Annotated in this window: 49 protein-coding genes and 1 riboswitch (1 of these 50 running past the window's edge); of the genes, 27 read left to right on the top strand and 22 right to left on the bottom strand. The window is 52.3% G+C overall.

Annotation, left to right across the window (positions count from 1 at the left end; genetic code table 11):
• Together AC2FNV_RS07905 and AC2FNV_RS07900 are read right to left on the bottom strand one after the other, a co-directional pair.
• On the bottom strand, nucleotides 1-281 hold the beginning of the coding sequence (locus tag AC2FNV_RS07905) for a metal ABC transporter permease (RefSeq protein WP_217371820.1). The gene continues 622 nt to the left of window position 1, outside the view; 281 of the gene's 903 nt are visible here — the first part of the coding sequence; its start codon is at nucleotides 279-281; its stop codon lies off the left edge, out of view.
• Nucleotides 274-1,032, bottom strand: a complete 759-nt coding sequence (locus AC2FNV_RS07900) for a metal ABC transporter ATP-binding protein (protein WP_170605449.1) — start codon at nucleotides 1,030-1,032, stop codon at nucleotides 274-276. Before AC2FNV_RS07900 ends, AC2FNV_RS07905 begins: the two co-directional genes overlap by 8 nt.
• 347 nt (nucleotides 1,033-1,379) lie before the next feature.
• Nucleotides 1,380-1,589: riboswitch (cobalamin riboswitch) on the bottom strand.
• Between the two features lie 239 nt (nucleotides 1,590-1,828).
• Between AC2FNV_RS07900 and AC2FNV_RS07895 the strand changes: the two genes are divergently transcribed.
• The 3 genes from AC2FNV_RS07895 to AC2FNV_RS07885 all read left to right on the top strand — a co-directional run bounded on the left by AC2FNV_RS07895 (nucleotide 1,829) and on the right by AC2FNV_RS07885 (nucleotide 7,104).
• Nucleotides 1,829-3,685 carry an SLC13 family permease gene (locus AC2FNV_RS07895; protein ID WP_170480131.1) on the top strand — a complete coding sequence of 619 codons (1,857 nt, stop codon included), beginning with the start codon at nucleotides 1,829-1,831 and terminating at the stop codon, nucleotides 3,683-3,685.
• Between the two features lie 390 nt (nucleotides 3,686-4,075).
• On the top strand, nucleotides 4,076-5,797 hold the full coding sequence (locus AC2FNV_RS07890) for a type I secretion system permease/ATPase (RefSeq protein ID WP_170605451.1): 1,722 nt from the start codon (nucleotides 4,076-4,078) through the stop codon (nucleotides 5,795-5,797).
• Nucleotides 5,797-7,104, top strand: coding sequence for an HlyD family type I secretion periplasmic adaptor subunit (locus AC2FNV_RS07885; RefSeq protein ID WP_496772902.1), 1,308 nt, complete (start codon nucleotides 5,797-5,799; stop codon nucleotides 7,102-7,104). Before AC2FNV_RS07890 ends, AC2FNV_RS07885 begins: the two co-directional genes overlap by 1 nt.
• Nucleotides 7,105-7,125: 21 nt before the next feature.
• On the opposite strand, the gene AC2FNV_RS07880 is transcribed toward AC2FNV_RS07885, so the two are convergent.
• Nucleotides 7,126-9,171, bottom strand: a complete 2,046-nt coding sequence (locus AC2FNV_RS07880) for a dockerin type I domain-containing protein (protein ID WP_170610579.1) — start codon at nucleotides 9,169-9,171, stop codon at nucleotides 7,126-7,128.
• Between the two features lie 199 nt (nucleotides 9,172-9,370).
• On the opposite strand from AC2FNV_RS07880, the gene AC2FNV_RS07875 reads away from it, so the two are divergent.
• Nucleotides 9,371-10,627 carry a beta-barrel domain-containing protein gene (locus tag AC2FNV_RS07875; protein WP_254442525.1) on the top strand — a complete coding sequence of 419 codons (1,257 nt, stop codon included), beginning with the start codon at nucleotides 9,371-9,373 and terminating at the stop codon, nucleotides 10,625-10,627.
• A gap of 18 nt (nucleotides 10,628-10,645) precedes the next feature.
• Here AC2FNV_RS07875 and AC2FNV_RS07870 read toward each other — a convergent pair whose 3' ends face one another.
• Both AC2FNV_RS07870 and AC2FNV_RS07865 read right to left on the bottom strand, forming a co-directional pair.
• The gene (locus tag AC2FNV_RS07870) at nucleotides 10,646-11,347 is read right to left on the bottom strand and encodes a response regulator transcription factor (RefSeq protein ID WP_170479816.1); all 702 of its coding nucleotides are present in this window, start codon (nucleotides 11,345-11,347) and stop codon (nucleotides 10,646-10,648) included.
• Nucleotides 11,347-13,242 (bottom strand): PAS-domain containing protein, encoded by a 1,896-nt coding sequence (locus AC2FNV_RS07865; RefSeq protein WP_437436817.1) that lies wholly within the window; start codon nucleotides 13,240-13,242, stop codon nucleotides 11,347-11,349. Before AC2FNV_RS07865 ends, AC2FNV_RS07870 begins: the two co-directional genes overlap by 1 nt.
• A 237-nt stretch (nucleotides 13,243-13,479) precedes the next feature.
• On the opposite strand from AC2FNV_RS07865, the gene AC2FNV_RS07860 reads away from it, so the two are divergent.
• Genes AC2FNV_RS07860 through AC2FNV_RS07845 form a run of 4 tightly spaced genes read left to right on the top strand, consistent with a single transcriptional unit; the run spans nucleotide 13,480 to nucleotide 17,396 of the window.
• On the top strand, nucleotides 13,480-14,604 hold the full coding sequence (locus AC2FNV_RS07860; protein WP_170479818.1) for an MlaE family lipid ABC transporter permease subunit: 1,125 nt from the start codon (nucleotides 13,480-13,482) through the stop codon (nucleotides 14,602-14,604).
• 1 nt (nucleotide 14,605) lies between these two features.
• Nucleotides 14,606-15,421, top strand: a complete 816-nt coding sequence (locus tag AC2FNV_RS07855) for an ABC transporter ATP-binding protein (RefSeq protein WP_170605457.1) — start codon at nucleotides 14,606-14,608, stop codon at nucleotides 15,419-15,421.
• Nucleotides 15,422-15,426: 5 nt separating this feature from the next.
• A complete protein-coding gene (locus AC2FNV_RS07850; protein WP_170605459.1) occupies nucleotides 15,427-16,743 on the top strand; it encodes an MlaD family protein in 1,317 nt (438 codons plus the stop codon).
• Complete coding sequence (locus AC2FNV_RS07845; protein WP_254442526.1) at nucleotides 16,740-17,396, top strand: ABC-type transport auxiliary lipoprotein family protein; 657 nt, start codon at nucleotides 16,740-16,742, stop codon at nucleotides 17,394-17,396. Before AC2FNV_RS07850 ends, AC2FNV_RS07845 begins: the two co-directional genes overlap by 4 nt.
• Nucleotides 17,397-17,417: 21 nt before the next feature.
• On the opposite strand, the gene AC2FNV_RS07840 is transcribed toward AC2FNV_RS07845, so the two are convergent.
• Nucleotides 17,418-18,998, bottom strand: a complete 1,581-nt coding sequence (locus AC2FNV_RS07840; RefSeq protein ID WP_170605461.1) for an FMN-binding glutamate synthase family protein — start codon at nucleotides 18,996-18,998, stop codon at nucleotides 17,418-17,420.
• Nucleotides 18,999-19,231: 233 nt separating this feature from the next.
• On the opposite strand from AC2FNV_RS07840, the gene AC2FNV_RS07835 reads away from it, so the two are divergent.
• Complete coding sequence (locus AC2FNV_RS07835) at nucleotides 19,232-19,639, top strand: fluoride efflux transporter FluC (RefSeq protein ID WP_367648136.1); 408 nt, start codon at nucleotides 19,232-19,234, stop codon at nucleotides 19,637-19,639.
• Nucleotides 19,636-19,998: a fluoride efflux transporter CrcB gene (gene crcB / locus AC2FNV_RS07830; protein WP_170479827.1), complete on the top strand. Its 363-nt coding sequence runs from the start codon at nucleotides 19,636-19,638 to the stop codon at nucleotides 19,996-19,998. Before AC2FNV_RS07835 ends, crcB begins: the two co-directional genes overlap by 4 nt.
• On the opposite strand, the gene AC2FNV_RS07825 is transcribed toward crcB, so the two are convergent.
• From AC2FNV_RS07825 to AC2FNV_RS07800, 6 genes are read right to left on the bottom strand one after another with little or no spacing between them, the layout of a single operon-like run.
• Nucleotides 19,995-21,518 (bottom strand): DHA2 family efflux MFS transporter permease subunit, encoded by a 1,524-nt coding sequence (locus AC2FNV_RS07825; RefSeq protein WP_170605463.1) that lies wholly within the window; start codon nucleotides 21,516-21,518, stop codon nucleotides 19,995-19,997. The two genes, crcB and AC2FNV_RS07825, sit on opposite strands and share 4 nt — an antisense overlap.
• Complete coding sequence (locus tag AC2FNV_RS07820; protein WP_170479831.1) at nucleotides 21,518-22,498, bottom strand: HlyD family secretion protein; 981 nt, start codon at nucleotides 22,496-22,498, stop codon at nucleotides 21,518-21,520. The genes AC2FNV_RS07825 and AC2FNV_RS07820 overlap by 1 nt, the downstream gene beginning before the upstream one ends.
• A gap of 36 nt (nucleotides 22,499-22,534) precedes the next feature.
• Nucleotides 22,535-22,861 (bottom strand): cytochrome o ubiquinol oxidase subunit IV, encoded by a 327-nt coding sequence (locus tag AC2FNV_RS07815; RefSeq protein WP_170605465.1) that lies wholly within the window; start codon nucleotides 22,859-22,861, stop codon nucleotides 22,535-22,537.
• A complete protein-coding gene (locus tag AC2FNV_RS07810; RefSeq protein ID WP_170479835.1) occupies nucleotides 22,854-23,486 on the bottom strand; it encodes a cytochrome c oxidase subunit 3 in 633 nt (210 codons plus the stop codon). The genes AC2FNV_RS07815 and AC2FNV_RS07810 overlap by 8 nt, the downstream gene beginning before the upstream one ends.
• Entirely contained in the window at nucleotides 23,483-25,573 is a 2,091-nt protein-coding gene (locus AC2FNV_RS07805; protein WP_496772894.1) for a cbb3-type cytochrome c oxidase subunit I, read from the bottom strand. The genes AC2FNV_RS07810 and AC2FNV_RS07805 overlap by 4 nt, the downstream gene beginning before the upstream one ends.
• On the bottom strand, nucleotides 25,570-26,517 hold the full coding sequence (locus AC2FNV_RS07800; protein ID WP_254442527.1) for a cytochrome ubiquinol oxidase subunit II: 948 nt from the start codon (nucleotides 26,515-26,517) through the stop codon (nucleotides 25,570-25,572). The genes AC2FNV_RS07805 and AC2FNV_RS07800 overlap by 4 nt, the downstream gene beginning before the upstream one ends.
• Nucleotides 26,518-26,657: 140 nt before the next feature.
• On the opposite strand from AC2FNV_RS07800, the gene AC2FNV_RS07795 reads away from it, so the two are divergent.
• From AC2FNV_RS07795 to AC2FNV_RS07780, 4 genes are all read left to right on the top strand, one after another.
• Complete coding sequence (locus tag AC2FNV_RS07795; RefSeq protein ID WP_170605469.1) at nucleotides 26,658-27,893, top strand: lytic murein transglycosylase; 1,236 nt, start codon at nucleotides 26,658-26,660, stop codon at nucleotides 27,891-27,893.
• A gap of 325 nt (nucleotides 27,894-28,218) precedes the next feature.
• Nucleotides 28,219-29,112 (top strand): UTP--glucose-1-phosphate uridylyltransferase GalU, encoded by an 894-nt coding sequence (gene galU / locus AC2FNV_RS07790; protein ID WP_170479841.1) that lies wholly within the window; start codon nucleotides 28,219-28,221, stop codon nucleotides 29,110-29,112.
• A 72-nt stretch (nucleotides 29,113-29,184) separates the two neighbouring features.
• Nucleotides 29,185-30,621, top strand: coding sequence for a mannose-1-phosphate guanylyltransferase/mannose-6-phosphate isomerase (locus AC2FNV_RS07785; RefSeq protein ID WP_170605471.1), 1,437 nt, complete (start codon nucleotides 29,185-29,187; stop codon nucleotides 30,619-30,621).
• A 218-nt stretch (nucleotides 30,622-30,839) separates the two neighbouring features.
• Nucleotides 30,840-31,916, top strand: coding sequence for a DUF2793 domain-containing protein (locus AC2FNV_RS07780; protein ID WP_170605473.1), 1,077 nt, complete (start codon nucleotides 30,840-30,842; stop codon nucleotides 31,914-31,916).
• On the opposite strand, the gene AC2FNV_RS07775 is transcribed toward AC2FNV_RS07780, so the two are convergent.
• The 7 genes from AC2FNV_RS07775 to AC2FNV_RS07745 form a co-directional block, all read right to left on the bottom strand.
• Entirely contained in the window at nucleotides 31,913-33,028 is a 1,116-nt protein-coding gene (locus AC2FNV_RS07775) for a helix-turn-helix domain-containing protein (protein ID WP_170605475.1), read from the bottom strand. The two genes, AC2FNV_RS07780 and AC2FNV_RS07775, sit on opposite strands and share 4 nt — an antisense overlap.
• Nucleotides 33,029-33,205: 177 nt before the next feature.
• Nucleotides 33,206-33,883 carry a GntR family transcriptional regulator gene (locus tag AC2FNV_RS07770; RefSeq protein ID WP_170605477.1) on the bottom strand — a complete coding sequence of 226 codons (678 nt, stop codon included), beginning with the start codon at nucleotides 33,881-33,883 and terminating at the stop codon, nucleotides 33,206-33,208.
• Between the two features lies 1 nt (nucleotide 33,884).
• Nucleotides 33,885-34,907: a trans-3-hydroxy-L-proline dehydratase gene (locus AC2FNV_RS07765; RefSeq protein ID WP_170605479.1), complete on the bottom strand. Its 1,023-nt coding sequence runs from the start codon at nucleotides 34,905-34,907 to the stop codon at nucleotides 33,885-33,887.
• A gap of 31 nt (nucleotides 34,908-34,938) precedes the next feature.
• Nucleotides 34,939-35,871 (bottom strand): 4-hydroxyproline epimerase, encoded by a 933-nt coding sequence (locus tag AC2FNV_RS07760; protein ID WP_170605481.1) that lies wholly within the window; start codon nucleotides 35,869-35,871, stop codon nucleotides 34,939-34,941.
• Nucleotides 35,862-36,821, bottom strand: coding sequence for a dihydrodipicolinate synthase family protein (locus tag AC2FNV_RS07755; RefSeq protein ID WP_496772890.1), 960 nt, complete (start codon nucleotides 36,819-36,821; stop codon nucleotides 35,862-35,864). The genes AC2FNV_RS07760 and AC2FNV_RS07755 overlap by 10 nt, the downstream gene beginning before the upstream one ends.
• Nucleotides 36,822-36,977: 156 nt before the next feature.
• Nucleotides 36,978-38,036, bottom strand: a complete 1,059-nt coding sequence (locus tag AC2FNV_RS07750) for an ABC transporter ATP-binding protein (RefSeq protein WP_496772925.1) — start codon at nucleotides 38,034-38,036, stop codon at nucleotides 36,978-36,980.
• Complete coding sequence (locus tag AC2FNV_RS07745; RefSeq protein ID WP_170605750.1) at nucleotides 38,033-38,839, bottom strand: IclR family transcriptional regulator; 807 nt, start codon at nucleotides 38,837-38,839, stop codon at nucleotides 38,033-38,035. The genes AC2FNV_RS07750 and AC2FNV_RS07745 overlap by 4 nt, the downstream gene beginning before the upstream one ends.
• A gap of 138 nt (nucleotides 38,840-38,977) precedes the next feature.
• On the opposite strand from AC2FNV_RS07745, the gene AC2FNV_RS07740 reads away from it, so the two are divergent.
• The 13 genes from AC2FNV_RS07740 to AC2FNV_RS07680 all read left to right on the top strand — a co-directional run bounded on the left by AC2FNV_RS07740 (nucleotide 38,978) and on the right by AC2FNV_RS07680 (nucleotide 53,995).
• A complete protein-coding gene (locus tag AC2FNV_RS07740; RefSeq protein WP_170479858.1) occupies nucleotides 38,978-40,237 on the top strand; it encodes an ABC transporter substrate-binding protein in 1,260 nt (419 codons plus the stop codon).
• Nucleotides 40,238-40,331: 94 nt separating this feature from the next.
• Nucleotides 40,332-41,255: a carbohydrate ABC transporter permease gene (locus AC2FNV_RS07735; RefSeq protein ID WP_170605485.1), complete on the top strand. Its 924-nt coding sequence runs from the start codon at nucleotides 40,332-40,334 to the stop codon at nucleotides 41,253-41,255.
• Nucleotide 41,256: 1 nt separating this feature from the next.
• Entirely contained in the window at nucleotides 41,257-42,105 is an 849-nt protein-coding gene (locus tag AC2FNV_RS07730; protein ID WP_170479861.1) for a carbohydrate ABC transporter permease, read from the top strand.
• A complete protein-coding gene (locus tag AC2FNV_RS07725; protein ID WP_170605487.1) occupies nucleotides 42,105-44,192 on the top strand; it encodes an alpha-galactosidase in 2,088 nt (695 codons plus the stop codon). Before AC2FNV_RS07730 ends, AC2FNV_RS07725 begins: the two co-directional genes overlap by 1 nt.
• Nucleotides 44,193-44,269: 77 nt before the next feature.
• Entirely contained in the window at nucleotides 44,270-45,037 is a 768-nt protein-coding gene (locus AC2FNV_RS07720; RefSeq protein ID WP_170605489.1) for an SDR family NAD(P)-dependent oxidoreductase, read from the top strand.
• A 4-nt stretch (nucleotides 45,038-45,041) separates the two neighbouring features.
• Nucleotides 45,042-45,935, top strand: a complete 894-nt coding sequence (locus tag AC2FNV_RS07715) for a 2-dehydro-3-deoxygalactonokinase (RefSeq protein ID WP_170605491.1) — start codon at nucleotides 45,042-45,044, stop codon at nucleotides 45,933-45,935.
• A complete protein-coding gene (locus AC2FNV_RS07710) occupies nucleotides 45,932-46,534 on the top strand; it encodes a 2-dehydro-3-deoxy-6-phosphogalactonate aldolase (protein WP_170479869.1) in 603 nt (200 codons plus the stop codon). Before AC2FNV_RS07715 ends, AC2FNV_RS07710 begins: the two co-directional genes overlap by 4 nt.
• Nucleotides 46,534-47,394 (top strand): SMP-30/gluconolactonase/LRE family protein, encoded by an 861-nt coding sequence (locus tag AC2FNV_RS07705; RefSeq protein WP_170605493.1) that lies wholly within the window; start codon nucleotides 46,534-46,536, stop codon nucleotides 47,392-47,394. The genes AC2FNV_RS07710 and AC2FNV_RS07705 overlap by 1 nt, the downstream gene beginning before the upstream one ends.
• Nucleotides 47,391-49,310: a beta-galactosidase gene (locus AC2FNV_RS07700; RefSeq protein ID WP_170605495.1), complete on the top strand. Its 1,920-nt coding sequence runs from the start codon at nucleotides 47,391-47,393 to the stop codon at nucleotides 49,308-49,310. The genes AC2FNV_RS07705 and AC2FNV_RS07700 overlap by 4 nt, the downstream gene beginning before the upstream one ends.
• A 90-nt stretch (nucleotides 49,311-49,400) precedes the next feature.
• Entirely contained in the window at nucleotides 49,401-51,293 is a 1,893-nt protein-coding gene (locus AC2FNV_RS07695; protein ID WP_170605497.1) for a family 1 glycosylhydrolase, read from the top strand.
• A gap of 37 nt (nucleotides 51,294-51,330) precedes the next feature.
• Nucleotides 51,331-52,257: a carbohydrate kinase family protein gene (locus AC2FNV_RS07690; RefSeq protein ID WP_170605499.1), complete on the top strand. Its 927-nt coding sequence runs from the start codon at nucleotides 51,331-51,333 to the stop codon at nucleotides 52,255-52,257.
• A gap of 15 nt (nucleotides 52,258-52,272) precedes the next feature.
• Nucleotides 52,273-52,941 (top strand): D-lyxose/D-mannose family sugar isomerase, encoded by a 669-nt coding sequence (locus AC2FNV_RS07685; protein WP_170605501.1) that lies wholly within the window; start codon nucleotides 52,273-52,275, stop codon nucleotides 52,939-52,941.
• 190 nt (nucleotides 52,942-53,131) lie between these two features.
• Complete coding sequence (locus AC2FNV_RS07680; RefSeq protein WP_170605752.1) at nucleotides 53,132-53,995, top strand: DMT family transporter; 864 nt, start codon at nucleotides 53,132-53,134, stop codon at nucleotides 53,993-53,995.
• Nucleotides 53,996-54,262: 267 nt separating this feature from the next.
• On the opposite strand, the gene AC2FNV_RS07675 is transcribed toward AC2FNV_RS07680, so the two are convergent.
• The 3 genes from AC2FNV_RS07675 to AC2FNV_RS07665 form a co-directional block, all read right to left on the bottom strand.
• Entirely contained in the window at nucleotides 54,263-55,429 is a 1,167-nt protein-coding gene (locus tag AC2FNV_RS07675; protein WP_170605503.1) for an adenylate/guanylate cyclase domain-containing protein, read from the bottom strand.
• A 241-nt stretch (nucleotides 55,430-55,670) separates the two neighbouring features.
• Nucleotides 55,671-57,167 (bottom strand): hypothetical protein, encoded by a 1,497-nt coding sequence (locus AC2FNV_RS07670; protein WP_170610585.1) that lies wholly within the window; start codon nucleotides 57,165-57,167, stop codon nucleotides 55,671-55,673.
• A 171-nt stretch (nucleotides 57,168-57,338) separates the two neighbouring features.
• Nucleotides 57,339-57,671, bottom strand: a 333-nt coding sequence (locus AC2FNV_RS07665) for an FCD domain-containing protein (RefSeq protein ID WP_496772882.1), incomplete at its 5' end; no start/stop codon positions are given.

Here is a 57,671-nt window from a genome sequence, read left to right as displayed (position 1 = left end):
CGTAGTATCGTTCTGCGTGCCAAAAAAGCTGTCAAAATAGCAACGCCAACACCTGCGATTAGACCGCCGATCAGCAGTGACATAACTGAAAGGCCAGTTGTCACGAAACCAATTACAATTCCCGGAGTGATTGCATGAGCCATCGCTTCGCCAGCAAGCGACAGGCGCCGCAGTACAAGAAATGCACCAACCGGGGCAACCGATGCGGATAGAACCGTTGTCGCAACAAATGCACGACGCATAAAGGTGAAGCTCCACATCTCAGTCAAAAGATCAAGCATTCGCGGGCTCCACTATCGAAGGCGCACTACGGAACATCCAAGATGCCTGACTTTCCGAGAGATAGCCCTGAGCGACTAAACGGTCAGGCGTAAGTACATCGTTTACTGTGCCGTGTGTTGCCTCTTGCCTACCCAGCAGCAGCGCGTGGCTACAATGGTCCAGCACAGATGAGAGATCGTGAACGACCAATACCACAGCGCGCCCTTCTTCTTGCCATCGACGGATTATCCAAAGCAAATGAGCCTCGGTGCTTTGGTCGACCGCTGCAAATGGTTCGTCCAACAGTATCAGCGGCGCGTCCTGCATGATCACACGCGCGAACAGGGTTCGCTGAAGCTGGCCTCCGGATAGCATGTGCAGAGGTCGATCCGCGATGTCGAGTACACCGACCTCGTCCAGCGCAGTTTCCACCCGAACCCGGGACGCGTTGTTCAACCCTGAGCGAAGGCCAAATCCGCGCCAAGATCCCATTGCCGCAAGATCGCGAACACGCAAGGGAAACCGCCGGTCGAATTCCGTCATCTGCGCCAAATAACCGATTTCACGCGGTTTACCCATGGGCCACTTAAGGTTTCCAGACAGTGGTTCCATCAAACCAAGTAGCATTTTGACAAAGGTACTTTTACCCGATCCGTTGGAACCCAGAACAGCCAGCGTCGTGCCACATTCGATATCCATTGATAGACGGCGAAACAGAGTCAGATCGCGGTAGCCGAGCGAAAGATTTCGGAGTTGCAGGACTGTAGACATCAAAGCACCGCGAAAATCGCGGACCAAAGCATGGCCGAAAATAACAACGCGCCTATGATCAAGTTCACAACGCTGAATTCGGTGAGGCAGCGGCTCTTGGCCCCGTCAGATTTAAGTTCTTTCACGCGCCGCATTAGTCATTGAACCATTCTGAAAAGGTAGACCGAAATGCGCCTTTCGCAGAGGACATAGAAAGTAACCGCTCGGTCTCGCGTGTTCTAAAAAGTGGGTTTGAAATGCAAGCACGCTTTTCAGCTGTCGATTGGACAGGTGAAACAAATTCAGCTCTTTGGACGGCATTAACCGCTGTGAACATCTTAGCCCCCCTCTGGGTCACCCCGCCCAGGTTGATTCCACTTATGATGGCAGGTCTCCTGACTTACGGGTCATCGCTTTCCCGATCCTTCCCAGGCCAAGCCCAGTGGACGATCTCGGGTTGCTCACCGCCTACAGTTGCGGGGGCAGTCTCGGATTTGGACACTAAAGCGGGCCCGCACCGTGTTCCCTTTTATCCCAAACCGACAAATGCGGTCGGGAACCATCCGGGCGACAGAACACGAATTGGTTTGATTCGCCAAGGCCTAAAGTTTCTTCGAATGGCCACGTTAAAGATTTCGATCGGTTTACCCCGTAAATCTGTCATTTTTATACTGTGGGCGATCTGAAACTTTTTCCAGATTTTTGCTTTTTTGTGAAAGGTAATGACAAAATGACAGCTAGTGCCTTAACTTTCTTCTAACCCTCCAAATTCGTTATCCGGGTGGTTTTAGTGGAACAATTGACGTTTTCTTTTGAAATGGGGGTGGTATGTGCTCTGCTGGCCTTCACCGTTTTCCTGTTTGTTTCGGAAGTAGTACGAATTGACCTCTCCGCTATATTGGTCCTCGTTCTGATCGGCCTCCTTAGCTATGCGCCCGGGTTGGAGAATCTTGCAAACGTTCCGCACCTTTTTGATGGGTTTGCATCAAACGCCGTGATCTCAATTATCGCAGTCATGATTGTGGGCGCTGGATTAGACAAGACAGGTATTATGAACCGGGTCGCGTCTGTCATATTGAAATACGGCGGCACGTCTGAAAGCCGGGTTCTGCCGATCGTGTCCGGCACTGTAGGGGTCATTTCGTCATTTATGCAGAACGTTGGTGCCGCGGCGTTGTTCCTGCCGGTGGTCAGCCGCATCTCGTCCAGGTCCGGCATCGCTTTGTCCCGCTTGCTAATGCCCATGGGATTCTGCGCAATATTGGGTGGCACCATGACAATGGTGGGTTCTTCGCCGCTTATCCTGTTAAACGACTTGATCCTTACCGCAAACGAAGGATTGCCGGACGATCAGAAAATGCAACCGTTTGGCTTGTTTTCAGTGACGCCGGTCGGTGCCGTACTGATCCTGACGGGAATTTTTTATTTTATGCTGTTGGGCCGCTGGGTTTTACCTGACGATACCGGCTCGGATAATACTGGAACAGGACAAGGCACACAGGAATACTTACAACGTGTGTATGGTCTGAAAGCAGACGTTTTCGAAGTCATCGTTCCAGCAAACAGTCCTTTGGTTGGCCAAATCCTTGCTGACATAAACCACGAAAACCATCTTTACATCATTTCGACTTTTTACCGTGGTAAAACATCTATGGTGCAAGTTCTGACTGCTGAGATAGCCGCGCCTTGCAGGTTAGCGATTATTGGCCGCCGATGGGTAGTTGAAGAATTCGCCCGTAAATTCGGGTTGAAAGTCCTTCCAGAGCTGGATGTATTTGTCGAAGAATTTGCACCCACAAATGCAGGTATTGCCGAAGTGGTGATAACGCCTGACAGCAAACTGATCGGGAAGTGTCCTCGCGAACTGTTGTTCAGGAAGACTTATGGCATGTCGCTACTTGCGATACATCGGGGGGAGGAGACGCTTAGCCACGTAGAAACCGATACGCACGAATCCACTCAAATCGGCCTTGAGAAATTTCATGCCGGCGACATGTTGGTTGCCCATACCCGATGGGACAACCTGATGCGAATAACTCGGGATCCGGATTTTGTTGTCGTGACATCCGACTTTCCGCAGGACGAGTTGCGACCGCAGAAGGTTGGTTGGGCTCTTGCTTTCTTTGTCATTTCACTTTCGTTGATATTGTTTACCGACGTTCGTCTATCGCTGTGCCTTTTGACGGGCGCGGCCGGAATGATGCTGACAAAGGTCTTGAGTGTTGACGAAGCCTATCGCGCAGTTGGTTGGAACACGGTTTTCCTGCTCGCCTGCCTGATACCACTTGGGCAGGCGGTTCAAAATACAGGGACTGCCGCTTGGATAGCTCAGCAGATCATGATCTTGTTGGATGGGTGGCCGATATGGTCGCTTCAGGCAGGTGTCGCTATATTGGCCACTGCATTTTCACTTGTGATGTCAAATGTAGGAGCAACAGTATTGCTCGTTCCCTTGGCGGTCTCAATCGCCATGGCTGCAGGTGCTAATCCAGCGCTCTTTGCATTGACCGTAGCGATTTCAACTTCAAACAGCTTCATTATCCCGACCCACCAGGTTAATGCTCTGATTATGGGACCGGCAGGTTATAAGGTCATGGACTTCGTTCGGTCAGGCGGAGTAATGACGATTTTGTTTCTTGTGGTATCGCTTTTGATGCTCAATCTGCTGTTCTAAGGCTGTCAGCGAGAAAGACAGAACTTTCAAAGTTAATTCAAACCAATCGCGAACGCCTTGGGCTATAGCCGAGATGCGGCATCGGGATTGTCTTGTCTATTTCCTCATCGGTAACGCAAATTAGGTGTCGCATTCGACTGTTGAAATAAGCGAAGTGGCTTCAATCAGGTTAAGGGCATGCAGACAGTTCGGCATGATCTTGCTTGTGGCAGCACGCAAATTCCGCCTAAACTCAACGTTAAGATTGAAACGCCCGTTGTTCAAAAATCAACGTGTGGATATATAGCGGGCAAACAGCGGGCAGCCGTCCGGTTTTCGTTACCCGTTTGGCTTTTAACGCATTTACCGATGTACAACTGAGGGCGTCAGCTCGTGAAATCGAAGAACCGAATGTCTGCTCCTTCTCTGAACGAGCTGCGCAAGGCGCGCAATCAGGGGATGGCTTTCCTTTCCCTGGCCTTTTTGTTCAGCGTTTTTGTGAACCTTTTGATGCTGACGGGTCCGTTGTTCATGCTGCAGGTCTATGATCGCGTTCTGGGATCCCGCTCGGTTGAAACCTTGGCGGCTTTGTTCCTGTTGGTCGCTCTGCTTTACGGGTTGATGGCGATGCTGGACTTTGCCCGGGGACGTATCGTGGCACGTTTCGGCGCCCGCTTTCAATCTTCTTTGGATGAAAGGGTTTTCGAGGCGACCATGCGGCGTGCATTATACCCGCAAGCCCGGTCGGCTCCTGCCACTGCGTTGCGTGACTTGGAATCAATCCGCGCTTTGTGCGCTTCGCCCGTTTTGCTTGCCGTGATGGACATACCTTGGACGCCGATCTTTATTGCGGCAATTTTTCTGTTTCATCCTTTGCTTGGATGGCTAGCGGTTGGGGGCGGCACACTGTTGGTCGTCATCGCCTTACTTAACCAGATGCTGACCCATCGCAAAGTTGCGGAAGCTCAGGCCGCATCGGCCCGCGCGAACTCATTTTCCGAACATGCCCGACAAGCAGCCGAAGTAGTTCGATCGCAAGGAATGCAAGCGGATGTGTCGAACCGTTGGTTGAAACAACGAACAGAAGCATTGTCGCAAACGATTTCGGCAAGTGATTGGACCGGCAGCTTTTCGTCGCTCACCAAATCGCTTCGACTTTTCTTACAATCGGCAATGTTGGCTCTGGGTGCCCTTCTCGTGCTGAGAAATGAAATGACAGCGGGCGCGATGATCGCAGGTACGATCCTATTGGGCCGAGCACTTGCCCCAATCGAAATGGCAGTTGGTCAGTGGTCTATGATTGAAAGGGCCCGGACGGCGTGGACAAACCTGAACAAGTTTCTCGACGCCACCCCACCGGAGCAAAAACGCACAAGATTACCGGTTCCAAAAGCTTTCATGGAAGCCAAATCCCTGACAGTGATCCCTCCAGGAATTTCCACGCCAACGCTACGCAATGCAGCACTTAGATTGGAGCCTGGGACCGCCCTTGGTGTAATCGGCAAAAGCGGATCAGGCAAAACAACACTCGCCAAGGCGCTGCTTGGTCTATGGCCCCCAGCAGCTGGTGAAATTCGTCTGGGCGGTGCGACGTTAGATCAATATGATCCTGACGCGCTTGGACAGCATATTGGTTACCTACCGCAGCAGGTCACTTTGTTTAATGGGACCGTTGCTGAAAACATTGCTCGCATGTCCGAAAACCCGGACCCCGATGCAGTGGTTGCCGCGGCCAAAACGGCTAACGCACACGAGCTGATCCTTGGCTTGGAAAAAGGTTATGATACATTTTTGGAAGGCAATGACAGCCAATTGTCGGGCGGCCAAAAACAAAGGATCGCGCTTGCGCGTGCGCTTTATGGAAACCCTGTTCTGCTAATTCTGGATGAGCCGAACTCGGCGTTGGATGCTGACGGGACAATGGCGCTGAATAACGCAGTGCGTGAGTTCAAAGCTGCCGGAAAATCAGTGATTATCATGACTCACCGCCCGCAGGCCATTTCGGAATGCGATGAGCTTGTCGTGGTGGAAAAAGGGCAGGTCGTCAAAGCGGGCAGCCGAGACGAGGTATTGAACACAATGGTGCAGAACGCCAACGTCATCAAACGGCACCTGAATAAGGTGGGCGAATAATGTCCCAAGCAGTAAAAAAACCAGCGTGGAGCATTACTATTCCCGCGACCGTCGGATTGGCGGCTCTGGTTATTTTGGTCTTGGGCCTGGGACTTTGGAGCGTTCGAACAGAATTGGCGGGCGCAATCATTTCTCAAGGCGTGGTCGAAGTACAAAGCAACAGGCAAGTGGTCGAACATCCCGACGGCGGGGTAGTTGGCGAGATTTTTGTACGCGACGGAGATTCGGTTGCTCGCGGCGATATGCTACTGCGTCTGGACGGCACGTTTCTGGCGTCTGAAATGACAATCGTAGAGTCTCAATTGTTCGAGTTGCTGGCCAGGATGGTCCGTTTGGAAGCTGAACGCGATGGTTCCGATGCCGCCGGGCTGACCGAGAGGATGAAGGAACTGCAGGCCCGGGAAGGCATCTCGCCTGAACTTTTGGCAGGGCAGGAACGCCTTTTCGCCGCGCGCTTGAACACATTAGCGCAACAAACAGAACAACTTGGTAAGCAAAAAATTCAGATCCAAAATGAGATTGAGGGCATTCAATCACAGTTGGTCTCATTACGCACACAGGTGAATCTGATCAAGAATGAGTTGGAGGACCAAGAAGGGCTTTTGAAGCGCGGATTGACCCAGGCCAGCCGGGTGTCAGCGCTGCAAAGGGAGGAAGCCAGTCTTCTGGGTGAAATCGGACGGCTGGAATCCGCAGTCGCGCGACTTCAGGGAGAAATTTCAAGCACCGAAATCCGGATTGTAGAACTGAAGGCCACACGACGCGAAGAGGCAATTACTCAATTGCGGGATGTGCAAGCTCGGGTTGTTGAATTAGCCGAACGACGTTTGTCCCTGAGTGAGCGCATGTCCCGGCTAGATATCCGTTCACCTGTCGCGGGAACAGTTTATGACAGCCAAGTTTTTGCACTTCAGTCTGTTATCCAGCCGGGGGAACCGATGATGTATGTGGTCCCACAAGATACCCCCCTGTTGGTAGCCGCACGCGTGGATGCCTTGCATGTGGACCAATTGCATCGCGGGCAGGAAGTCGCATTGCGGTTTCCAGCCTTCAACCAGCGGGAAACGCCTGAACTGAATGGACAGGTTATCAATGTTTCGGCGGACACCTATACCGATGAAAGTACTGGTTTTACTTTTTACAGGGCCGAAGTCGTTCCAGACGACGGCCAGTTAGAGCTATTGGCTGGGCAAGAATTGTTGCCGGGCATGCCAGTCGAAGCCATGATAAAAACGGATGAGCGCACACCGCTTTCCTATTTGGTCAAACCGTTGGCAGATTACTTTTACCGGGCGTTTCGCGAGTAAATTGGGACACGCCGGACTTGGTTAAATTAACTCGATATTACCCAACAAAATTGACGTCATTTCTGTTGCGAATTCTCCATCGGTAACGGTCACTTGAGTGCCAGAAACATAGCGAACGTTGGTCTCGGAAATCGCTGACAAATCCGTTTCTGCGTCCAAAAAAACCCATCTTGCCGGGTATTCCGTCGGCAGGCCAACAGCGTTCCGCAAAACGATCAACGCATCCATTGAGCTAACGATACCGTCCTGGTTTAGATCGGCGGCGATTAAATTCTCGGGCGTGGCCGGACCGAAGGTTGGATCGAGCCCAACTGCGATCCTCAGAATTTGCAAGGCATCCAAAGAGGATACTTTGTAACTGTCGATGTCGTAGGATTTGACGATCTCCAACTCACCCGAAAAAATACCGTCGGGCATTTCCAGATCAAACTCTCCAAGTGCGTTGGCCTGAACCGTAATGGTCGATCCACTATTGGGTGTGAACCTAAGCTCAGCACCTGCCAAAGCAGGATTGGCGGCCGATGAATCCAGTGAAACCCGTCCTTGAACCCCAGGTGCGGCATTGGCATCAGGTCCAGTTTCTATAATGACTGGTACGTGGTCTGGCCCTTCGAAACCTGTTCCGAAGATATCGGCGCTGGTTAGCGGACCGTTGCCGTCCGAAGTTATCTCAACGCCTTCGTCTCGATACCAAATTTGCGCTCCTTGTGCCGTACTCGTGAACTCAAGCTGAGACGGGGTCCGCAGCAAAAAGAAGTCCGAGAGGTCCAACGTGTCGGTTCCCGCCTCGAAATCCGTGATGATCGTGTGGCCGCTTCCTTGACGTAAAACAAAGATGTCGGCCCCAGAACCGCCTGTCATCGTCGTGGAACGGGTTCCGGTGATCAGTATATCGTCCCCTGCCCCACCATTCAGAGCCGTTTCAAAGATGCCGCCACGCAGCATATCACCACCAGAAGTTCCCGTTAGTGTGCCGGAACCTTTCTGAACGACACCGAGGCCCGCCAGCGAAACATTCAGTTGCGTCAGCCCGGCGTCATGTTGCGACGCTGCAAAAATCTGCAGCTCTTGTCCGATATGCGCGACGCTCAGGGTTTGGACGTTCTGCAGGCCACTTGCAAGCGTGTCCGCGAAACTGTTCAAATAGATCAGCTGACCATCCTGCGTCATTGTAAAAAGTGTGACACCGTCGTCGCCCCCTCCAGCAATTACAAAAACACGCCCTTCAACCTCAAGAACGGCCAGATCCTGAACCGACTCAAAGCGGGTATGCAGCGAATCCAAAACGTGGTCCGTGGGTGTCAATCGTCCGTCAGTGCCAAGCTTCATAACACTTAAAGAACTGCTTCCAGCGCTGGCGACAACGACCCACGACTTACCGTATGCCTGCACGACCTCAACCGCAGTTGGAGCGTTGATACCGAGAGTTTCAAATGCGGAATTTGCTTCAATTTTAGCTAATTTACCAAACGTATGGTGCACCCGGTAGGTAGTGATCTCGCTGCTTGTGGTATTTGCAGCGATCACAAATTGGTCCGCTCCGGATTGCAGCGTCTGCAGCACGTCAGCGTGCCCCGAAACCGTTCCCACAACCGCCAAGTTTCCAAAATCATCGACGCGATACGTACCGAGTCGACCAGTATCTGAGTGTGAGAGCACCAAAAGATCGTTCAATTCGCTCGAAACTTGTGCAGCAGCCGAGATGTCCCCACCGCCAGTAAGCCCATCGGTTTCATGAAGGTCGCCAATAGTTCCGCTCGCGCTTAAGTCGTAGCTAACAAGCCCAAGGGCGTTGTCGACGTCCAGAATCAGATGAGTTTGGTCGCCAAAAGTTCTTGATACCGCACTGCGACCCACCTGTTGACTGATTGCCACATCGTAAAGTTGTTGGTCTGCCGCCAAGGGACCGGCACCTTCCACCAACTTCCACGAGGCAATGCCACCATTCACGCCGGTGAAGCTGAAGATATGAGTGTCGCCGTTAACAATTTTTAAACACGTGTCACCGATACCCGAGTCGAGCGCTGCGAACCCCGTTGCCACCATTCTGTCAAATCGAAGCATCATCTTCATTCTCCTAACATTGCCAACCTTGGCAATAAGCGCGGAATGCCTAACGCCAAGATAAGACAAAGAACAAAATGTGGTGAAAATAATAAGTTAAGTTCCAGTTTAGCTCGAATTGTCTGCTTCGCTACGGCAAGCAGGCGGATGAAAACAAAACGACACCTATTAGGTGTTCACGGCCAAGTATGTGAGAGGCACGATGACCAAAGGATCTCAATCGAACGAAACCCCGACTGATGCAGCGCGCGCGCGCCAGATTCGTGGGTGGATTGATGGAAAACTGAAACGCTTGGCCGGTCGCGGAGTGTTGGGCGGACTTGGCTCGACCCTTCTGGCTCTGCCTGCTCTCGCGCAAGCAACTTCTGAACAGCTTGAGGAATTCCAGTTCGCTTCTGCCATCCTTGGCGTCAAGGGCGTCAAGCTCCTGTCGAATGGTGATGTGCAACTGACTATGATTGATGGCCGAACACTGATCGTTTCCGCTGAAGATGTGGAAATTCTCGACAGTGGCGCAATCATGATTGCGGACGACATCGCTGCACAATTCGCGCAATTTGCCGTTGTAGGCGAAGCTGGCGCAGCTGCCGCCGCCGCAGAGGCCGCAGGTACAACCGCTGCCGGTACTGCGGCCACCGGAGCTGCCGCAGCCGGGGCCGCAGCCGCCGCAGTAGGTGGAATTGGAGCCACTGGCCTCGCTCTTGGTGGATTGGGTCTTGCTGGCGCAGCTGCCGCAGTTTCCTCGGCGGGCAGCGGAGACAATAGCGGAGACGATGACGACCGCCAAACTGTTGACCTCCCCGATTTGAACCTTGCCGGGCTTCAAAGCGGCGCCATTAGCAATACCAGCACAAATTACACCGCTCCTGAAGGGACCACCTCGGTCGAGGTCACAATCGGAGAAGTCACTAAAACCACGACTCTGGACGACGAAGGAGCCTGGAGTGTTTCCTTGACCGAAGAGGAAGCCCTCCCCGCCTTGCAAGATCGTGCATCGCGCGCTCAAATTCGCGCCCCCGTCAGGGGCATCGTCAATAGGGTTCACCGTACAACAATTGGCGGCTTGGCCAGAAGCGGAGAAGAGTTGATAGAAATCGTTCCGTTGGACGATTCCTTGCTGGTTGAGGCGTATGTTCGCCCAAAAGACATAGCATTCTTGCACGCAGGTCAGTCGGTAAAGGTTAAGATCACCGCCTATGACTTTTCGCGATACGGTAGTCTCGACGGCGAAATAATTCGTATTGGCGCCGACACGATCACTCGTTCGGAACGTAGTGAGGAAGAGGTATTTGTAGTGGAAATCCGAACTTCCAGCACGATACTTGACGCGGGCGGCGAAGCTGTTGAAATCATCCCGGGAATGATCGCCGAAGTGGATATTCTGTCAGGGCAGAAAACCGTTCTGGATTATCTGATCCAGCCAGTCTTAAAGGTCAAAGAGAGTGCTTTTCGAGAGTGAAATTAACGTACCTGTTTATCAAAGCCACTCCACATCACCCAGAAAGATATACCCAGCCCCATAAATAGTTTTGATGAGGCGAGGATTCTTGGGATCTTCGCCCAGTTTTGTCCGCAGTCGCGAAATTCGCACATCCATCGCTCTGTCAAAACTGTCGCCGACAACGCCGCCCAACGTTTCCTGCATCTGTGCCCGGCTGAGCAAACGTTTCGGGCTTTCAAGGAACAGGCGCAAAACCTCGCCTTCAGCGTGGCTGAATTGCGTTTCGTTCCCAGCATCATCCACGAGAACATAACGATCGAAATGAGCGGCCCACCCGTTGAAACTTGCAACATCTGAACTTTGAAGAGCCGGGCGCGTTGATCGCAAACGAGCGCGGATACGGGCCACCACTTCGGCAGGATCAAATGGTTTGGTGATATAGTCGTCCGCCCCAAGCTCAAGCCCGGTCACGCGGTCCTGCACCTGCGCCCGACCCGAAATGATTATAACCGCTGCGCCGCGTTCCAACGCAAGGCGATGCACCAGTGCCAGACCGTCTGTGTCGGGTAAAGACAAATCCACCAAGCAGACGTCCGGAGTCACTCGGTTCAACGACGCTTCAAATTCGCGAGCCCGGGCAAAACTCTGAGTACGAAACCCGGCTTCTTCCAGAGTATTAGTTAAGATGCGACGTATCTCAGGCTCGTCGTCCAAAATGGTCACCAAAGGTAGGGACATCAAGCAGCCTCGGTTTGAATAAGCGCGGAAAGCTGCGCCCGCGTGAACGGTTTGCGCAAAACAGGTGCCAAAGCAAGTGCCTGCCGATGCAAAGGGTCGGAATAAGGCAACGACGTCATTAGAATGCAATGCAACCCAGGTTCTAACGAGTCAATCAAGTCCAGACCAGTCCCGGTGCCTTCCAGCCTAATATCGGATAGAACCAAAACGATGTCATCAATGTCTGAAACCAATGCCTTCGCTTCTTCTGCGGATGTTGCTTCGATAACTGCAAACCCAAGATCCACAAGCATTTCGCGGAATTGACTACGCAGCTCATCATTGTCCTCAACCAGCAAAACCAACCCCTCTTGGACGGACGGGGCTGGCCTATAGGGCAGTCGCAAAACGACGGACGCCCCAGAAGGTGTGTTGCGCAAGTTCAAGTCGCCGCCCGCCAGCTTGACCGTGTCATACACCATCGGCAATCCCAAACCGGAGCCTTCCGCGCCTTTGGTGGTGTAGAAAGGGTTCAGCGCCTTTTCCAATGCCTCAGAAGAAAACCCTGTTCCCGTGTCCGACACGGTGATTTCCACCCATATGGTTCCAATTGTATGAGCGCTGACAGTTATTTGGCCCGACGTACCACAAGCGTCACGGGCATTCAAAACAAGGTTCAGCAACGCGTCTTGAACCATGCCGGAATCCATCAAAATCATCTCATCAGGAAGAGTGTTTACAACTGACAACCCTACCCCCCGTGGCAGCGAAGGCGACGCCAATACACGCAGATCTTCAAGCAATCCGCAAAAGTCTGTGGCTTTGGGGTGGGGCGTACGGTTGCCCGTCATATCCGCAATCCGGTTCAGCAACTGACCACCCCGTCGGGCCGTGGTCTGCGTTGCTGCCACAAGTTCACGAGCTTCAGCAGGAAGATCCATTTTGTCCAACCGGGACTGCATACCAAGAATGATTGTCAAAAGGTTGGAAAAGTCGTGTGCTAGTCCGCTGGTCATCTGGGCAGCCATTGCACGACGGCGGGACTGTTGCAGGGCGACGCGCGCCTGAGTTTCTTCGGTGATATCCACGGACATCACATAAACCCCACCTTCACCGTCCGGAGTAAACGACACACGCAAACGACGCGCATCCTGGTCTTCGGTAAACTCGAAAACCGAAGTTTTTCCTTCGTATGCGCGCTGCAAATGGGGCTCGACCCGCTGAAACGCTGTCGCCCCCAAAGCTTGGGATATATGCAGTCCAAGTATCTCAGACGGGCGGCCCGGCATGACCGAACTGAGGCGACGGTTCGAATAATCGTATCGGCCGTCAGCGTCCAAATGCGCAATGTGAGCAGGCATCATTTCTGTCGTCAAACGCGTACGCGCCTCAATCTCTGTTAGTTGGCGCTTAGCCTCTTCCAGGGCGGTTATTGTGGCCGCCAATTTACGGTTGGTGGCGGATAATTCCTCTGCCCGACCAAGTAGTTGTTCTGATAACTCCTCTGATCTAGCCCGCAAGAGATCTTCGGCCTGTTTGGTTCGCGTAATATCCGTATAAACCGCCACCCAACCACCCGTTGGTAGTGGAGCGCCTTCGACTGAAATTACCTGACCATTTGGCCGGGTTCTCTCCATATAATGCGGCTCGAAAGCCAGGGCTTGTTCGACCCTCTGTCTGACCACCTCGTCGACTTTCTCCACATTTCCATATTCGCCGCGACTTGCTAGAAAATGTATTGTGTCGTGAAAACTCGCACCGGGTTGCACCAGATCAATGGGTAGGTCGAACATTTCCTGAAAACGAGCGTTGCACAGAACTAGTCTCAGCGAGCTGTCATAGATAGACAATGCCTGCCCGATCAAATTCAGGCCTGCTGTAGTCATAGCCTTGATGCGTTGTTCGACAATGTTCAATGCTGTTCTCCCCGCATACCTGCCTAGCATCACTGTAGGCGCTGTCAAAGAGGGTCGCTGGTTTCGAGTGCCTAATACGGCTGAAGTGAGCAATTTCAGAAGGATGGGACATGGCGCACCGCAGCAAACGGCTACAGCGGGCTAAACTGTATCGCTGAGGCAATTTTTTAACATGAAATCTGGATCTGGTTGCATAAACCCATTGCAGCCTTAGTGCTTTTCCCATCACATAAGTCCATGACAAAGCCAACGGTTACCTCCGATCGGAACGCCGAGGGCGTCTGCATCCGAATTGCGGGCGATCTGAGGACACAATCGCTTGACCAGATCGAAGGCGCATTCAAGTCCATTAGTCCTGATGGAAAGGATGTAATTGTCGACCTGTCAGGTGTTCAGTCTATGGACACAGGCGGCGCTTGGCTGGTGGCCGATTTGGAACGACGCATAGATACCAGCGGAGCAACAGTTCACCTTGAGGGCCTACAAGAAGCTCACGCCTCGCTGATCGAAACGGTGTCGAAGAACATTCCTGAGGCGGTAGGCGAACAGGCCCCGCCCAGGGGATTAGTTGAAACGGTCGCACGAGTCGGCGAACGCACGGCTGGAGCTTGGAAGGATTCGGTTTCGATTGTCGGATTCCTGGGTCTAACCCTGCATCGCCTTGTAAGGACGCTGATCATGCCATGGCGTCTGCGTCGGGCGGCTCTGGTTTCGCAGATGGAGCAAACCGGTTTCAAGGCTCTTCCCATCGTCTCTCTGATGGGATTTCTGATCGGTGTCGTTCTGGCCTTTCAGGGCGCAACTCAGTTGAAACAGTTCGGCGCTGAAATTTTCGTCGTTGAACTGATCTCTATCTCTATCCTCCGTGAGTTGGGGATATTACTGACGGCCATCATTGTTGCAGGACGGTCAGGTTCTGCTTTTACCGCATCTATTGGGTCAATGAAGGTACAGGAAGAGATTGACGCCATGCGGACATTGGGTTTGGACCCCATTGAGGTACTGGTAATTCCACGTGTACTTGCGTTGTTGATTATGCTTCCAATTCTTGGATTCGTCGCCGACATAGCGGGTTTGGTTGGCGGCGCTTTGATGAGTTGGATCGACTTGGGTGTTAGCCCAGGCATGTTCCTGACACGTTTGAAGGAAAACACCGATGTTTGGCAACTTGCTATCGGATTGATCAAGGCACCTTTTTTTGCGCTTGTGATCGGAGTCATAGCATGTTGGCAAGCCATGCAGGTCAAAGGTTCATCTGAAAGCGTGGGACAACGCACAACGGCTTCGGTCGTTCAGTCCATCTTTATGGTTATTGCAATTGATGCGTTGTTTTCAATTTTTTTCTCGGAACTGGGGATCTGACATGGACGGTGCGACCTTGCAGCAAGACTCCCAGACTGGCGCGCAGCGAGAGGCAGTGATCAAAGTACGCAACCTAACCAACCGCTTTGGCCCACAGGTTGTGCATGAAAACCTGAACTTGGATGTATGGCGGGGTGAGGTTCTGGGTGTCGTTGGTGGCTCGGGCACGGGGAAGTCGGTTTTATTGCGTACCATTGTGGGTCTCAATCGCCCTGCTGCGGGAAGCATTGAAGTATTAGGGGTCGACGTCCTGAACGGACCAGAGGATGAGCGCAAGCGGATCGAGAAAAGCTGGGGCGTGGCCTTTCAGGATGGCGCGTTGTTTTCGTCGCTAACGGTTTTACAGAATGTGATGGCGCCTTTACGCGAACATACCGGCATTAGCGAAAGTTTGATGCAAGCTCTTGGCGGTTTAAAAATCAGCCTTGTTGGGCTGCCACAGTTAAGCTGCAGCAAGTTTCCATCAGAATTGTCGGGGGGGATGCGCAAGCGGGCGGCGCTGGCGCGCGCATTGTCTCTGGACCCGGAGATCGTTTTTCTAGATGAACCTACCGCCGGATTGGACCCAATAGGTGCCGCCGCATATGATGATCTGATCAGGGAGTTGCAGCAGGCGTTGGGGTTGACCGTTTTTATGGTAACACATGACCTCGACAGTCTTTACGCCATTTGTGACCGTATCGCCGTGCTTGCGGAAAAACGCGTGTTGGTTGAAGGTCCGATAGAAGAAATGACCAAGGTAGACCATCCTTGGGTCCAGGAATATTTCACCGGTCCCCGGGCGCGTGCGGCGCAACAGAAGGGGCAGGACAGGTAGAGGCAATGGAAACCCGGGCAAATTATATTCTAATCGGCGCATTTACACTGGCAGGAATTCTTGGTGCATTCGGCTTTTTCCTGTGGCTTGCCAAGTTCGAGGTCACGCGGCAATACGCCTATTATGACGTGCTGTTCGATAATGTATCTGGGTTGTCGGCAGCTGGAGGCGTCAATTATAATGGATTGCCAGTTGGACAAGTCATATCCTTGAAGCTGGACGAGGACGATCCGTCCAAGGTGCGTGTGCGCCTGGAAGTCGATGCTGACATCCCCGTTACCAAGGAAACTATTGCGCAACTGCAATCCTTGGGGGTGACAGGTGTTGCGTATGTTGAGTTGTCGGGCGGTTCAGTAAATGCTGAACGCCTTCCGCAAAACAGCGTGATACCCAGCGAACGAAGCCCGATTCAATCATTGCTGGAAGGGGCGCCCCAAGTTCTTAACAAAGCACTTACATTGCTTGAGGACCTGAACAAAGTGGTTGATGATGAAAACCGCAAGGCCGTTTCGGATATCCTTGGAAACTTGGCCGATGCATCGGGCAAATTGGACAAAACTTTGGCCGATTTTGAATCCCTTTCCAGCGACCTTGGAAACGCTGCGAGCGATATCGGAGAATTCACGAAAAAGCTCGACCCTTTAGTTGCCACAGCGGAATCGACCTTAAAGACCGGCACAGAAACGCTCACCAGTATCAAAGAGGCGTCGGACTCTGCAAAATCAGCGCTGGATACAGCGAACACTACGATCGCCAACGCCGATCAGGTGATCCAACAGGATGTTCGGCCTTTCATCGAAAAAGGGTCACAACTCGCCGACAGGTTGTCGGCCTTGTCTGATGAAGGCAGCTATGCGCTTGGTGTGTTCACGGAGACGGTTAACAACGCCAATTCCACACTTGAATCGATAAACTCGGCGATGGACAGCGCTGAGGACACGTTATCTTCCGCTGAAAAGGCTTTCGATTCAGCTAACCAGGTATTGGATACCGATATTGCACCTGTTGCCGCTGACGTCAGCAACGCAGCAAAGCAGGTTGCTGACACTGTTTCAAATGTCACTGCCAAGATCGATCAGATTTCAGATGACGTTTTAAGTGCATCTAAATCTGCTTCCGAATTGTTGGGAACCGTGGACGGCATTGTGCAAGACAATCGTAGGCAAGTTTCAGATTTTCTACGAGTCGGACTGCCGCAATTCGTCCGATTTGTCGAAGAGTCGCAACGTCTGGTCGTCAGCCTCGACCGATTGGTCGACAGGGTTGAACGCGACCCGGCCCGTTTTCTGTTAGGCACGCAAGCATCGGAGTTTCGCCAATGATCCGGCCATTTTTTATGATAGCCATCTTGGCCTTTCTGTCGGGGTGTGCGGGTCTGGGCACTCTGCGTCAAGCTTCAAAGCCAAACGATCTGTATTTGCTAACACCTAAAAGCACTTTCTCATCAACGCTGCCGCGTGTGCAAAAACAGATTGTCGTACAGGAACCCACTGCGACTGCCGCTGTTAATACAGATCAGATTGCGGTTCAGCCCACCCCATTGCAGGTTCAATATCTTCCTCGCGCCAGATGGGCGGATCGAGCCCCGATCATCGTTCAGTCCTTGCTAATTGAAAGTTTCGAGAACACAAACAAGGTGGCTGCAGTTGGGCGATCCACAGTTGGTCTGCGACCAGACTATGTTATTGCACCTGACCTAAGGGAATTTCAGGGGCACGTTCTCAGTGAGACCGCAAACGGCCAAACCGTTCAGATCAAAGTTCGGATCAATATCAAAATCATCGACGAATATGACGACAAAATAATCGCCTCTTCATCTTTCGAGGAAAACGTCCTGGCCAAATCTGATCAAACTTCGGATTTGATTGTCGCCTACGACGAAGCGTTAGGCGACACCATGCGTGACGCGGTAGAATGGAGCATTCGTAGAATCCACAATCACAGTGTCAACAATCCTAGAAATTTACCCAATTAGGGCGCCAAATTGTTTGAGAACCTAAAAGTGCGCTGCCGTCGCAGCGTTCCAATCCGACGCGAAACTCGGCGGTAATTTCTTGTTCAAAAGTGCTCCGTCATCAAGAAATTCGTACATCTCAGCATACGACTGCTCACCTTCATCGGCCATACGGCGACGAATGTCAGAAGGTCGAAGTTCGGAAACCGTCGCCTTACCCATTGCGCCCAGTATCTCGCGAAAGCTCTCAAGCGTTGCGTCATGATAACGACGCACGCGCTGGCGCTTCTGCGGAACGTTGACCGCCCTCCCCCGCACCGGATCCTGCGTAGCAACTCCGGACGGACAGCGATTTGTGTTACAGTGCAGCGCCTGAATGCAGCCAATCGCAAACATCATGGTCCGCGCGGCGTTGCACATGTCTGCCCCAAGTGCGCATTTCTCAACCATGTCAAAGCCGGTTGCCACTTTACCGGAACAAATCACGCGGATTTTGTCCCGCACACCTATCCCGCGCAGGCAATTATTCACGAAAATCAACGCCTCATTCAGCGGAACGCCCAGCCGGTTGGTAAACTCTACTGGAGCAGCGCCAGTACCGCCTTCAGCCCCATCAACGGTGATGAAATCAGGAAGAATACCTGTTTCCAGTATGGCTTTGCAGATTGCCATAAATTCCGATTTTTTACCGATACACAGCTTGAAACCAACTGGTTTGCCACCTGACATTTCCCGCAGATGCTGTACGAATTCCATCAACCCAGTCGGTCCTTTAAAGGCTGAATGGATAGGCGGCGAGATCACATCCTGATGGACAGGGACGCCGCGAATATTGGCTATTTCTTCGTCAACTTTGGCGGCCGGCAAAACACCCCCATGCGAAGGTTTAGCACCTTGAGAAAGTTTGATTTCTATAGCTTTTACAACTTCTTTCTGCGCTTTTTCTGCAAACTTGTCCTTATCGAAATCACCTTCAGCCGTCCGACAGCCGAAATAGCCAGTTCCAATTTGCCAAATGATATCACCACCTTCGGCGAGATGATGAGGTGACAATCCGCCTTCGCCAGTATTGTGCGCGAACCCACCGTCCTTGGCCCCACCATTGAGGGCGCGGATCGCATTAGCGCTGAGCGCGCCAAAGCTCATGGCGGACACGTTCAACCGAGATGCGCTATATGGTTTGTCGCATTGTGGGCCTCCCAAGGTTACCCTCTCTTCGCTTTCAGCGACATGTTTAGGAGCCAATGAGTGATCAGCACGATGATACCCGACAGTCATAATGTCGTATTGGGTGCCGAATGCCTGGGTATCGACCTGCCCTTTGGCGCGGGAGTAAACCAAACTACGAATGATCCTGTTGAATGGCCGCCCGCTTTCATTCGTTTCAACGAAATACTGCCGGATTTCAGGGCTTACAAACTCTAACATGTAACGGAAATGACCGAGAACCGGATAATTATTCAGCACATTGTGCTTAGTAGTCAGCATATCATAAAGGCCGATCACCGCGTACGGGATCAGAATAATTAGCAGCCAATATGCTGGTGGCCAGAAATACCCCACCAATACTGTCAAGGGCAGTACGATATAAGTTAGTACGTAGTAAATCTTGCGGACAATCATTCCTGGTCTCCTTCGCTTTCGCCTGTCCGGGCGAGGCCTGGAAATATCGGATTTACGGATCCCATAGTTGTACCCAAACGTGGAACAGATTGCCTTTTAATTGCAAGTCCTTGTCCATCGCGTAAGCCAATCTTGACGAAACGTGAACCGCACCAGCTTGACCTATGCTAGTTGATCCGAACAGACCCAGCCTGTATGTCGTAAAAAAGCAGGTCAGGGCAGGATCAGTCACAGTGGCAAACTCAGCACCTGCCAGTGGGAATCGCGCCATAATGTACGGAGCCGTTTTTGTCGGTGGGGCGGCTGGTTCTTTGTTGCGAGAGTTATTTGCTCTTGAGATCCCCGGTGCGCCGTATTTAACGTCGACATTCGCCATCAACATCGTCGCCTGTTTCGTCTTAGGTTGGTTGTATTCCATCCGAAACAAGGTCCACGCTTACGTTTTGCACTTAGGCGCCGTCGGGTTCTGTGGGGGGCTATCAACTTTTTCTTCGTTTGTTGCCGAGTTGGAGCGGCTGGCTGAAAACGCTGGAGGAATCGTGGTATTTGCCATTGCAGCGGAGATTTCCGTTGGATTGTTCGCAGCTATTTTGGGCGAAGCCGCCGGTCGTCGGTTTCACGGTACGAGGGTCCGCGAATGACCGAGTTTTACCTGCATGCCATGTTCTGTCTTGGTGGCGGATTGGGCGCGGTTCTTCGCCATTGGCTGGCACAACGGGTCACCCACGACCTACCTTTTTCAACGCTTATCGTAAATGTTATTGGCAGCCTGATATTGGGACTCTGGATTGGTTATCTGGGCGGTTCAAATGAGATGGGAGAAGAGGAAAAGCGCCTTGTATTCGGCTTCTGCGGTGGGTTCACGACGTTCTCCAGCTTTGCGTACCAGTCGCTGGAACTTCACCGCAATCGTACAATAACGCTGGCTGCGGGCAACATCCTGCTGAGCCTCGGACTCTGCTGGTTCGCGTTGTGGTTGGGTTTGGTTCTGACCGTCTAATGCGCCACCTGTGGTGCCGAAGCCCCGGGTTTCGGCGCACGACAGAAAAATAGTAATGGAATTGTCGCCAAAGCCAGGAAACCAAGATTGTTGAACACGGTAAGATACGAAATCATTTCGGCCTGACGGGAAATCTCTTGTCCTAGAATTGCAGCACCTTCTGCACTATCAGGTGTTAAACCAAGAGGTTGAAGATATGCTTGTGCGGCTGGATTGTAAGGTGTGACATTTTGGTTAAGCGTAGCTGTATTTGTTTGCAGCCCTCGAACCACCCAAGTTCCAACCAGTGAAATTCCAACAGATGAGCCCAACTGGCGTGTTACGTTGAACAAACCCGAGGCTTCGTCCTGACGACGTTTGGTGATGCTTTCGAAGGCAAGAATTGACATCGGTACAAATACCAATCCCATTCCAAGGCCGCTTACCGCGCCCGGCCAAGCCAACTGCCAAAATCCCGCATTCAGATTGAGAGTTCCAACCATGAAATTGCCTATTGCGGTCAGTAACAACCCAATACCGGCTAATACCCTTGGGTCAAACCGGGTAACCAAAGCCGAACCCGTCACTACCATTGATATCCCTGCTGCGACGCCGCGTGGAATAAACAAATGGCCAGATTCTATCACTGGATAGTTCAGCAGCGTTTGTACAAATGTTGGAATAATCGCGATGCCACCGAACAATGACACGGCAAATCCAGCAATAATAAGGTTGCACAAGGCAAAATTTCGATCCGCAAACAGCCGAAGATCAACGATTGGATGCTTTGTCGTGAGAGAGTGGTACACAAACCCAATCGCTCCGAGAGCCGCAGCAAGCAGCGCAACCTGTATCACCCTTGACGACAGCCAATCTTTTGACTCGCCTTGATCCAGAATGAATTGCAGGCAGCCAATACCAACCGCCAACAGAGCAAGCCCTGTCCAATCGATGACAACTTCTTCGGTTTCGTCCTGTGGAAGTTCGCCCGTCAGCAATAGCAATGCCATTGCTGCAACCGGCAAGTTGACAAAAAACACCATTCGCCAAGAAAAATACTCGGTGAGAATTGCGCCTATCGTGGGACCCAGAACAGGAGCAACCACAACCCCAAGCCCGAAAACGGCCATAGCCTGCCCTCGTCTGTCTCTGGGAAACGCGTCAAACAGAATTGATTGAGAAAGAGGGATCAGAAAGGCACCGAACATACCTTGAGCCAGCCGAAAGGCGACGATCGTTTCCAAGCTCCACGACAATCCACACATCGCAGACATCGTCGCAAAACCAGTCACCGAAGTAAGTATCAACCGCCTTCGCCCGACACGTCGGGCTACGAACCCTGTCAAGGGCATAATCACCACAGCGGAAACGATATAACTGGTCAATATCCAAGTTGCTTGATCAGTTGTAGCACCAAAAGCGGCTTGAATGTGCGGCAACGCTACATTGACTATGGTGCTGTCCAGCACCTCGAGAATTGCGCTTAGCACAACGGCGACCACTATCACCGGATTGATGTGGCTAACCGCCGCCACGTTCATTATTCGGACGTCGCCACTGTGGTGTCGACGACTACCTTGCTGCTTCCACCCACTCGTAACGGCGCGTCCGTCGGATCAAGTTGAATTCGAACCGGGAAACGGCGCGTTACCTTAACCCAATTTCCGCTGGAATTTTCTGACGGCAATAGTGAAAACGTATCTCCGGACCCACGCCCGATGGATGCGACCGTTCCTGTCAGAGTCGTTCCCGGCAACATGTCGATTTCTACCACCACGGGTTGTCCGGGTCGAATGCGGGGCAAAGCGGTTTCCTTGAAGTTCGCATCAATCCACCAACCCGCCGCCTCAACGATGGAAAACTGCGGGGCGTTTGCTGATACGGATGATCCTGGTCTCAAGGTCAGGTTGGCGATCCAACCGTCGGCCGCAGCGACAACATTGGTCCAAGTAATATTGGATTTTGCGATTTTGAACTGCGCCCTGGCAGATAATATTTCGTCCTGCTTGGCCGCCAAACCGCTTTGCAAGGCTAATAGACTTGATTGACTTGCAGTAAGCTGCGCGGCCGCCGACGCGAAGTCCGATGTTGTCTGATCCAAAGTCGCCTGTGCCAAGTCACCATTTGAAAACAGGGCTTTGGCGCGCTCCAGATTGTTTTGTGCCGTATCATAAGCTGACAGTGCGCTATCAACCGAAGCTTGCGCTGCAGCAATCTGCGTAGAATAAGATTGTGCCTGTTGAACCGCAGCGTCCAGATTACTCCTGGCTTGATCAAAAGAAGCACTGAATTGGGTGTCGTCTATGGTGAACAGCAGGTCGCCACTTTTGACGAATTGGTTTTCTTCGACCAGAACTTCGGCTACCTGCCCAGTCAATTGCGGTGCAACAGAAATAATGTTTGCACCGACATATGCATCTTTGGTCGAAGGATACCGTTCTTCGTGCCGCCAAAACAGTAGTAGGGCGATTGTAATCACCCCCAAAATTGCGACGACGGCAACTGCCTTGAGTGTTCGCATGGCATTTCTCCCTTCGTCAACGATGCGCGTTGGGCGTTACATCGGGTGAATGTGCATCCGAATGGCAAGGTTCCCAAGTATCCAAACGGTGCCCAAAATGATAATTAACAGTACCAGAGTCGAAAACAGGATCAGATCCAGATCCTCCCTGCTGCTACGGCGACGGTCAATATGCAGAAAGTATACCAATTGCACGATCAGCTGTGCCAGACCCAGCAATCCAATTGCAAGATAAACGCCGCGCGTTTCAATCCCGAATAGATGGGCAATTGAAAACACAATCAGGGTCAGCAACAGCGACCCGCCATAACCGATAACATAGCGGCGACGTTCGCGCCGATGCATTTCGGTACGTCTATCCATATGAAAGGCCTCCGAAATACACGATGGTAATGATACCGATCCATATCAGGTCGAGAAAATGCCAGAACAAAGCCAGTCGCACGACGCGAGACATCAGTAGGTCGGTCAAACCCATGATGCGCAACTGAATTCCAAGGACAATCAGCCAAAGACATCCCGCCGCAACATGCAGTCCGTGCAACGGAACCAACCCATAGTAGGCTGAAAGAAAACCACTACGCTGGGGAACCCCTCCCTTATCGGCCATTGCCATGAAATCGCGGATTTCCAACACCAGAAAGGTAAGACCAAGAATAAGGGTAACCCCAAACCAAAACACAATACGCACGCGGGGTAAGTTGTATTTCAACGCCAGCATCGCCAACCCAACAGTCAAACTGCTGGTCAACAAGATAATCGTTTGGGCGAAGATGCTTTTAAGGTCAAACAAATCGTGCGGACCCGGCCCCCCCGCTTGCGCATCGATCATTGTGATGTAGATGGCAAACATTAGTCCAAAATAGACCAGATCGCTCATAAGAAAGACCCAGAAGCCAAACGTAACGACTTCGGCGAACTTGTCGGCACTGGCGTGATCCTGCCCGAGGTTTATTCCGGGGTAACTTTGTGGTGGGGCGCGTCTCATACCGCCGCCTCCATATCCGGCCTTGCAAGACCCTTGTTTTCTGATGCTACCTCGTGGTCTCGATCAACAGCGACAGTGCTATGGACTAGCCCAAGCCACGCTTCGTGATCCTTGCGCACCTCTTCTGCGGGGATGGTGATTTCGTTGTTCGTGTCAAAACTCCAAACAATTAGCGCCAGGATCATCAAGATCGTCGTAAGGATAACCAGCCACCAGATCCACCAAACCAAAGCGAACATCCAGATTCCGCTGAGCACGCAAAGTATGAAACCAATCCCGGTATTGCGAGGCACATCGATGTCCTCATAGGCATCCGGAGTTGGGTAAGCCACGCCGCGGCGTTTAGCTGCAGCAAAGTCATCCCTATCCCCGACTTGCGGGATTACCGCGAAATTATAGGGTGGGGGCGGCGACGGGATCGACCATTCCAACGTCCGCCCATCCCACGGATCACCGACAGGTACCCGGGATTTATCACGGTCCCGGATGCTGACCCAAAGTTGGATCAGGACCGAAAATAGACCGCAGGTAATGATAAGCGCGCCTATGATGGCTACGACCATAAAGGGTTGAAACGAAGGATCGCTGTAACTGAATGACCGGCGCGGCATTCCCATCAGACCTACGAAATATAAAGGCATGAAAGTCAGCAAGAACCCGACCGTCCAGCACAAAACTGAAACGCGGCCCCAAAACTCGTTCAACCGGAAACCAAAAGCTTTTGGGAACCAGTAATTATATGCAGCCAACATTCCGAACAACACGCCCGGCAACAGCACGTTATGGAAATGTGCTACAAGGAACAGAGTGTTATGAACCTGGTAGTCGACGGTTGGATTAGCCAAAATGACCCCGCTCAGCCCACCTATTACAAACAGCATCAGAAATGAAAGGCTGTACAGCATCGGCACCGAAAACCGGATTCTTCCACGATAAAGAGTCGCCATCCAATCGTATACTTTCACCCCGGTTGGGATCGCGATCAGCATCGTGGCAATGCCAAACACAGCATTGATCAAGGCGCTTTGTCCCATTGTGAAAAAGTGGTGCAGCCAGACGGTAAAAGACAGCACAGCTATACACATCGTCGCGATAACCAGCGAGTTGTAACCATAAAGTCGCTTGGCTGAAAAAGTCGCAAATATCTCGGAATAAACTCCGTAAGCCGGCAAGACTAGCAGATAGACTTCGGGATGACCAAACAGCCAAAAAAGGTTGGCATAGTTCATCATGTTGCCGCCCAGATCATTGGTGAAGAAATGAAAATCAAGATAACGATCGGCCGCCAACAAGAGTGCCGCCACACCCAAGGGAGGCATGGCAAAGATAATAAGGATTGAGCTGCTGATAATCGTCCAGCAGTACATTGGCAGACGCATGAACTTCATGCCGGGCGCCCGCAGTTTGTAAATTGTTACAGCAAAATTTATTCCTGTAAGTGTTGTGCCTACACCGGACACAACAATCGCCCAAATCCAATAGTCCGGACCGACGCCAGGATTGAAAGCCGCCCCGGTAAAAGGTGGATACGCGGTCCAACCACCAGTAGAAAACTCTCCCACCACCAAGGACACCATAAGCATCATTCCTGCGGAAACAGTAAGGCCCAGCCCAATCTGATTCATCCGAGGGAAAGCAACGTCGCGAGCGCCAATCATCAGGGGGATCAGAAAATTCGCGACACCAAAGACAAAGGGCACCGCTACAAAGAAAATCATGATTGTCCCATGTGTACTGAACAATTCAGCGAAGTGTTCAGCTTCCAAAAACCCGTCCCCTGGCCCGGCAGCTTGCTGGGCGCGCATGGCAACACCTTCCAGTACTCCGCGGGCAAGCATTACAATCGCAAAGACAATGTACATTATGCCAATTTTTTTGTGATCGACGCTTGTCAGCCAGTCTCGCCAAAGAGGTCCCCAAAGTCGAAAACAGGTCAAAAGCCCGACCACAACGATGACTCCGATTACGACGATGGCAGCTGCCGCGTTCGCGACGATTTCATTTGCGCTGGGGTTTTCAATCAAACCGGATACCGGAAAGGCATCCCAGCTTAGGCGGCCAAAAAAGCCTGAACCAGTGGAAGTCATTGGCTGATCTCCTCCCCGAACGCAGTGGTCCCGGGTTGCTGGTTCAACTGCAGGGGCTTCCCGCTGTGGTAGCGGCCCAAAATCGTGTGAAACAAATCATCGTCTTCTAAACTGAAATAGAGTGCATTGTCGGGCATGTCTGAATTGCCCAAATCAGCTTGTACCTCGTCTCGGTCCGTTCGCTTTGCAAGCGTCAGATAGGTGGGCGCGTCAAGCAAGATACCCTTGCTCCTCACAGTGTTGACCCAAGCATTGAAGTCTTCCTGTTGCATCGCCACAGTTGCGAATTTCTGCTTGGTAAAGCCGCGCCCATTATATTGTGTGTTCTCTCCCTGCATTGTCTGGGGTGAATCCGCGACGAGGTGCAACTGAGTTGTCATTCCCGGCATCGCGTAGATTTGACCTGCTAGCGCCGGGATCATAAACGACTGCATCACCGTATCGGTCGTCAGACTCAACGATATTTGCTTTTTGACCGGAATCCCAAACTCGCCAACACTGGCGATGCCCAAATCGGGATAGATGAACAACCATTTCCAATCCAACCCAACGACCTGCACACGCAGGGCCGGTTCTTCACCAAAGGGTGACGCGTATGGGTCCAGCCTGTGCGTCGCTTTCCAAAGATAATAAGACAGAATGGCCACTATCAGAACAGGTACACCCCACATCATGAATTCCAGTCCGGCCGAAAAATCCCAATCGGGTCGGTAGGTAGAGGTGCTGTTCTTGCGACGTCGGTACTTAATCACAATTAACGGGACAAGAACCAGAACTGGAACAACCGCTATCATTATTAGTGCCGTTGCACGCAGCAAATGGGTCTTTTGTACTGCCGCAATAGGCCCTTGCGGCTTCATGAAACTATCGCTTGCGCCGGCTATTTGAACCGATGCTAGGAATGCTGCAGCGGCAACCAGTATCAGCGCCATTGCAATGGGCATTTTGGATATCCGCAAGCCTGCCTGCCCCTCTGAGTTCTCGATTTCGGTCAACTATCGACAGAGTTGGCAGAATTCTCAAGGATTTTTCAAATCTTACCATATCAGTTGACATAGGGTCTCGCACCAGAGACACCGGAAGCATGCGTTTATTTGCGATTATCATCGGTCTGATCTTTAGCGCTACGACGGCTTACCCACAGGATCGAACCGCGGTGGAAAGGCAATTTCAGACTTGGTTGCAAAATACAATTGGTCCTGTAGCTAGGGAAAATGGGGTTTCCGACAGAACGCTGAACCAAGCCTTCGCAGGCATTACGCTGAACTGGAAACTGCCTGATCTGATTCCTCCCGGGGGTCAGGCAACAACACCCAAAACCCAGAAACAGGCGGAATTCGGTTCGCCGGGGCGGTACTTTAACGCAAACTCGGTTAAGGGGGCAGCTTCGGTCGGGAGAAAGATGGCTCAACGTCACGCTGCCACTTTAGCTAAGGTTGAAAGGCAAACCGGCGTGCCCGGACGTATCATATTGGCGATTTGGGGACGAGAGAGTGGATATGGGCAAGTTCCAATTCGCCATGATGCGTTTCAGGTTCTAGCAACGAAGGCATTCATGAGCACTCGCGCGGAATATTTCACAGGTGAACTGATCGCCGCGCTTAAAATAGCAGAGGATGGGCACACCCCCGCGCACGGGTTGAAAAGCAGCTGGGCTGGGGCATTGGGGCAGCCGCAGTTCATGCCCTCAAGTTTTCTCAAGTATGCAGCGGACGGAACGGGAGATGGCCGCGCTGACATCTGGAACTCACCCGAGGATACAATAGCCTCAATCGCGAATTATCTGATGCAACACGGCTGGGTGTCCGGACGGGACTGGGGTTTTGAAGTATTGGTGCCCGAGAACGTAACATGTGCGCTTGAAGGTCCCGATCAAGGTCGCCCAATCCGCGATTGGGTAGCCGATGGGGTAAAAAGGGTATCAGGTCGCCCGTTTCCTGCCCACGAATTGATTGCCGAAGGATATCTGATGATGCCAGCCGGCAGGAATGGACCCGCCTTCTTAGTTACCCCGAACTTTTATGTTTTGAAGGACTACAACACCAGCGATCTTTACGCTCTTTTCGTGGGCCATGTAGGTGACCGGATAGAATTTGGCGTAGGCGATTTCAGCGGTGATTGGGGTAATGTTGGTGGGTTTTACAGATCCGACATTGCAGCTATGCAAAGAGCATTGGAAGACATGGGGCATGATGTCGGTGGCGTGGATGGTCTACCTGGATACAAAACCCGACGATCGATCGGGCGGTGGCAACAGGCCACTGGCCAGGAACCCACGTGTTTTCCAAAAATCGAAATGAAAGCCCACTTAATTCCCTAATATCGGGCCCATAAACCTGAATGGAGTTTCGAAGAAACCCGGAAGTTACAGAAATACTTGAACCGGCAGCCTGCATCTTTCGCAATTGCCATGGAGCATTAGTTCGATGAAACGATTGTTGCACACGTCTGATCAAGTTCTTCCAAGGCTCCTGTTCGGATTTTGGCGCAACATCTGTCTTTGACTCGCATAGCGGGCGATGGCAGGTTCTAAACTGTTGATGCCTGAAATGGCGAGTGAGATTGATTGATACGGCTGGGCGTCTTATGAGTGGGCGCCGGCCATTTTGCAAAATGCCGGATTACGTTCGAGTTTGAGAGGTCACATGGCACGCAAAGTCACCAAGGCGATATTCCCAGTGGCGGGATTGGGTACGCGTTTTTTGCCGGCAACAAAATCTGTGCCAAAAGAGATTATGACATTGGTCGACAGGCCGCTGGTCCAATACGCAATCGATGAAGCCCGCGCTGCTGGGATCAAAGAGTTTATCTTTGTGACGTCCCGCGGAAAATCTGCGCTTGAGGATTACTTCGACCACAACTTGGTCCTTGAACAGGAACTAAAGGCCAAGGGAAAAAGCGAACTGCTGGAAACCCTGAACGCGACGAATATGGAAAGCGGAGCCATCGCTTACATCCGTCAACACAAAGCCCTGGGATTGGGTCACGCTGTTTGGTGCGCCCGACGCTTGATTGGTGACGAACCCTTTGCAGTCATGTTGCCAGATGATGTCATCGCAGCGAGCAAACCTTGCCTACAGCAGATGATAGAAGCTTATGAGGAAACCGGTGGCAACATGGTCGCCGCCATGGAAGTTCCAAACGAAAGAACAAGCTCTTACGGGATTCTGGACGTGGGCGACAATGTCGGCACCGTAGTACGGGCCAGAGATATGATTGAAAAACCAGACCCGAAAGTTGCTCCATCGAACCTTGCTGTTATTGGTCGTTATGTGCTGGGCCCGTCTGTCCTGTACAATTTAAATAAAAAGAAGCAAGGCAGCGGTGGTGAAATACAACTGACTGATGCAATTGCGGAAGATATCAGTAACGGCGTTCCCGTATTTGGATACAAATTTGACGGTCAACGCTTTGACTGCGGTTCCAAGTCGGGTTTTCTACAGGCAACCGTTGCGTTCGCCCTAGCGCGTGAAGAGTTGCGCGACGATCTGCATCAATATCTGCAAGATGTCATCGCCTCAGACAAAGCCGCTCAATAGCGCAAATTTCTTCAGTTGTTTGTCGGCAATAGCGATACTTCGAGGGATTGTTGATCAAAGGGAATGGATACTATGAATAACGTCTACCCGGTTATCCTGTGTGGAGGGTCGGGCACGCGCCTTTGGCCATTGTCTCGCAAGAGTTATCCCAAACAATTCGTTCCATTGATTGGCGAGACGAGCCTACTACAACAATGCGCTGAACGGCTGAAAGGCCCAAACCACGAGCCCTACTCTAACCCTTTGATTTTAACCAATGAAGCCTTCCGGTTCATTGTTCCTGAACAATTGGCTGAAGTTGGCGTTGATCCTGGTCCGGTTTTTATAGAACCCAATGGTCGCAACACGGCTCCGGCCGTGCTAGCTGCAGCTTTGTATCTTGCCGCTGAAAATCCAGAAGCAATCATGTTGGTTGCGCCTTCAGATCACGTTCTACCAGACACATCAGCATTTCATAATGCCGTTGAAGAAGGAATACGCGCCGTTTCAGAACGTCAGGAACTAGTTACTTTCGGTATCACTCCAGATCGACCAGAGACAGGTTATGGTTACCTGAAACTCAGCCATGCTCCTGACAAATCTGGCGCGGCAGTTCCATTGGAACGGTTTGTTGAAAAACCGGATGCCGAAAACGCCAAGTCCATGGTGGCTGATGGTACCTATTTGTGGAATTCCGGCATCTTTCTGTTCGCGGTCAGGGACATTCTTGCAGCCTATGAAGAGCACGCAAAGAATCTAATTAACCCAGTTCGGCAGGCGGTCGAAGATGCCCGGACCGATCTGGGTTTCTTACGTTTGGACCAAAAGGCTTGGGACACGATTGATAACATCTCAATAGACTACGCGGTAATGGAAAAGTCCAATAATCTCAGCGTGGTACCCTATACGGCAGGTTGGTCCGACGTGGGTAGTTGGTCAGCAGTTCAGGAATTGGGCAAGCCGGATGCGGATGGCGTTGCGACCATGGGCGAAGTCACCACGATTGACTGCCGCAATGTTTTGGTACGTTCAGAATCAGACGCTCAAGAGGTGGTCGCTCTGGGACTAGAGAACATGATAACCGTAGCTATGCCAGACGCCGTGTTGGTTGCCAGTATGGATCGGGCACAAGATGTCAAACTGGCCGTTGAAGCCCTTAAGGCAAAAGGTGCAAAACAAGCCGAAGCTTTGCCAGTGGATCATCGGCCATGGGGCTGGTTCGAAAGCCTGGTGATTGGCGACCGTTTTCAGGTCAAACGCATTCATGTTCACCCTGGCGCCGCATTGAGCCTTCAGTCACACCACCACCGTTCAGAGCACTGGATTGTGGTGGAGGGAACTGCCGAAGTAACGATCGGCGAGAACATACAGCTCGTTTCGGAAAATCAATCGGTATACATCCCGCTTGGGGCCAAGCACCGAATGAAAAACCCAGGCAAGGTGCCAATGGTGCTGATCGAAGTGCAGACAGGCAGTTACTTGGGTGAAGACGACATTATTCGATACGAAGACGTATATGCTCGTAGCTGATACCGTCGAAACTAGTACCCAAAATTCGAATCAATTTGTTAGAGGCAATTTTCTCTATTGGAAACAATGGGCAATTTATCAAGTTTTTGTCTTCATTTCTGCACTTAAGACGTAAACAAAATCTTCCCAAGGCGTTCGGCCAAATCAGACCAGATTCACGCGATGTCAGGCAAATTGGCACAGATCAATGTCTGGCCATAGCCACAGGAGGACGCCGCGTGCCGCAGAACACACCTAGATTGAACCTACCATTCCTACAACCTTCCCAGGCGCAGAAACATGTCACGCACAACGAAGCCCTGCGCAAGCTCGATCTAACCGTGCAACTTTCCCTTACGTCTCTGAACTCCATCACGCCGCCTGCTGTTCCAAATCAGGGTGACATCCACGCGCTTGGGGCAACACCAACGGGCGATTGGACCGGACATGCCGGAAAGCTTGCTGCGTGGATCGATACAGCCTGGCATTTCATAGCACCCGAAACCGGATGGCGCGCATGGGATCTTTCGTCGGGCAATCTCAAGGTCTGGGATGGATTCCTTTGGATTGACCCGCCTATCTCCACGGACAACTTGCCCGGAGTTGGTGTCGGAACGAACCATGACAGTACAAACAAACTGTCAGTGCGCGGAGCAGCCACATTACTCAGCCACGAAGGTCATGGTCACCAATTGAAAATCAACAAGGCGAACGCGGGCGAGACCGCCTCCTTGTTGTTTCAGTCCAACTGGACAGGTCATGCCGAAATGGGCCTGTCAGGAAGCACAGGATTTTCAGTCAAGGTATCTGCAGATGGTGACACTTGGAATGAGGCCTTGCGGCTCGACCCCGCAACAGGGCTGGCTAGTGGGTCAGCAGTTCAAGCCAGCGCCAACGACACCACAGCCGGACGCCTGATGCGAGCGGACTACGGATTCGGACCAGGAAATCTGTTGGGAACAGTTTCAGAACTTGCTGGTGCGCCGACAGGCGCGGTGATCGAACGCGGCGGTAATGCAAGCGGCGATTACGTTCGTTTCGCCGACGGCACACAAATCTGCTCGGGGAGTTTAAGTGCCGTTACTTGCCAGACGCCAGAAGGCTCCCTTTTTGCAAGCCAGACATCCAACTGGACATTTCCCATGGCCTTCGCGGCTGATTCTACTCCAGCGGTCAGCGGTAATGGAGGAGTATCCGGAAGATTCCTTGGATGCGATGCACCATCAACGACACAGGTAGTTATCAAGGTATTGTCCACCATCGCAGATGCCACTGAGGCAGCCCCGACAGTTCTTGCCCTAGGCCGGTGGTATTAATCTTGTCGCAAAACCGGATCACGCCCGGCGGCTGATAAATCAGCGGTCCAGACCCTGTAACGTCCTTGACCAGTTACCTCGCGGATAAGGTCTCGTTGCACAAACAAATCCAGGTTTCTTTGGATTGTAGCTCGGGACGCCTTTGTCAGCTCTGCGGCAAGTGGGGCTGACACCATCGGCCATGCCCTCAACGCGTCGACTAAAACTGGCGGGGTTCGGCCGCTCAGGTCGCGCGTCAAGTCACGCGCACGATCCTCCCAAACAGCTACGCGTTCAAGATGCAACAACGCGGCCAACACTGCTTGTCCTGCGCCTTGTATCCAGGCTGCCAGCCTCTCGTGTGGCTGACCGGATCCGCGCAGCGCAGAGGGCCCAGACAAGGCCAGCGGCATGAACGTGGCACCACCCCGCCCCATCGTCGCACTGTGACGGGCTGCGATGACAGCCGCTTCGGTATCTTGACCGACTCTTTCGGACAATGCGCGCCACGCGTGAAAGGAAATCGCAGCCTGCGTAACCGGATGCAAACTGAATGCGTCATGCATTACATCTGCGAGATCGGCAACCGCCTCGGGGGTGTCTTCGACACCTTGTGCCTGCCGGTCCAGAAAGGAAGTCAGACCGGACCTCCAGCCACCTTCGGAGGGACCTGCACCCTGAGCAAGGCGACGCACTGCCCATCCAGCGCGAAACAGGGCTTGCGAGTCGTCAGCCGTTGCTCCGATGCGTAAACCACACCATAAAGCCAATCGGTCTACACCAATACGATCACCGGTCCACCAACCAAGATCCGAAACGTCCATCAACGCTAATCGGTGCACCCAGCCTTTAGGTCCGTTCCGCAACCTTTCGTCCAATGCTCCGAACGTCACAGCCAGTTCTGCCAGTTCCGACGATAGCTCCGCCTGTGCAGTACGCCAGTCGCGTGGGTCGAACAGCATTTGGCGATCAACCCGAGGCCCAGGCGGAAGGAAGTTATCCTGTCCCTGATTTTCGGGAGGTGGAATAAACCATAGGTCATCCTCGTCGGGCTCATCTGTATCATAGATACTGCGCGGACCTTCATCCGCTTTGTCCTCATCAGTATCTGGATAGGTAGGTATTGGCTTCATACCCTCTATTCTTCGGACATTTTCGAACGTTAACAAGGGATTTTCTAGTTTGAGGCCGGCAGTCACTTAAATCACTTTTTAGCCTGCCAAACCTGATATTACCTTTAAATGAAAGCGTAATACGGGTCGCGCACGAGTTGCATGGTTGGACGAACATTCTAATTCTGCTCGATTAAATTAGAGCCGATCAGTGCGACGATCTGCAATCAGGGCCACCAGTTGTTTTTTAGTGCGTCCTATATGTTGCGCCAAAAGTCCGCATGCCGCGTCGACCTGACCCGCTTTCGCCAGCTCCAGCAGTTCGCGGTGTTCCTTTCGGGCCCGTTTGCGCTTTTTCATTACGCTCAAATGCATTCGGATATATCTGTCGGATAGCAATGACACCTTATGCAGCAGGTCATTTGTCAAGCTGCGCCCGGCTGCCGCGTAAAGCGAGGCGTGAAACCGTTGATTCAGCATTCCCCACTGGCTTACGTCGTTAACGTCATATGACAACTCCATTTGATCCAGAATGCCCTGGCATTTTTGGAATTGTGCCGCAGTCATCGCCGGAATGGCACGACGAAAGAGATCAACTTCGATAAGCGCTCGTAAATCGAAGATCTCGGAAATTTCGTCAAGCGAATGCTCCGTAACCGTGGCACCGCGATTGTTTTCCAACTGCACCAGACCTTCGGCATCCAACTGCTTCAACGCTTCCCTTACCGGCATACGCGAGACATCATATTCATCAGCTAGCGCTTCTTGCCGAATCGTTTCTCCTTCCACTAGCTCGCCTCTCAAAATCCTCTCTCGCAGATCACTCGCGATTACGTCTGGAAGGCTTTGCCGATGGATTGCGCGTTTTGCCGACATCCTACGCGCCCCATGTGTCACTTAGGCGATATCCGTCCGGCCAAGGATCGTCGGGGTCCAGCATGTGCTGGTGAATTCCCGTGATCCATCCTCGGCCCGAAATTTCCGGGGTGATCGCAACCCGCCCGCTCAGATCGATCTTGTCGATAATTCGGCACCGGAACTCACTGTCGATGACAGAACGCGCGTAATAATAATCTGTTAGTTGCATCTGCCCCTTCGCCAGAAAAACGGCCATCCGGGCCGAAGCTCCGGTGCCGCACGGTGATCTGTCTAATTTTCCGGGCTTGATTGCGACTGTATTTCGGCTGGTCAGCACGTTGCCCTCTCGCTTGAGCGGTCCGGCAATCTGGCAGAACGAAATATGGTTCCAGTCTCTGGTCGGGTGGTTGCAACCCAGTTGTTCGTTGGCCGCGTCGGTTATCCTCGCGCCTGTTCGTGCCAGTTCTTTTCCCTCGTCTGGAGTTAACTCAAAATCCAGATCCGCAGCGTCGACGATAACAAAACTGTCGCCTCCAAACGCAGTGTCTACTCGCAACGTTCCAATACCAGCCACTTCAATCCGCGCGTCCAGTTGGTCAACAAAGCTGGGAACGTTCTGAACATAGATACGCTCGGCCTTACCATTTCGGCACTCTGCCCTTACGCGCACCAATCCACCCGGAGCCTCGAGCGTCAGATGTGTCTCTGGTTCTTGCATTGGGAAAATCCCGCCGTCCAACAACACGGTCGAGACACAAATCGAGTTTGATCCGGACATAGGCGGCGTATCTTCCGGTTCCATAATAATGAATGCCGCATCGGCCTCAGGATTCTTGGGGGGGACCAGAAGGTTGACGTGGCGAAAGACGCCTCCGCGCGGTTCGTTCAGTAAGAAATTTCTCAGCGTCTGGTCATTTGCTACAAAGCCCCGCTGGTCCCAAACTGTGTTCCCAGGAGGGGGTACCACGCCGCCCACTATTACATCGCCTACCTCGCCTTCAGCATGGGCAGAAATCACATGAATGGTTTTGCTGCTTCGCACGGCGCGTCCTTCTGAAAACGGATGATCGGCATTAAATCTCTATCCCGGAACGGAAGGGATCATGCGGATCAAACATCAAATTCGCCTCAGACATGATGAATGCCTGACCTTTAATCCTGGGTATGATACCTCCGTTTGGCCCGAGCTTGTACGACAGGTGATAAGTGCTGCCGATAACGCTTTCCTGAATAATCTCTTCGCTTTCGGCTAATTCGCCTTCCGCCGCAAGACAAGCCAAACAAGCGGAACAGCCAGTACCACAGGGTGATCGGTCATAGTTGTTGTCTGGGCAAAGAACAAAATTGCGGCCACTTACCCCTTTGCGAGGGGATGGTTCTTGTAGGATTACGTGATCCACCGGTTCCGAGTTCTCACCTCTTAAGCCGCTGGCCATCGCAGCTTTGCGAATAGCGATTGTCAGCTTTGTCATCGCGGCAATATTGCTGGTTTCCACTGGTATCGGGCTGGGATCAACAATGAAAAACCAATTCCCGCCATACGCCACATCCCCAACAACGCACCCATGACCGGGCACATCCAAATTCACAGCTCGTCGCACTCTGCGGCTTTCGATGTTGGTCACGCTAACTGTGTTCTCGTTGTGCAATTCGACAGTTACCACCCCAGCAGGAGTTTCTATCCGATGTATTCCGGTATCAATCCGACCCAAATGCGCCAGCGTCACAGCCAACCCAATTGTGCCATGACCACACATGCCCAATACTGCGTCGACATCGAAATAGATGACACCAGTCACGCATGAACGGTCGACTGGTTCCACCAGCATCGCACCGACCATCGCCGGTTGGCCGCGCGGCTCCAACAAGATCGAACGATAAAGATCTTGGTAATCTTCAGCCAACCGTAGGGCTCGCTCCGCTAAGGTGCCAGAGCCCAGATCTGGTGCACCCGTGAGGACAACTCTCGTAGGTTCGCCTCCTGTGTGGCTGTCAATCACATGCATTCGGCAATGACCCCGCCCTGGTTTGACCAATCTGCAAACCATTTGCGAAACAAGTCATATTGCTGTGCACAATAGTTCCTCTGCGCATCCGTCAGAGAGTCAGAGGTGTTGAAATGGAGACGGTATTCCTGTTCGCCATTCAGAACCAGCAAGTGTTTGTAGTAAAGAACAAGGTCCGGACCCTCGTCAAAACTGGACAACACCTGAATTGCCTCGGTCAATTCTTGCGCACGCTGACGTGCCTCGGCATGACCGTTCGCCGCTTTTTCGGACAAAGCTCCCAAAAGCAGTGTTTCAACAGGCAAAGCATTACCTATACCCGTGATAGAACCAGTTGCTCCGCAATTCACATAACCATGATAGACTTCGGTATCCACACCGACCATTAGGGTAACCTGATCATCCTTGCTGGTGATGTTTTCCGCTGCATAGCGCAAGTCTTCACCGCCTCCGAACTCCTTGAACCCGATCAGATTTGAATGTTCGGCGCGTAGTTCAAAAAACAGATCTGCACGCGTAGCAAACCCATAATACGGGCTATTGTAGATAATCGCAGGTACGTCCGGCGCAGCGGACAAAACTTCCCCAAAATGGTTCTTCTGAGCCGCAGCCGAGCTGCCACGCGATAGAACCCGCGGGATCACCATCAAACCCACTGCACCGCATTTCTGCGCATGAGAGGCAAGGGCCACTGCGGATTTCGTATTGATTGCCCCAGTACCAACAACCACTGGCAGCCCTGCATCTGTCAATCGCTCGACGCCTTCCATTCGCTGTGCATCGGTCAGCAGCGGCCAGTCACCCATCGAACCGCAATAAACCACGGCGGACATACCTGCCGCAACTAACTCACTCCCTTTTCGAACAAGCGCATCGAAGTCCGGAACGCGACCTTCTGTGCAAGGGGTCATGAGAGCCGGCATAGTGCCGGTAAAAAAGTTTGAAACCATAGTTTATTCCTCGGTGAGTCAATGTCCGGCAAACCAGAATTCAGCGAATTTAGTTTCATTATCGGATATTGGATACAATATCCATAGTTTCCGCAAATCAGAAGAATGTGCCCGATTGTCATTCGGGCACACTGTCAAGTAACCAGAGCTTTCTGACTACCGCAACCGAAGACCATTCTCCGGATCAAATAGCATCGCGCGCTCGGGTTTGACCGATATACCTATCCGTTCACCCTGCGCGCTACGCTCATCTTCACGTTCTTCTACGATCAGTTTATCACCGTTCGGCGTCAATAGGTAAGAGTAAGAAACGCCGCCCAACGCTTCGGTCAGGTCCACCGTGCAACTGTCACTTGCTCGGTCGATTTGAATGTGCTCCGGGCGAATCCCAAGGGTCACGCGGCTTGCATTCGCAGGCACGCTGCTTGTGACCGGTATCGCATCCGTCAACGCGGGATGGCGGACCATGCCATCCACAACATCACACTCCAAAAAATTCATTGCAGGAGAACCGATGAAGCCTGCGACAAACTTGTTGTCTGGGTCTCTATACAGATCCATAGGCGCGCCGACCTGTTCAATTCGTCCGTCGCGCAAGACGACGATCTTGTCAGCCATCGTCATCGCCTCGACCTGATCGTGTGTCACGTAAATCATCGTTGCGCCGATTTCGTTGTGTAAACGAGCGATTTCAACTCGCATTTCCACCCGAAGCTCGGCGTCCAGGTTCGACAGGGGTTCGTCAAACAAAAATACTTCCGGACCACGGACGATTGCACGGCCAATCGCAACTCGCTGCCGCTGGCCGCCGGAAAGCGCCTTGGGCTTTCGCTTAAGATATTGGTCCAGTTTCAGGATGTTCGACGCCTCCTGAACTTTCTGATCAATTTCCGATTTAGCAACGCCGTTCATTCGCAATCCGAAGCCCATGTTCTCTGCGACGCTCATATGCGGGTAAAGCGCATAGGTCTGGAACACCATCGCCACACCGCGCTTGGCAGGGTCCATATGGGTTACATCACGGGCGCCAATGTGAATTTCACCCTCTGAGGTTTCTTCGAGTCCAGCGATCATTCGTAGTAGTGTAGATTTGCCACAACCCGAGGGACCCACAAAAACACAAAATTCACCGTCCTCGATTTGTAAGTCGATTCCATGAATGACCTGAGTCTGGCCGTAGCGTTTGATTGCGCGGTTCAGAGTTACACCTGTCATGTCGCTTGCATCCTGTCGTTGCTTACCTTTGCGCGGGTCTCGGGGAACCGCCATGCCTGAACCTCGGCCCCTATCTGCTCTGCCACTCCGCGAACTCGGGGGACCCAGGCCTCTAATTGATTGAAATCCATACGTTCGGTCGACCCTGTGACCGAAATTGCACCAAGCATCCGGCTACCGGACGTCAAAACCGGACAAGCCACACAAATGATGCCAGGCTCATGCTCTTCGTCGTCTATTGCGTAGCCGCGTTGACGGATCAGGTCGAGGTCAGCCCGCAGCGCGGCCTCGGATGTCAGGGTTTTATCAGTAAAACGATGGTAGCTTTGCTGCGAAACAGCCTCATTCAGAGAGTCTTCATCCAGAAAGGCCATCATCGCCTTACCAACACCCGTGCAATATGCTGGCCCGACTTTGCCCGCCTGCGAATACATTTCAATAGGCTGGGCGGCGTTCCGCTTGTCGACGTACAGCACCTGGCTTGAGTCGAGCTGAGCCAGATGCACTGTTTCACCGGTGTCCTTACTAAGAGCATCCAAAAAAGGTCGTGCAATTGGCGCCAGAGAACTCTGCGTCCATGCCGCATGTGCCAATCGGACCAAACGCATACCCGGAGCGTAGGTTTGTCTTTCAGGGTCGTAGGACAACATGCCCTGATTGGTCAGAACCTGCAGAAATCTGTAAAGCGTCGCCTTGGGAAAATTGCTGCGGTCCAATAGCTCCGCAAACCGAACAGGTCGCTCAAAAGCAGCCACCTGATCCAGCACGTCACATGCCTTACCTATGGTTCCGTCACCAGCCACAGCTGTCTTATCTCCTCCCATTCCCTCGGGCCAAAGGCACGAGGGTCTTGACAAGACTAACCGAGTTGATGTGTAGTTTTCAATATATAAAACCAAGTTTCACTATTTGGAACTAAATGGAAGCTAAGGGAGGAAACCATGCATTCCATGTTCAAGCGTACTGCCGCCGCATTGGCGGCCAGTGTCGCACTTGCTGCGCCTGTTGCTGCTGAGTTGACCGGTGAGTTGCGAATCTTCCTCGACACGTCAAACCCGGCGCCGCGTGCGACCATGGAGGCGATGATCGAGCGGTTTGCAGAGCAACATCCCGGTCTGGAAATCGAAACAACGGTTATCGACCGTGAGGCGTACAAAACACAGATCAGGAACTTTCTAACAGCTGACACACCGGACGTAGCCACATGGTATGCGGCAAACCGTATGAAACCATATGTCGAAGCCGGCCTGTTCGAAGATGTTTCTGACCTGTGGGCCGAGCCAGAAATCGCAGAAAACCTGGCTTCGACCAAAGGTGCGATGACCATAGACGGAAAGCAATGGGGCGTTCCCTACACTTACTATCAGTGGGGCGTTTACTATCGCAAAGACATCTTTGATGAACTTGGCCTAAGCGAACCTACCACCTGGGAAGAAGAGCTGGCCAACTGCCAGAAGATCGTGGATTCGGGTCGTGCATGCTACACAATCGGGACCAAATTCCTTTGGACTGCTGGTGGCTGGTTTGACTACCTGAACATGAGAACTAACGGCTACGATTTCCACAACCAGCTTGCGAATGGTGAGATTAGCTGGGAGGACGACCGGGTCAAGCAGACCTTCGCCAACTGGAAGCAACTGATCGACATGGGTGCGTTCATCGACAATCACCAGACCTACAGCTGGCAGGAAGCATTGCCGTTCATGGTCAACGGTGAAGCCGCAGCTTATCTGATGGGTAACTTCGCGGTCGCTCCGCTGCGTGAAGCAGGCCTGACGGATGATCAGCTGGACTTCTACCAGTTCGTTTCCATCAACCCCGATGTAGAACTTGCAGAAGATGCGCCTACGGATACATTCCACATCCCCGCGAACGCCTCGAATAAGGAAGCAGCGCGTGAATTCCTGCGTTTCGTTGTATCGGCAGATGAGCAGACCGAGATCAACAACGGCTCAAATCTCGGCCAGTTGCCGGTAAACGCCCAATCTTCGGTGGACGATGACAAGTTCCTTCAGCAAGGCTTTGCAATGTTGTCATCCAACAGCCCGGGCGGTGTCGCCCAGTTCTGGGACCGCGACGCACCAGCTGAAATGGCAAAAGTATCCATGGAAGGTTTCCAGGAATTCATGGTCAAGCCAGATAATGCGGACCGCGTGTTGGCAAAACTGGAACGTGCGCGTCAGCGTATCTACGATAACTAATCTGGTCAGGCCGGGCACAGACCGGCCTGCTCCAAGACCTGCGTAAGGCAGGTGCTTACCTGCCTTACTAATTTGACCAAACTCCGAGTTTATCATGTCCCTCGTAGACGTCCCCGAACAAGAAAGCTGGTTTCACAGAAACCAACAGCGTATTGCGCCCTGGCTGTTTCTGGCGCCGGGCCTGCTGTTCTTTATGGTTTATGTAATCATACCTGTTTTTCAGTCTTTCAACTTGTCGCTCTATGAATGGGACGGGTTGGGTGCAGCAGAATACGTGGGCTTTCGCAACTACGAGGATCTATATTGGGAATGGGTCGACCGGGATGCGTTCTACATCTCGCTTAAAAACAATTTAATTTGGTTGATATTATACCTCTTGGCGATTCCTGCTGGCTTGTTCATTGCGCTGTTCCTGAACCAGACCGTCTGGGGTATTCGCCTTTACAAATCGCTTTTTTTCTTTCCTTTTGTCATCTCTCAGGTGGTCGTAGGCCTTGTATTTACTTGGTTTTACGATCCTACTTTCGGCTTATTGAATGAATTCCTGAGTTTCTTTGGCATGGGCCCACTCAATATTCTTGGGGACGAGAGGTTCGTAACCTACGGCATCATCTTTGCCGGTCTTTGGCCGCAGACAGCATATTGCATGATCCTTTACCTCACTGGCCTGAATGCGGTCGACCCTGAGCAAATCGAAGCCGGGCGTCTGGACGGTGCCAAGGGAGGTAAGATGCTCTGGCACATCATCCTACCTCAACTGCGTCCAGCGACTTTCATTGCTTTTGTTGTGACAATCATCGGCGCCCTGCGTTCGTTTGACCTGATTTCGATCATGACTCAGGGGGGACCGTTCGGATCGTCACGGGTGTTAGCTTACTACATGTTCGAAGTGGCACTTTCCGAATACGGATTCCGGATGGGATATGGCGCTGCCATCGCAGTAATTTTGTTCCTGATAATGCTGTGCTTTATCGCCTATTTCCTGTGGTCAATGTACCGAGAAGAGAGGGGGCACTAAGATGTTTCCTAAACCCATCGAAAAACAACCCCGAGCGGCGCAGATCACCTATCAGGCAATGCTTCCGCTGGCCCTTCTATTGTGGCTTGGACCACTTTTAGCGGTTGCGCTGTTCTCGGTCAAACCAGCAGCGGATTTCACCAACGCCAATTATTGGGGTCTTCCTTCCAGTTTTGAGGGCGCGTTTAATTATGGGCAGGTTTTCTTTAACTCGGATATGCCCCGCTATCTGCTGAACTCTTTCCTGATAACGATACCTACCGTCATTGGAGCCGTCGCGCTAAGCTGCATGACCGGATTCGCTTTGGGCATCTACAAGTTCAAGTCGAACCTTTGGATCTTCTTCATGTTCGTAGCGGGCAACTTTGTACCATTTCAGATTCTGATGGTTCCAGTTCGCGATCTGACTCTGCAATTAGGACTATATAATACCAAAACAGGCTTGGTTTTGTTCCACATTGCTTTCCAGACCGGGTTCTGCACGTTGTTCATGCGCAACTTTATCCGCGCCCTGCCCTTTGAGTTGATCGAGGCTGCGCGGGTTGAGGGGATAAGCGAATGGCGCATCTTCTGGTATGTAGTGTTACCGCTTATGAAGCCAGCCATAGCCGCGCTCAGCGTGTTGATATTCACTTTCATCTGGAATGACTATTTCTGGGCAGTTGTACTGACACAGGGCGCTGAAAGCCAGCCAGTGACCGCGGGTATTACCAGTTTCAATGCTCAATTCAGGGCTGCTTATCAGCTGATGAGCGCCGGTTCCATCGTGGCGGCGCTACCTCCGGTGGCCATGTTCTTCCTGATGCAGAAACATTTTATCGCGGGTCTGACCCTTGGAGCCGTCAAGTAATGATAAGAACTTGGTCGCTTCATGACGACCGACAATCTTTGGTGCTCGCCGCACATCGCGAGCACCTACCGGAGGTCGTCTATTTCGGACCCCGTTTGCCAGAAGCGGAAAGTTCCGAAACTCTATTCAAGGCGTACGGGTTGGATGTTACTGGCGGAATGCTGGATGCAAACCCAGAATTATCAATTTGCCCCGAAGCCACGCGCAGCTTCCCCGGGCAGCCTGGGCTAATCATCCGGGATGGCGACGGTACGCCGTTGCTTCCCAAGTTCTGTTATGAATGCGAAGAGGTAACGGAACGGGACATTGTACTGACTTATCGAGATGAAACTGATCGCTTGACCTATCAGGCGCGCTTTTCGATCGACCCCAAAACGCATATCATTGAAGCGCAGGCAATACTTGAAGCAGATCGCCCCGTTCTTCTCCACTGGCTTAGCGCACCGGTATTTCCGGCTCCACAACTGTCCGATGAAATGCTCGATTTTGCCGGAAGATGGTGCGGCGAATTCCAAATGAATAGCACCGCATGGTCGCCCGGTATCAGATATCGTGAGAACCGTACTGGACGAACAGGGCACGAACATTTCCCCGGTTTGATAATTCCTGTGCGGGGCGCAACCAATGCGCAAGGTCAAGCGTATGGTTTTCATTTTGGTTGGTCCGGCGGTCACCGAATGGTTGCTGAGGAACTGCCAGACGGTCGACGCCAGATTCAGTTCGGGCAAGCTGCCCGGATGGAACGCGAGGCAATGACGAGGTTTGAAACCGCACCGCTTTATGCGGTGTTCTCGAATGACGGGATCAATGGCTGTGCCGTGGCATTTCAACGCCACGTCCGGGACCGAGTTGTATGCTTTCCAAAACCAGAAAACCCGCGTCCAGTTCATTACAATTGCTGGGAGGCCGTTTACTTCAATCATAACCTGCCAGAGCTGAAGGATATTGCTGAACGCGCCGCGGATCTTGGGGCCGAACGGTTTGTGTTGGACGATGGCTGGTTTGGTCAGCGCGATGATGACACCTCTTCCCTGAGCGACTGGGAAGTCGACCCTCGTAAGTATCCAGAGGGTTTGGATCCGCTGATCACACATGTCCATGAACTGGGCATGACGTTTGGTATTTGGTTTGAACCCGAAATGATCAACCCTGACAGTTCGATCCACCGGGCCCATCCGGAATGGGCGTTGGGAGGCGAAGATCAGATCCTGGGACGTCAGCAAAAGGCATTGAATATGGCCTTGCCCGAAGTTCGTCAGTTTCTTTACGAACGGATGGCGGCGATTCTCTCTGCGCACGACATTGACTACATCAAATGGGATCACAACCGCGTTTTGCCGATGCCCGACGCCGCACAAACGCGCGGGTCATACGCTTTGATCGACCGATTGCGGACAGATTTCCCGAATGTTGAGATAGAAAGTTGCGCTTCGGGCGGCGGGCGTATTGATTTTGGGATACTCAAGCGCACTCAGCGTGTGTGGTTGAGCGATAGTAACGACGCATTGGAACGCCTGCGTATACAGCACAATGCGGCAATCTTTTTGCCGATGGCGGTTACCGGCAGCCATGTTGGGCCGCGCGTTTGCCACACTTCGGGAAGGGTTCTTGACATCCGTTTTCGTGCCTGGATTGCTGCACAGCGGCACATGGGCTTTGAGATGGATCCGCGCGAACTGACCAATGAAGAAGCTCAGGTCCTGCGTGAAGTAACTATGTGGTGGAAGGCCAACCGCGACTGGCTATATCACGCCGATATTTTGCGGTTGGACAGTCCTGATCCGGCTGTCATTGCTGAACAACAACAGGCGAACAATGGCTCTCGTTTTGTGGTTTTTGCCGGAAAGGCAGATACTTCGGCCCAGATCGCACCGCGACCGTTACGCCTGACCCGATTGGAACCCGACGCACTTTATCAAGTTGGGTTGCGACGCACTGCCGAGGCACCTCCGACGTTGTCGCGCGGCAACCCGGTACTAAAGCAACAACCGGTCACGTTGAGCGGACAATATCTAATGAACTATGGGCTAACGTTGCCGTGGAGTTTTCCACAAAGCATCTGGGTCATCGAAGGTAAAAAGCTATGAGAATGAAAACAGCCAGAACGCGAGCCTCTATCTTTCGGTCACCACATACGCCCGCCATCAAAAGGAGAGAGCTATAAATGGAACAACCTGCGACTTTCCACGACCTCGAGGGCGCATCTGTCTACATCACCGGCGGCGGATCCGGTGTCGGAGCAGCCCTGACTGATGGGTTCCTAGCGCAAGGCGCCAACGTTGCGTTTATTGGACGTTCCGATGCCAGTGCGTTCGTTGAAGAAATGCGCGATAAGCATGGCCGGACACCTTTGTTTCTACAGGGAGACATGACCGATACAGAGCTGCTGCGTGCTACAATGGTTAAGGCTGCCGAGGCGCATGGCCCAATCAATGTGCTGATCAACAATGCTGCCAACGACCAACGTCACACGCTCGGGGAAACTACACCTGAGTTCTGGGACTGGATGATCGAAGTCAATCTCAAGGCCTATTTTTTTGCCTGTCAGGAAGCCGCACGCCAGATGCGGGACAAAGGTGGAGCAATCGTCAATTTCAGTTCAATAAGCTATATGATGGGAAATGCGGGTTATCCAATTTACGCGACGTCGAATGCTGGCATAACTGGTTTAACGCGATCCCTTGCCAGGGAACTTGGGCCGCAACGCATCCGTGTTAATGCACTGGCTCCTGGCTGGGTATTGACGCAAAAACAGATGGACAAATGGGCCACGCCCGAAGGTTTGGCAGCCCATTTGGAACGGCAGTGTTTGAAAGAATACCTGACGCCTGAAGACATGATTGCACCAACGCTGTTTCTTGCTTCAAACGCAAGCCGAGCCATGACCGGACAGTGCATGGCGGTCGACGGCGGCGTTGTAGTATCAGGATAAGTCGATGAAAACAGAATGGATTGCCGTCGATTGGGGAACTTCCCACTTGCGCGCCTGGGCGATGCAGGGCGAGACCGTTTTGGATCATGTGCAATCTGAATGCGGTATGGCGCGGGTCGAAAAGGGGCGTTTCGAGGCCGCATTGTTAAGCATCACCGACAGCTGGTTGGGCTCAACGCCCACCGATGTTGTTGCCTGTGGAATGGTAGGTGCGCGACAAGGGTGGGTCGAGGCCCCTTATTCTGCAGTTCCCTCTGCTCCGATACCAAATATGCCAATTCGGGTGCCTGACACCGATCCACGGGTCAGAGCATTTGTTGTTCCGGGGCTGAAACAGAACTCCCCTCCGGATGTTATGCGTGGTGAGGAAACCCAGATTGCCGGTTTCCTGGGAAAGCATCCCAACTGGGACGGAGTGGTTTGCCTGCCAGGCACCCATACGAAATGGGCACAAGTCAGTGCGGGTGAAGTCATCAGTTTCCGCACATTTATGACAGGAGAAATTTTCGACCTGTTATGCAGCCAATCAGTCTTGAAACACTCGACCAGCGACGGATGGGATGATCCCGCTTTCTCAGATGCTGTAGAAGATGGGTTGTCAAAGCCAGAACAGCTAGCCGCGCGTCTGTTCAGTTTGCGGGCAGCTGATTTGTTGCATGGGCAGGATACGGGAACCGCCAGGGCAAGATTATCAGGACAACTGATCGGAGCCGAGCTTGCCGCAACCCGCCCCTATTGGCTGGGCCAACAATTGGCAATCATTGGGTCGGATGCATTGATTGATATTTATGCCAAAGCACTGCAACAGCAAGGTGCCTCAGTTGAAACCGCCAACGCCACAATGGTCACGCTTGCCGGTTTAAGCTTGGCCCGCAATTTAACGAGGCAAACCGTATGAGCCGACCAATAATTGCAATTCTGCGTGGCCTCACTCCGTCAGAGTCCGAAGCCGCGGGCCGCGCCCTGATCGAGGCTGGCATCGACCGGATCGAAGTTCCATTGAACTCGCCTGACCCGTTGAGCAGCATTGGTATTTTGTCCCGCAATTTTGGGGACCAAGCCTTGATTGGAGCCGGGACCGTTTTGACCAGCGATCAGGTCGATGCCGTGGCCAAAGCAGGTGGCAAACTGATAGTTTCGCCCAACTGTGATACCGACGTTATCGGGCGCGCCGTCGAGTTAAACCTCCAAAGCTGGCCGGGAATTTTTACACCGACCGAGGCTTTTGCCGCGCTACAAGCGGGGGCAACCGGCTTAAAGCTGTTCCCGGGTACAATGGCCGGACCTGGGGGGTTAGCCGCCATCCGCGCCGTGTTACCTGCCGACACTCAAGTTTTTGCCGTTGGCGGCGCAGGCCCAGAAAATTTTGGTGAATGGATAAAGGCTAGCGCTGACGGATTCGGCATTGGCTCGGCCCTATACAAGCCAGGTATGTCGCCCAAAGAGATCGGCGAACGTGCCCGACAGATCGTTTCAGCATATGACGAGGCAATTTAGTGAGCCGCGTCTACGACGATCGACCCTGCGAGCTGGGTGAAGGACCTCTTTGGCATCCAGAACGGCAACAGCTATTCTGGTTCGATATCGCGACCAAACGGATGTTAAGCCGAGAAGGAGCGAACCCAAAATGCTGGAAATTTGACGAGTACGTTTCTGCCGCAGGCTGGGTGGATCGGAATACACTGCTGATAGCATCGGAAACCGGCCTTTGGCGATTTGGTTTAGAAAATGGTCAAAAAAGTCAAATCGTTGAAATTGAGACAGACAATCCGACAACCCGCTCCAATGATGGGCGAGCAGATCCATGGGGCGGGTTCTGGATTGGAACTATGGGCAAACAAGCTGAGCCGAGCGCAGGAGCGATATATCGATTTTGGCGCGGCGAACTGCGTCAATTAGTTTCGGACGTGACAATTTCCAATGCGATCTGTTTTGCGCCAGACCGTTCGTGCGCTTATTTCTGCGATACGTTCACCAAACAGGTTATGAGGTGGACGCTTGACCCAGAAACAGGATGGCCCGTGGGCGACAGCCACCTTTTTCTGGACCTTCGGGATGACGGTCTGAACCCTGACGGTGCCGTCGTTGACGCGAACGGAAACATCTGGATCGCTCAGTGGGGTGCGGGTCGCGTCGCCGCATATGATGCTAATGGACTCTTTATTCGGGCGGTATCAGTTGATGCGCAGCATCCCTCGTGCCCCGGATTTGGCGGTCCTGACCTGACGACACTGTTCTGCACGACAGCCCGTGAAGGGCTGAGTACGGATGCCATCAAAATACAACCTTCCAACGGGATGACCTTCTTGAAACAAGACGTCGCCCGGGGTCAAGCGGAACACAGAGTTATCATATGAAACCGGAACTTGGCGTTTGCTACTATCCCGAACATTGGCCCGAAGAGATGTGGGTCAAAGATGCAGTAAAGATGGTGCAGACTGGCCTGACCTGGGTTCGCATCGGCGAATTTAGTTGGAGCCGGATGGAACCTGCACCGGGCGACCTGCAATTCGGATGGCTGGATCGAGCGGTCGAGACATTGGGAAAGGCCGGTCTCAAGGTTGTCATGGGTACACCGACAGCGACACCGCCGCGCTGGATGCTGGATAAACACCCCGACATGCTAGCCGTCGATGCGCAGGGAAACCCCCGCAAATTTGGATCGCGCCGCCATTACTGTTTCAGCCACCAAGGTTTTATCGAAGAGTGTGCGCGGATAGCTGGAATAATGGGCGAGCGATATGGCCAAAACCCTTATGTGGCTGCGTGGCAGATCGACAATGAATACGGCTGTCACGACACAACAATCAGCTATAGCGCCGCCGCGTTAAACGCCTTCCGCATCTGGTTGGCAGATCAATATGGAACAGTAGAAAAACTGAATTCTGCCTGGGGGAACGTATTTTGGTCAATGGAATACAGCAGTTTTGAGCAGATCGAACTGCCCAACTTGACAGTGACCGAACCTAACCCGGCCCATGCGTTGGCTTTCAAGCGTTTCAGTTCGGATCAGGTGGCGGCGTTTAACAAAGCGCAGTGTGATGTTCTGAGGAAATTCACAAAAACACCGCTGCTCCACAACTACATGGGGCGCGTTTTGGATTTCGATCATTACAAAGTCGGCGAAGACTTGGACATTGCCACTTGGGATAGTTATCCCATTGGATTTCTTTCAGACCGCTTGGAAGCCGACAGCGAGCATAAAACAGTGTACCTGCAACAAGGCGACCCAGATATGCAGGCCTTCCATCACGACCTTTATCGCTCTGTGGGGCGCGGGCGCTGGTGGGTCATGGAACAACAGCCCGGACCTGTAAACTGGGCACCATATAATCCGGCGCCATTGCCCGGTATGGTTAGACTTTGGTCTTTGGAGGCGGTCGCGCATGGAGCGGAAGTCGTAAGCTATTTCCGCTGGCGCCAAGCGCCCATGGCACAGGAGCAGATGCATGCAGGGCTACTGACTCCTTATAACCGTGCAGCCCCGGCTCTGAGTGAGGTGCGCCAAACTGCAGACGAACTGGCCGAGCTGGGTGACGTTGAACAGAAACAGGCACAGGTTGCAATCGTGCTAGACTATGCATCGAATTGGGCTTGGGAGACACAACCACAGGGCGGTGGGTTCGATTATTTCCAGCTTGTCTTCTCCGCTTATCGTTCTTTACGAAAGGCGGGTTTATCGGTGGATTTTATACCACCGGATATTACCCCCCATGGCGCATATAATTTGATCCTAGCGCCCGGGTTGGCCAAACTGAATGACGAATTAGTCAAGCGTTTAACCAGTGTGTGCAATCTTGGCATTTTGGGACCCCGCACAGGAGCCATTACCAAGGATTTCCAGATTCCTGATCGCGGTCGGCCAGGTGTCGATTGTTTGGACTGCCAAGTGGAATTGGTCGAGACCCTGCCCCCCAACATTTCCCGTGCCGTTCAGGGCGGTGGAGCAATGCAACATTGGGTGGAACGTCTGTCCGGATCGGCCCGGGATTTACTTTGCTTTGAGGACGGCACTTCCGCTTTGAAAGAGGGCGGTGGCCTTTGGTATTTGGCCGGCAATCCGGATGACGCGTTGTGGGACCGCGTCATCAATCTGGCCGCCCAAAATTCAGGCCTGACCCTGCACCAAATGCCGGAAGGGTTAAGGCGACGGGAAACGTCAGACACAGTTTTCTTGACGAATTACAACGCGCACCCCGTCGAATGGCATGGACAAATCATTAACGGTTGCGATGTCGCGATCATTAAGCCAGAATCTCATGATCCTGCCTGAAAAGCGACGCGAACATCAAAAAATTTGATAACGCTAACATAAGCTGTTAGGGGCGGGTTTGCTGGTCTCGTTCACGAACAGGTTTCATGCATGAACTACACTCGTTCCGATTTCCCGGAGTCTTTCCTATTTGGTCTCTCGGCAAGCGAGCCTGGCGCTGAAACGCAGACCAAAGGATTTGACAGCTTCCGGTTCCCGATCCACTGGCACGAGGTGCTGCCCAGGGGACGTGGGCAACCTGATGGTGTCGGCGTCGCCCGTGTTGAAAGACTGGTCGAAACGGTTCTAGAGCGAGGGATGCGACCTTGCGCGGTTCTCGACGCCACTCTGGTCCCATCGGAATTGGCTGATCTGGGCGGTTGGCGCAATCGCGATACAGCGGATTGGTACGCCGATTTCAGCGAACTCGTGACGACAAAAATTGGGGACCGCCTGTTCAGCACGGTTTCGAAAGTATCCTCGGAAATAGCGACAGACCAAGATAGCAGGTCGTTGGCCCGAACCTTGCATCATCGCTTGTTGGCCAATGGCCGCGCCAATCGAGCTATGCGAAGCCTGGGCATGAGCAATTTGGGCGTCGAAATTGACTTACAAGACCCTGGGCATGCCACGCTTCTCTCAGCCATTTTTAGTGGTAGCTACCCACAAGACTTCCGCGCCTCTCTTAGTGCACATCTTCCAACGGGGTGGGAGCAGGATTTTTCCACCATCGCAACCCCCGTTGATTGGCTTGGAACCACGGTGCGTGAACCCCGTGATCTGAAATCGCTTACCCCCTTGATTGCAGCGGAAACCCCCGACACAGCAATTTATGTTTCGGTTCTAGCGGAAAGTGAATCAGATCTTGTGAATCACGTTGACGCTATTCTCAGTTCAAGCGCCTCTATGCCCATATCAGGGCTTTTCGTCCAAGCGGAAAATCAAGAAGTCCTTGAAGCGTTGCAAGCTGCATTAACATCAACAGAGCTTCCTGCGCCATGGGTAAAACCCACGGGCACTGTTCACGACCATTGGAACCTCATCGCGGACGTCGGCGGCACCAATACCCGCCTGGGCATTTCCATCAACGGAACCTTGACCGAGTTGCACAAATATCCGACCGGCACATTAGAGGACTTGCGCGAGGCACTAGTTGGTGTGCGAGAAAAGGTGGGGACAGCCCCCCAAGCAGTAGTGGCAGCAGGCGCCGGGCCGGTTCATAATGGAACCATTCATTTGACCAACGCAAACCTGATGTTGTCCGAGGTCGAGCTTGCCCGTGCCACTGACGCGGAAAGAACCTTTGTAATTAATGACTTCACCGCAGCCGCGTGGTCAGTCGCGGATATCAGCGACGCAGACGTCGCGGTTTTACAAGGCGCAAATACTCCTCCTGCCGGGACCCGCTTGGTTGTGGGTCCCGGCACCGGTTTGGGTGTAGGAGCTTTGCTGTATTCCGAGGGACGTTATCATACCGTGTCCGGGGAAGGCGGCCATATGGGATTGTCACCGCGCCATCGAGGCGAAGTTGACGTTTTCGATGCGGCCAGACATATCGCTCCGGATTGTTTTTTTGACAACAGCCTCGCGCTGGAGGCCGAAATGTTCCTGAGTGGAACCGGTCTGCCTATTCTGTATCAGGCGGTGGGCGTGGTCGAAGGTCAGGTCAACAGTCAGGTTAAAAGTGCCAAGGATATTCTGCAAACCGCACAGGACGGAACCGACGCTTGCGCGGTTAAGGCTGCGCGCATTTTCACGGAACATCTTGGGGCGATAATGGGTGATCTCGCGGTGGCTCTGATCCCGGTCGGGGGCGTTTTTCTGGTTGGCGGTGTCGCTGAAAAAAACCGCTGGCTGTTTGGTCAGGATTTTCTGGATGCGTTCAATGCAGGCGGGCGATTCAAAAAAATTCGACGTAGCATGAACCTTTACATTTCCGAGCAAAAAGAGTTTGGCATTGTTGGCGCTAACAACTTCTGCAAAAATGCGCTGGTGCAAAACTAGGGCCTCGTTCGGCCGATTTTGAGAAAGGGATTCCGAAATGATCTTGTGCTGCGGAGAAGCCCTGATCGACATGATCGCCGAACCCACGTTGTCGGGACAGCGGGGCTTTGTCCCCCATTCTGGAGGGGCGGTTTACAACACAGCAATTGCGTTGGGAAGGTTAGGAGCCAGAGTGGGCATGCTCACCGGTCTGTCGTCAGATATGTTCGGGCAACAGCTAACGGCTGGCCTACAAATCAGCCATGTCGACACCACTCATGTTATTAAATCGAACAGACCCACGACTTTGGCCTTTGTTCAGCTTAAGGACGGGCACGCCACATACAACTTTGTTGACGAAAATACAGCAGGAAGGATGCTGACCGCTGCCGAAATGCCTGTTCAGCTACAAGGTGTTTCTGCACTGTATTTTGGGGGGATAAGCCTTGCTTGCGAGCCGTGCGCTGACGCTTATGCGCAGCTTTTGTTTCGGCATGGCGCTGATCGGGCGGTCATGCTGGACCCAAACATTAGGTCAGACTTTATCAAGGACCAAACCAAATATCGGACCCGGCTTAACAAAATGATCGCGCAAGCTGATATCGTCAAAGTTTCAGACGAAGACCTGGACTGGATTATCCCTGGCCCCGAAACCCTTTCTGAAAAGATCCCATTGTTAACGCAGGCTGGCCCAAAATTGGTTATATTGACCCACGGTAGTGCTGGTGCGACAGGATATACGGCGGATGGAAGCAAGGTGACAGTCCCAGTCCAGAAAGTGCAAGTTGTAGACACTGTCGGGGCCGGAGATACGTTTAACGCTGGAGTGCTGGCTGAACTGGATCAAGCTGGGTGCCTGACAAAACCCGGTTTGCGTTCTTTATCCAACGACGGCCTTAGGAACGCTCTGGAAAAAGGGGCAAAAGTTGCCGCGATCACTGTCTCGCGTGCCGGGGCGAACCCGCCGTGGGCCCATGAGCTTTGACAAAAAGAGACCGCTATGAAACGATCCGAGATCAACCGTATTAAGGCCGAGGCCCAAGCCTTCATCAACTCATTCGGTGCTGTTTTGCCACCATTTGCAGACTGGACCCCGGAACAGATGCGCAGCGAAAAAGCGGAAGGTATTCGCGCGCGAGGATTGGGTTGGGATATTACGGACTATGGACAGGGTCGTTTTGATGAACTGGGCCTGTTTCTGTTCACATTGCGAAACGGCGACGTCAATGATCTGAACCAAGGTCGCGGCATGCTATACGCTGAGAAACTGTTGATATCACGCGACAAACAACTGTCTCCTATGCATCGACATATCGTCAAAGCCGAGGACATCATCAACCGTGGCGGCGGTGATTTGGTGATGGAAATCTACGCCTCGAACCCCGAAGGAGGTATCGACAGAGAAAACGCTATCGTAGTGCCAAGTGATGGGTGCCCAGTCACCATTCAGCCTGGAGAATTGATGCGGTTAAAACCAGGACAAAGCGTTACACTCATGCCCGGCATCTGGCACGCCTTTTGGGCGGAACAAGGCGATTGTCTGATAGGAGAAGTTTCGACGGTCAACGATGATCGTACAGACAACGTTTTCGAAGATCCTATCCCCCGTTTCGCGACAATTGAGGAAGACACAGCTCCTGATTTCTTGCTGGTTTCTGATTATTCGTGACTCACGAACTTTGGTTCATCCCTGCTCGGGCAGTCTGGCTAGTGCCCTAAATACGGTGAGAGTTGTACGCATTTAGCCTATTGATCTAACATTTAGCATCGACGTTGGAACGAAAACTGATTGTGCGCTGACATTGGGAACAAACACGCCTGCAACTCATACTGATCGCCCCCTCGCTGCGGCGGCATACATGATTTGTGCCATGGCCATCATTGGCGTGATCGACAATTTTATTGCTCCTTTGTCGCAACATATCGGTCTTTGGCAGTTTCACCTTATTCGTACCCTGTTTGCGCTTCCTCTTGTTGCAATGTTCTCGCTTTTGGGGTTAGGCACGTTGTTTCCCAACCGATTTTGGGCGGTGGCATTGCGTAGCCTGCTTGTTGCGATATCGATGCTGTTCTATTTTTCGGCGCTGGCAATGATGCCGATTGCACAGGCCTTGGCAGGGTTGTTTACTTCTCCGATCTTCATTCTTTTGATCACGTCCGGAATTATGAAACGCCGAATAGGTCCTTGGCGCGTTCTAGCCGTAGGTTTCGGGTTCATCGGGATTATCCTTGTGCTTCAACCCAATCCCGCAGATTTCGATTGGAGCATTTTCGTTCCAATTTGCGCGGGCTTTTTCTATGCACTTGGAGCTATTTCAACCCGTAGTCTTTGCAGCGGTGAAAGCACCGTCGCGTTGTTGGCAGGAATGTTGATTACTCTGGGTATTTTGGGGGCGATTGGCAGCATCACATTGGTGATTTTTCCAGTGTGGCAACCGGGTGACGAGGTGCAGTTTTTTTCCCGCCCCTGGGAATGGTCCATGCAGAAGGCCCTCCCACTACTCTTGTTACAAGCCGTTGGATCCATTTGTGGGGTTTTTATGATCATCAAGTCCTATCAACTTGGCGAACCGTCTTATGTTTCGGTTTTCGAGTATTCGGTGATGATTTTTGGTCCAGTCTTTGCATGGTTTTCATTTGGACAACCTGTCCAAGGCTGGCAAATTCTGGGTATCGCGTTTATCGCACTTGCTGGCATCATAATCGCTGTTCGGTCACGCTGATCAACCCGATCAACGCTTGCTGGAAAACTACGTAGCGCGGATAGAGTTAGGCCACGAGATTCTGGGTCTGAAACATGCAACAAAGCTGGTTGAAAGCTACGTCAAACGACAAACAACAAGTATATTGAGTACACATACCATTCGATTCTATTTCACGGCAGCATGCCCGAGTTAGCAAGGCGATATTTCCAGTCTCTTACTTTGTGGCATCACTTCACAGACGCGCCCAAGACTGTTTTTCCTTCCCAGAACACAGTTAACTTTTGCTCAATGAGTTCGGCGGCGAATACGAAATACTTCGACTTCCTCAGCGAGACCTTTAAGCGATTGGAGCCCCAGTGTTTCCACCCGCACAGGCGCGTAACCTTGAACATTTGTCGTGATCAATATCTGCTCGTCCAAGGTCTTGCACAAACTCTGAACTCTGCTGGCCACGTTTACGGCCGACCCGACAACCGTAAAGTCAAGTCGATCCGGGCTGCCGATGTTGCCGAAAGTAACTTCTCCGAAGTCTATTCCGATCACAAACTCGATCTGTTCCCGCTTTTCCTCAGATGCGTTACTGTTGTAAATATCGAGGTTCGCTATGGCTTGGGTCGCGGCTTCGACCGCGGAATTGCAGGCATTTTCAGCGCCTGGTGTCGCCTCGAAAATCGCCAGAACACCGTCACCCATGAATTTTAGCACGTCTCCGCCATTAGCTCGAATTGGGTTCACCACCATATCAAAATAGTCGCCCATAATATCGAGTAGCTTAGCCGCTGGCCAGACTTCCGACTTTGCAGTGAACCCTCTTAGGTCTGCAAAAAGGATCGCAGCAGAAACGGTAATATGCTCACCACGTTTTATGTTTCCGTTGTCAATTTCCCGCGCCGGCGCATCACCCATATACGTACGCAAAAGGCTTCTTTGGGATTCCCTCATTGCGATTGGTTCCAACGCCGAAGACAATGCGTGCCGTGTGGCTTCGAGTGTGCGAATATTGTTTTGTGAAAAACCATCCGCATGTTCGGTGCAAAAGCTTGATCCCTGAACCGATCCGTCACCATATTCGAGAGGCATCGCCAGAAAATCAGTCGCGCCACCCTCTTTCAATTCCCGATAGACTTCGTGCATTTTCGACAGATCGACATCCACAAGCCTTTTGCGCAGACACGATCTGGTTTTGACCACATACTCAAATGGACTGCCGTGCCAAGCTCCTGAGTGGCGGATAGTGATCGGAACAGTATATTTCTGGGTCCCTTTTGGCGTCCATATGATCCCCCAAGCGCTTATGAGAGGATTGGAGTAGTTCTGCCCAATCCGCACACGCGAAAGCGGGACGCCCAGTTCCCTCAAGGCCGAGCAATAGTGTGAAACGACAAGTGTTTCATCGCCCAGAATCCGACCTACGGAATTCAACCAATTGATCAGTTCTTCTACCGTTTGCATCTAAGATTGATCCAAATTCCGATTGTTCGTCCAACTTAGTTCAAAGGGCCATGAACCACCCCATTGAACCCGACCGACAGAAACGATTTCGACCTAACTCTTCACCATTTTACCAAAAACTGCAGGTCAGTGAGCAAGAAGCCGTATCCGGACTGACTTTATATCTAGCGCCGCCTCAAGCCATGAACCAATTCAGCCATGACATTTACTTAATTGATCGAAGTTCAACCTTAGGCTTCGACTAACCCGCTTTGGGCCGATTACGGTTCTTGACGTATTCCTTGTGATAAGGAATGGCGCTCAAACTCGTATCGTGTGCAGCTACCAAATTCTTGACAAGTGCATTGGTCAATCGAACCCGCGGCGAGACCGCCGACACCAAATGAAACAACCTCCTGTCATTGAATGGGTTCACTATGAAGTCACCAATATAGGCCAAAGGCGCTGCCCCGACCGGGAGCCACAGTTCCAAGTGTGCAATATCATAAAGCCGTGGCAGCGCCTTTTCAGGAAGTTTGTCCATCCAATTCTGGTAGCGATCGAGTTGCCGCTCGTATTCAACTGTTTCGTCCTTGGTGCGGTCAGCACGTTGCCATTGACCAAGCAGTGCCCCGACACCTGTCATGGCGTTTGTTGGTTTTCCTATAACATGGCGCCACTTGTTGGCTCGGGTCATTTCTATTCCTGTTCCGCGCAAGACGACTTGAACACGTGGCGACGCCGCGACAAAGCGTACCCAGTCTGCTCGTAGCGCAGAACACCACCCTGTGCGCAACCGAGTCCTTTCAAGTTCAACCATGATTTCCTTCTTGGTCATAACTTTCTGTACGCGGGATGCTCGTCGTGAAAGCACAAGGAATGGCACACTTAAATGCTCGGCAAGAATTTGACCCACCTCTGCATCAATCTTGGTCGCCCAGTTCAAGTGATAACAATAAAAGCTTTTGATCTTGTTCAGGACCGGTATCGCGCTGCCAAGAATTATTCGCGAATCCCGTCCAGCCGTTATCGGCAAAGCACACTCATAAGCTGAAATGAGCGCTGCGACGTTTCGGGACATTCGAGAAGATATTTGGGCAAACAGAATGTCCTGGTCGGTCTCGAGTTCGGCAAAAGGGGTGTCGTCGCGGGGCCAGAACCTATGTTGCGAAAAGTTCGAAAGATCGAGGTAGTGATTGGGCATTAACCGGGTTACACGCTGGTCGCTTGTATCCCCGAAAAGCAGAAACTGCTTTCGCGTTGCGACCTTTTCGATATCCACATTTTCGGCAGGATCAAGTTCATCATCCACTGCAAGAGCCACGCTTGAGGCAAGGGCGTTGTTTTCTTTGTTAAATACAACCGAAAGATTTCCAGACGGATCGCCATATAAGCGCATGCCGCCGGAATGTTTGACCACGACAAAAAACCTGCCTGCCAGATCTTCAACCCATCGTTCTCTTTCAGATTCCGAATCCCGATTGAGAATGACTTCTTTCCCAAGGCACTGTCCCTCTGGCGAGATCGCGATCCCAAGCATTAAACCAATCGGTTCGCCGGACGAGCTAATAATGCGACTGATTGGCAACGCCGGACAATGCTCGATCACCCAACCGTTCAACTGCGAGCTGCTCCACGCAGAACTGAGCGACGTTTTCGATTGTGACATTCTAAATTGGAACTTGAAGACTTGGCCAAAGTCCCAACTTTCAGCCTCGCAACGACGTTCGGCCAGAGTATCTTTGGTTATCACCGCCATATTTTTAATGTTTGCATAAAAAATTCACGCCTGCATATACGAAACGTTCAAGTGAATTTCAGATCAGAAAGTCTAAGGCGAAACCTTAGGGACATCGAGCACTTTGTAAAACGAAATTAACCGGCACCAGCCCTGCTGCATTTTGTTTCTGGGCTGATCTAATATGACATTTCAAGGATCGTCCGGTAAAACTTGCTCCGCTATTTTGGCCACTTCTTCAATATGTTCCCAACTGGCCCGAGCAGCAGCATCCGGATTACCGTCTGCAATTGCGTTCAGGATTTTCTCCATTTCGGGGATGGATTTCGCGAACCGGTTCGGAGAAGAAATCGTCATCGCGCGCAGCTGTGTGATACGTGCATTGACCGATTGCACCATCTCCCAAGCAAATTCCTTTCCTGCACTAATGAATATGGTCCGATAAAACTCGGTAGTGACAGCAAGAACTTCCTGCGGCACGTTGTTATTCGATGCCTCTTTTAACTGCTTCAGAAGTTCTTGCAG

Source organism: Ruegeria sp. BHSA163 (assembly GCF_059613365.1).
Note: the sequence above shows the minus strand (reverse complement) of the source record. Positions and strands in the feature narration are given on the sequence as shown.

What these genes read in the sequence shown, in the direction of transcription:
- AC2FNV_RS07900 (WP_170605449.1), bottom strand. Translation starts at nt 1,032, where the DNA reads ATGTCTACAGTCCTGCAACTCCGAAATCTTTCGCTCGGCTACCGCGAT.
- AC2FNV_RS07895 (WP_170480131.1), top strand. Translation starts at nt 1,829, where the DNA reads ATGGGGGTGGTATGTGCTCTGCTGGCCTTCACCGTTTTCCTGTTTGTT.
- AC2FNV_RS07890 (WP_170605451.1), top strand. Translation starts at nt 4,076, where the DNA reads ATGTCTGCTCCTTCTCTGAACGAGCTGCGCAAGGCGCGCAATCAGGGG.
- AC2FNV_RS07885 (WP_496772902.1), top strand. Translation starts at nt 5,797, where the DNA reads ATGTCCCAAGCAGTAAAAAAACCAGCGTGGAGCATTACTATTCCCGCG.
- AC2FNV_RS07880 (WP_170610579.1), bottom strand. Translation starts at nt 9,171, where the DNA reads ATGATGCTTCGATTTGACAGAATGGTGGCAACGGGGTTCGCAGCGCTC.
- AC2FNV_RS07875 (WP_254442525.1), top strand. Translation starts at nt 9,371, where the DNA reads ATGACCAAAGGATCTCAATCGAACGAAACCCCGACTGATGCAGCGCGC.
- AC2FNV_RS07870 (WP_170479816.1), bottom strand. Translation starts at nt 11,347, where the DNA reads ATGTCCCTACCTTTGGTGACCATTTTGGACGACGAGCCTGAGATACGT.
- AC2FNV_RS07860 (WP_170479818.1), top strand. Translation starts at nt 13,480, where the DNA reads ATGACAAAGCCAACGGTTACCTCCGATCGGAACGCCGAGGGCGTCTGC.
- AC2FNV_RS07855 (WP_170605457.1), top strand. Translation starts at nt 14,606, where the DNA reads ATGGACGGTGCGACCTTGCAGCAAGACTCCCAGACTGGCGCGCAGCGA.
- AC2FNV_RS07850 (WP_170605459.1), top strand. Translation starts at nt 15,427, where the DNA reads ATGGAAACCCGGGCAAATTATATTCTAATCGGCGCATTTACACTGGCA.
- AC2FNV_RS07845 (WP_254442526.1), top strand. Translation starts at nt 16,740, where the DNA reads ATGATCCGGCCATTTTTTATGATAGCCATCTTGGCCTTTCTGTCGGGG.
- AC2FNV_RS07840 (WP_170605461.1), bottom strand. Translation starts at nt 18,998, where the DNA reads ATGATTGTCCGCAAGATTTACTACGTACTAACTTATATCGTACTGCCC.
- crcB (WP_170479827.1), top strand. Translation starts at nt 19,636, where the DNA reads ATGACCGAGTTTTACCTGCATGCCATGTTCTGTCTTGGTGGCGGATTG.
- AC2FNV_RS07825 (WP_170605463.1), bottom strand. Translation starts at nt 21,518, where the DNA reads ATGAACGTGGCGGCGGTTAGCCACATCAATCCGGTGATAGTGGTCGCC.
- AC2FNV_RS07820 (WP_170479831.1), bottom strand. Translation starts at nt 22,498, where the DNA reads ATGCGAACACTCAAGGCAGTTGCCGTCGTCGCAATTTTGGGGGTGATT.
- AC2FNV_RS07815 (WP_170605465.1), bottom strand. Translation starts at nt 22,861, where the DNA reads ATGGATAGACGTACCGAAATGCATCGGCGCGAACGTCGCCGCTATGTT.
- AC2FNV_RS07810 (WP_170479835.1), bottom strand. Translation starts at nt 23,486, where the DNA reads ATGAGACGCGCCCCACCACAAAGTTACCCCGGAATAAACCTCGGGCAG.
- AC2FNV_RS07805 (WP_496772894.1), bottom strand. Translation starts at nt 25,573, where the DNA reads ATGACTTCCACTGGTTCAGGCTTTTTTGGCCGCCTAAGCTGGGATGCC.
- AC2FNV_RS07800 (WP_254442527.1), bottom strand. Translation starts at nt 26,517, where the DNA reads ATGCCCATTGCAATGGCGCTGATACTGGTTGCCGCTGCAGCATTCCTA.
- AC2FNV_RS07795 (WP_170605469.1), top strand. Translation starts at nt 26,658, where the DNA reads ATGCGTTTATTTGCGATTATCATCGGTCTGATCTTTAGCGCTACGACG.
- galU (WP_170479841.1), top strand. Translation starts at nt 28,219, where the DNA reads ATGGCACGCAAAGTCACCAAGGCGATATTCCCAGTGGCGGGATTGGGT.
- AC2FNV_RS07785 (WP_170605471.1), top strand. Translation starts at nt 29,185, where the DNA reads ATGAATAACGTCTACCCGGTTATCCTGTGTGGAGGGTCGGGCACGCGC.
- AC2FNV_RS07775 (WP_170605475.1), bottom strand. Translation starts at nt 33,028, where the DNA reads ATGAAGCCAATACCTACCTATCCAGATACTGATGAGGACAAAGCGGAT.
- AC2FNV_RS07770 (WP_170605477.1), bottom strand. Translation starts at nt 33,883, where the DNA reads ATGTCGGCAAAACGCGCAATCCATCGGCAAAGCCTTCCAGACGTAATC.
- AC2FNV_RS07760 (WP_170605481.1), bottom strand. Translation starts at nt 35,871, where the DNA reads ATGCATGTGATTGACAGCCACACAGGAGGCGAACCTACGAGAGTTGTC.
- AC2FNV_RS07755 (WP_496772890.1), bottom strand. Translation starts at nt 36,821, where the DNA reads ATGGTTTCAAACTTTTTTACCGGCACTATGCCGGCTCTCATGACCCCT.
- AC2FNV_RS07750 (WP_496772925.1), bottom strand. Translation starts at nt 38,036, where the DNA reads ATGACAGGTGTAACTCTGAACCGCGCAATCAAACGCTACGGCCAGACT.
- AC2FNV_RS07740 (WP_170479858.1), top strand. Translation starts at nt 38,978, where the DNA reads ATGCATTCCATGTTCAAGCGTACTGCCGCCGCATTGGCGGCCAGTGTC.
- AC2FNV_RS07735 (WP_170605485.1), top strand. Translation starts at nt 40,332, where the DNA reads ATGTCCCTCGTAGACGTCCCCGAACAAGAAAGCTGGTTTCACAGAAAC.
- AC2FNV_RS07730 (WP_170479861.1), top strand. Translation starts at nt 41,257, where the DNA reads ATGTTTCCTAAACCCATCGAAAAACAACCCCGAGCGGCGCAGATCACC.
- AC2FNV_RS07725 (WP_170605487.1), top strand. Translation starts at nt 42,105, where the DNA reads ATGATAAGAACTTGGTCGCTTCATGACGACCGACAATCTTTGGTGCTC.
- AC2FNV_RS07720 (WP_170605489.1), top strand. Translation starts at nt 44,270, where the DNA reads ATGGAACAACCTGCGACTTTCCACGACCTCGAGGGCGCATCTGTCTAC.
- AC2FNV_RS07715 (WP_170605491.1), top strand. Translation starts at nt 45,042, where the DNA reads ATGAAAACAGAATGGATTGCCGTCGATTGGGGAACTTCCCACTTGCGC.
- AC2FNV_RS07710 (WP_170479869.1), top strand. Translation starts at nt 45,932, where the DNA reads ATGAGCCGACCAATAATTGCAATTCTGCGTGGCCTCACTCCGTCAGAG.
- AC2FNV_RS07700 (WP_170605495.1), top strand. Translation starts at nt 47,391, where the DNA reads ATGAAACCGGAACTTGGCGTTTGCTACTATCCCGAACATTGGCCCGAA.
- AC2FNV_RS07695 (WP_170605497.1), top strand. Translation starts at nt 49,401, where the DNA reads ATGAACTACACTCGTTCCGATTTCCCGGAGTCTTTCCTATTTGGTCTC.
- AC2FNV_RS07690 (WP_170605499.1), top strand. Translation starts at nt 51,331, where the DNA reads ATGATCTTGTGCTGCGGAGAAGCCCTGATCGACATGATCGCCGAACCC.
- AC2FNV_RS07685 (WP_170605501.1), top strand. Translation starts at nt 52,273, where the DNA reads ATGAAACGATCCGAGATCAACCGTATTAAGGCCGAGGCCCAAGCCTTC.
- AC2FNV_RS07680 (WP_170605752.1), top strand. Translation starts at nt 53,132, where the DNA reads ATGATTTGTGCCATGGCCATCATTGGCGTGATCGACAATTTTATTGCT.
- AC2FNV_RS07675 (WP_170605503.1), bottom strand. Translation starts at nt 55,429, where the DNA reads ATGCAAACGGTAGAAGAACTGATCAATTGGTTGAATTCCGTAGGTCGG.
- AC2FNV_RS07670 (WP_170610585.1), bottom strand. Translation starts at nt 57,167, where the DNA reads ATGGCGGTGATAACCAAAGATACTCTGGCCGAACGTCGTTGCGAGGCT.